Source organism: Massilia sp. AB1 (assembly GCF_018119385.1).
Taxonomy (GTDB): Bacteria; Pseudomonadota; Gammaproteobacteria; order Burkholderiales; family Burkholderiaceae_D; genus Telluria.
The window spans coordinates 1-54,573 of record NZ_JAGKSG010000026.1; the positions used below are offsets into that span (position 1 = coordinate 1).

Sequence of the window (54,573 nt, forward strand, 5' to 3'; positions counted from 1 at the left end):
ACCGACCCCGGCGGCGACGCCGGCCAGCCCGCCACCTGTTCCGTCTTCTTCGAATGCAAGCAACTGAGACCGTCCCTGTCAGTACGCCCCCTATCAAACGCCGCGTCCTGGCGATGGTCTACGAAGGCTTCCTGCTGCTGGCAGTCGAGATGCTGGCGGTGCTGCTCTACCTGCTCCTGACCGGCAACCGCCAGGAAGCCGTCTACCAGCACGGCCTGAAGGCCTTCCTGTTCCTGGTGACGGCGGCGTATTTCATCTGGTGCTGGGTCGACAGCGGCCATACCCTGGCGATGAAGACCTGGCGCATCAAGGTGGTCCAGCTGGGCCACGCGCGTCTGCCCTGGCGCACGGCGGTGATCCGCTTCCTGCTGGCCTGGGGCTGGTTTGTCCCGGCCCTGCTGGTATGCGGCGTCTTCGGGCTGCACGGCAAGGGCCAGATCGCCATCGCCCTCGCCATCGGCGTGGTCGCCTGGGCGCTCACCGCCTTCCTCGACAAGGACCGCCAGTTCCTGCACGACAAGCTGGCCGGCACCCGCCTCATCGCCCTGCCCAAGCGCGCCCGCGCCTAGGCCCCGGTCAAGCCGGGGTGACGAGCTTGAGCCCCACGATGCCGGCACCGATCAGGGCGATGCAGGCGATCCGCGCCAGCGACGCGGATTCGCCCAGGAACACCATGCCCGCGATGGCCGTACCCACGGCCCCGATGCCGGTCCAGATCGCGTAAGCCGTCCCCACCGGCAGCGTCTTCAGTGCATACCCCAGCAAGGCGATGCTCAGCGCCATCGCGGCCAGGGTGCCGACGGTCGGCCAGAGCCGCGTAAATCCCTCCGTGTACTTGAGGCCGATGGCCCAGACGATCTCGAACAGTCCTGCTGCGAACAGCGATAGCCACACCATCTTCTTTCCTTTCAATGCGTTCCAGGCCTGAATGCCTGATGCGATCCTACTGAAGTCCGCCTGAAAGAAAAAGTCGGGAAATATCAGTAGAATTGATAGATGGCATTCGATCTCGACAACCTGCGCGTCTTCCTGGCCGCCATCGACCATGGCTCCTTTTCCGCCGCCGCCCGCGTGTTGAAGCGCGTGCCCTCGGCGGTCAGCATGGCCATCGCCAACCTGGAAGCGGAACTGGGCCTGGAACTGTTCGACCGCAGCGGCCGCGAGCCCAGGCCCACCGAGCACGCCCAGGCCCTGCTGCCGCAGGCGCGGGTGCTGGTCGAGCAGCTGCAGCGCCTGAACAACCACGCGCTGTCGCTGACGCGCGGGCTGGAAGCTTCCTTGAGCATCGCCATCCTGCCGGAGCTGCTGGCGTCCGCAGCCTGGAGCGAAGCGCTGGCCACCCTGGGCGCCGAATTCCCGCTGCTGGAAATCGAAGTCCTGAGCGCGCCGCAGGCCGATGCGCTCGCAATGGTGCAGAGCGGCCGGGCCCAGCTCGCGCTGGTATTCGAGCGCTACGGCATGGATGCGCGCGAAGTGTTCCAGGAAGTAGCCGAGGAACGCCTGGTGGCCGTGCTCGCCCCCACCCATCCCATGCTGGGACGCGCGGGCGTGGAGGCAATCCGCGACGCCGACCTGCTGGCCGAGCGCCAGATCGTCGTGGCCGGGCGCGACGCCCTCCAGGTCGACAAGCGCATCGCCGTCTCGCGCCTGCAGTGGCGCACCGATAACCCGGTCGCGGCCCTGTCCCTGGTGAAGGCGGGACTGGGCTGGGCCTGGCTGCCGTCGGGCTTCGTGCGCGATCCGCTGGAGCTGGGCGAGCTGGTCGAGATTCCCTCGGCGAACTTCACCAACGTGTTGCGCTTCTTTGTCGACGTGATCTGGACCAGCGAGCGGCCGCTGGGCGTGGCGGCGCGGCGCTTCGTCGAATTGCTGAACCGGCGCTGCGATCCGGCTGGCGGCCTTCCCTGAGCGGGATTGCGTTATACTCCAGGCAAGGGTGATCATACCGCAGGTATGACAGGATGCGCGATGGTCGGGCCGCCACGCGGCTAATTGACGACCATTCCAAGACCTCATGCCCACTGTACAACAAGCTCTCTCCCTCACCTTCCAGCGCTTCTTTCATTCCAAGAAAGCCGGCGGCATCGTCCTGATCCTGTGCACCCTCGCCTCGCTGGTCGTGGCGAATTCCGCCTACGGCGACGCTTATCTGGGCTTCTGGCATGCCAAGGCCGCCGGCCTGAGCGTCGAACACTGGGTCAACGACGGCCTGATGGCGATCTTCTTCCTGCTCATCGGACTGGAACTGGAACGCGAGCTCTACAACGGCGAGCTGTCGGACATCCGCAATGCCATGCTGCCCCTGATCGCGGCCCTGGGCGGCGTCGGCGTCCCCGCCCTGATCCACTTCATGCTCAACGGCGGCACGCCGACGCAGGCCGGGATCGGCATCCCCATGGCGACCGACATCGCCTTCGCCCTGGGCGTGCTGGCGCTGCTGGGACGCAGCGCGGTGCCGGCCTCGCTCAAGATCTTCCTGACCGCGCTGGCCGTGATGGACGACCTGGCCGCGATCGTCGTGATCGCGGTGTTCTACACCAGCGACCTGGCCTTCGCCTACCTGGCCGGCGCCCTCGCCGTCTTCGGCCTCCTGCTGTGCATGAACCGCGTCCTGAAGATCATGTCCCTGCTGCCTTACCTGGCGGGCGGCGCGCTGATGTGGTTCCTGATGCTCAAGTCCGGGGTCCACGCGACCATCGCGGGCGTGCTGCTGGCCTTCACCATTCCCTACTCGGCGCGCCAGGACGATGCCGAGTCGCCCTCGCACCGGCTGGAGAACATCCTGCACGTGCCGGTGTCTTTCCTGATCCTGCCGATCTTCGCGCTGGCCAATACCGGCATCGTCATCGGCGCGGGCGCCGCCGCCGCGCTCTTCAACTCGAACAGCCTGGGCATCATGGCCGGCCTGGCGCTCGGCAAGCCCGTGGGCATCACCGCCTTCGCCCTGGGCGCGGCGGCGCTCGGCCTGTGCCGCCTGCCGGCCGACCTGTCCTGGCGCCATATCCTGGGCGCCGGACTGCTGGGCGGCATCGGTTTCACGATGTCGATCTTTATCACCAACCTGGCCTTCCCCGGCAACGCGGCACTGATCGACAGCTCGAAGATGGCGATCCTGCTGGCCTCGCTGGCGGCAGGCATCCTGGGTTTCTTCTGGCTGAAACTGTTCGGCCGGCCGTTGCCGACCGACGTCGACACCGAGACCATGGACTTCCACGTCGAGCATTCGCGGTGAGCGTGTCCAGCGCATGAAGGCCGTTCTCCATCCCGCGCGCGCGGTCGCGCTCAGCTTCCTGGCCGCCATCCTGGGCGGCACTGCGCTGCTGATGCTGCCGGCAGCCCGCGCCGGCGACGGCGCCGCGTCCCTGATGACCGCCTTCTTTACCTCGGTATCCGCGGTCTGCGTGACCGGGCTGGCCGTGGTCGATACCGGCAGCTACTGGTCGGGCTTCGGACAGTCCGTGATCATGGTGCTGTTCCAGCTGGGCGGCTTCGGCATGATGACGGCCGCCACCCTGCTCGGACTGATGGTCAACCGCTCTCCCCGCCTGCGCACCCGGCTGATGACCCAGACCGAGTCGCGCACGCTGGGCCTGGGCGACATCTCGAACGTGGCGCGCCTGGTGTTCGTGGTGACGATGGCGGCCCAGGCGCTCGTCGCGGCGGCGCTGACCCTGCGCCTGCACTTCGCCTACGGCCAGGCCTGGGGCGAAGCCGCCTGGAGCGGCTTGTTCCATGCGGTGTCCGCGTTTAACAACGCGGGCTTTTCGATCCACGCCGACGGCCTGGTGCGCTATGCCTCGGACCTGCTGATCCTGGCGCCGGTCATGCTGGCCATCGTCGTGGGCGGCATCGGCTTCCCGGTGCTGAACGACCTGCGCCAGCAGTTGCGCGATCCACGCCACTGGTCACTGCACACCAAGCTCACGCTGATCGGCACGGCCGTGCTGATCGTGCTCGGCCTGGTCGCGGTGCTGGTGTTCGAATGGGACAATGCGCGCACGCTCGGCCCCATGGGCCTGGCGGACAAGCTGCTGTCCAGCCTGTTCGTCTCGGTGTCGGCGCGCACCGCCGGTTTCAATGCGCTCGACATCGGCGCACTCACGCGCGAGACCTGGGCCCTGCACTACTTCCTGATGTTCGTCGGCGGCGGCAGCGCCGGCACCGCCGGCGGCGTCAAGGTTGGCACCGTCGCCGTGCTCGCGCTGCTGGTCATTGCCGAGGTCAAGGGCCGTCGCGACACCGAAGCCTTCGGACGCAGGGTGGGCGCGTCGGCCCAGCGCCAGGCGATCACCGTGCTGGCGCTGGGCAGCCTGGTGGTCGTGCTGGGCACCATGATCCTGCTGCGCACGACCGATTTCCCGACCGACCAGATCATTTTCGAGGTCATCTCGGCCTTCGGCACCGTCGGACTGTCGACCGGCATCACACCCGCACTCCCGGAGTCCGCGCAGCTGACGCTCGCTGCGCTCATGTTCCTGGGCCGGGTCGGCACCGTTACCATCGCCACCTCCTTGTTGCTGGGAGAACGGCGCATGCCTTACCGCTATCCTGAGGAGCATCCAATTGTTGGGTAGAATTTTTACGGAACAGTTCGCGTTCTCCGCGAGCGACAGCGTGGTCGTCATCGGCCTGGGACGTTTCGGCGGCGCCGTCGCCCAGTCGCTGATGCGCCTCGGGCACGATGTCATGGGCATCGACCAGAGGGAAGACCTGGTCCAGCTGTGGGCCGACCGTCTCACGCACGCGGTGCAGGCCGACGCCACTAACGAGAACGTCATGCTGCAGCTGGGCGTGGCGGACTTTTCTCACGCCATCGTCGGCATCGGCGACGACCTGGCGGGGAGCCTGATGACCATCATGGTCTTGACTGAGCTGGGCATCAAGGACATCTGGATCAAGGCGATGTCGCCCGAGCACGGACAGATCGCCCAGCGCATCGGCGCCCATCACGTGATCTTCCCGGAAGCCGACATGGGCGAGCGCGTGGCGCACCAGATCACGGGACGCCTGATGGACTTCATCGAATTCGAGGACGGCTTCGCGATCGCCAAGATCCATGCGCCCGACCTCACTCATCACAAGACCCTGGCGGAAGCGCATGTGCGCTCGCGCTTCGGCGTGACGGTGGTCGGGGTCAAGCGGATGAACCAGGATTTCGAGCACGCCCTTGGCGAAACCCGCATCCTGCCGGGCGACCTCCTGATCGTCTCGGGCCCCACCAAGAAGATCGAGCTGTTCGCCGGCGAGAACAAGAAGGCGCGCGCCTAGAAGCGTTCGGTCTCGGGCAGGAAGCGCCAGCGGCCCTCGGGCAGGCTGGCCAGGGGAATGCGGCCGACGCGCAGGCGGCGGATGCTGCGCACCTTCAGGTCGACGCCCGCGCAGGCCCGCTCGATCTGCCCTGGCCGGATGTTCTTGCCGGCGATGCGCAGCCGCGTTTCATTCTGCCAGCTGGCCTTGAAGTCGCGGTTGAGTCCCGCCAGGCCTTCGCCCGCCATCTGGCCGTCCACCTCGACCAGGTATTCGTGCTCGATGCGCGACGCGTCCTCGACCAGCTTGCGCAGCACCCGCCAGTCCTGGCTGTAAACCACCAGGCCGCTGGCCTCGCGTTCGAGCGGCGTGGCGAGCGTCAGTTTGTTCAGGTGGCGACGCAGGAAGCGCTGGCCGCCCCTGCCCTGCTGGACCAGGGTGTCCGCATTGATCAGCGCCAGCGCGCCCTCACCGGCATCGACGCCGGCCGGCTTGTGCAGCAGGATGGTGACCGGCAGCGGTTCGATGGCGGTGGCGCCGGGCAGCAATGCCACGGCCTGCTCCGGCGTGACCCGGGTGGCCGGATCTTCGGCCACATTGGCATCGACCGTCACCCAGCCGCCGGCGATATAGCGTTCGGCCTCTGCGCGCGAGCAGCCCTTCAGTTCGGCCACGCGCTTGGCCAGACGGATTCCTTCGTCGCTCATCACGCGTGCCAGCCGGCGAAGAAGGCCTTGAACACCTCGATCGTGCGCGCCACGTCGGCGGCGCTCACGTCCAGGTGGGTCACCAGGCGCGTCCTGGGACCGATGGAAGCGCGGATGCGTTCGCGCGCGAGGGCCTGGCGCAGCGGCTCGCAGGCGGCGGCCGGGATGTCCATCCAGAAGATGTTGGTCTGCGGCGTGCCGACCTTCAGCTGCTCGATCCGGGACAGGCCGCGCGCCAGCTCGGCCGCGTTGTCGTGGTCGTCCGCCAGGCGCTGCACGTTGTTCTCCAGCGCGTACTGGCCCGCCGCGGCGATGATGCCGGCCTGGCGCATGCCGCCGCCGAGCATCTTGCGCCAGCGCTTGCCCTGCTCGATGAAGGCCTTCGGTCCCAGCAGCACCGAGCCGACCGGGGCGCCCAGGCCTTTCGACAGGCAGACCGAGACGGTGTCGAAACCGGCCACCGCCGCGCGCAGGCTGATGCCCTGCTTCACGGCGGCGTTGCAGATGCGCGCGCCGTCCAGGTGGGTGGCCAGGCCCTTGCCGTGCGCCAGCGCCGTGGCGACCGCCACATAGTCCTGGCCCAGCACGCGGCCGCCGATGGTGTTTTCCAGCGCCAGCAGGCGGGTGCGCGCGAAGTGCATGTCGTCCGGCTTGATGTAGGCCTCGATATCGCCGAGTGCGATCGAGCCGTCCGGCTGGTTGGCGATCGGCTGCGGCTGGATGCTGCCCAGCACCGCGGCGCCGCCGCCTTCGTACTTGTAGGTGTGCGCTTCCTGGCCGACCAGGTATTCGTCGCCGCGGCCGCAGTGGGTCATCAACGCGATCAGGTTGGTCTGGGTGCCGCTCGGCGCGAACAGGCCGGCTTCATAGCCGAACAGCTCGGCGGCGTATTCCTGCAGGCGATTGACCGACGGGTCGTCCGCATAGACGTCGTCGCCCACTTCGGCGGCGGCCATCACCGCGCGCATGGCGTCGGAAGGCTGGGTGACGGTGTCGCTGCGCAGGTCGATCCACTTGTCCATCTTGCTCATCGTCTTATTCCTGGTTGGCAGTGTAGAAGCGTTCTTTCATTTCCTGCAGGCCGAGTTCGGACAGGACTTCGCCGAGGCGTTCGGCCGGACGGCGGCGCGGCAGGTTCTTGTAGGTCGCGACGATCAGCTCGTTCTTCATCGAATGCTCCCAGCCGACCAGTTCAGTCACCGTGACCTGGTAGCCATGGGCTTCGAGCTGCAGGCAGCGCAGCACGTTGGTCAGCTGGCTGCCGAACTCGCGGGTGTGGATCGGGTGGCGCCAGATCTCGGTGAGTGCGCTGCGGCCCAGGTCCTTGCCCTTGTTCTTGCGCAGCACCGCGGCCACTTCGGCCTGGCAGCACGGCACCAGCACCATGTGCTTGGCCTTCTTCTTGAGCGCGAAGTCGATGGCGTCGTCGGTGGCCGTGTTACAGGCATGCAGCGCGGTGACGATGTCGATGGTCTCGGGCAGCTGGCTCGATGTGGTCGATTCGGCCACCGACAGCGGCAGGAAGGACATGCCGTTGAAGCCCAGGCGCGCCGCCAGCTCGGTCGACTTCTGGACCAGCTCTTCGCGGGTCTCGATGCCGTAGATGTGGGAGCCGTCGTCCAGGCCCTTGAAGAACAGGTCGTACAGGATGAAGCCGAGGTAGGACTTGCCGGCGCCGTGGTCGACCAGGGACACGCCCTGCTTCTGTTCGCGCACGTCCTTGAGCAGCGGCTCGATGAAGTTGTACAGGTGGTAGACCTGCTTCAGCTTGCGGCGGCTGTCCTGGTTCAGCTTGCCGTCGCGGGTCAGGATGTGCAGCTCCTTGAGCAGCTCGATCGACTGGCCCGGGCGGACTTCCGGCGGGAGCTCGGGGGCTGCGGCCGGTGCTTTCTTGGCTTGGTTAGCGTGCTTCATCGATCCATGCCGCCTGGATGGCTTCCAATACGCGTTCGCCGCCGCGGGTGCGGTCGTCGTCGAACTCCTCGAGGCCCACGACCCAGTTGTGCAGGTCGGTGAAGCGGATCGCGGTCGGGTCGACGTCCGGATATTTTTCGTAGAGGGCCTCGGCGATGGCCTGCACGTCAGTCCATTTCATGGCTGGTCAGTGGCTCTTCTCTGCTGCGTGGTTGATGGTGTACTTCGGGATCTCGACAACCAGGTCTTCCTCGGCGACGATGGCCTGGCAGGACAGGCGCGAGTTCGGCTCCAGGCCCCAGGCCTTGTCGAGCATGTCCTCTTCCTTTTCTTCCTGCTCGTTCAGCGAATCGAAACCTTCGCGCACGATCACGTGGCAGGTGGTGCAGGCGCAGACGCGGTCGCAGGCGTGTTCGATCTCGATGTCGTTCTCGAGCAGGACGTCGCAGATGGACTTGCCCTGCGGGGCTTCGAGGACGGCGCCTTCGGGGCAGAACACCGGGTGGGGGAGGATGACGATTTGTGGCACTTGGGTTACCTCGTGAATTGTTTTATGTGTCTGCTTCAACCCGTCGTTCCGGCGAAGGCCGGAACCCAAGTTTGCTCGCACTTCGACGACGCTTCTCGCTATCGGCTGTTCAAAGAACTTGGGTTCCGGCCTTCGCCGGAACGACGGTCTAAAGGCTGGTGGGCGTAAATCAGACCTCGTCCAGCGACTTACCGGCCAGGACTTTACGCACGCTCTTGTCCATGCGGCGCGCAGCGAAGTCCTCGGTGCCCTTGGCCAGCGCCTGCACCGCATCGTGCAGTGCGTTCTGGCGCGCGCCGGAGTCGACCGCCGCATCCTGCGACATGGCCACCGCATCGCGCACGCCCTGCTCCAGCCTGGCGATCTCGGCACGCTCTTCATCGCTCAGCAGCTCGCCATCGGCGTCCAGCGCCGACTGCGTCGCCAGCAGGATGCGCTCCGCCTCGACCTGCTCTTCGCGCAGTGCGCGCGCCTGCATGTCGCCTTGCGCCGATGAGTACGAATCCTGCAGCATGCGCGCCACCTCGTCGTCGCCCAGGCCGTAGGATGGTTTGACGGTGATCGACGCTTCCACGCCCGAACGCATCTCGCGCGCCGACACCGACAGCAGGCCGTCCGCGTCGACCTGGTAGGTCACGCGGATGCGCGCCGCGCCGGCCGCCATCGGCGGGATGCCGCGCAGCTCGAAGCGCGCCAGCGAGCGGCAGTCCGACACCAGCTCGCGCTCGCCCTGCACCACGTGCACCGCCAGCGCGGTCTGGCCGTCCTTGAAGGTCGTGAACTCCTGCGCGCGGGCGCAAGGAATCGTCGAGTTGCGCGGGATGATCTTCTCGACCAGGCCGCCCATGGTCTCGATGCCCAGCGACAGCGGGGTCACGTCCAGCAGCAGCCAGTCGTCGCCCTCGGCACGGTTACCGGCCAACAGGTTCGCCTGGATGGCGGCGCCCAGCGCCACCACCTTGTCCGGGTCGATGTTCGCGTGCGGGATAGTGTGGAAGAAGTCGCCCACCGCGCGGCGCACGTGAGGCATGCGGGTGGCGCCGCCCACCATCACCACGCCGTCCACGTCCTCGACACTGACGTTGGCGTCGCGCATGGCCTTGCGGATGGCGTTCATGGTCTTCGTGACCAGGTGCTTGGTAATCTCGGCGAAGGTGTGCGCGTCGATCGTCACCTGAACGATCTCGCCCGACTTCAGGATCGCCTCGATCGTGGTTTCTTCGTTGGTCGACAGCAGTTCCTTGGCCTGGCGCGCCTTGACCATCAGGGTCGCGGTGTCGTGCTCGGACAGCGGGGCCAGCTTGGCCTGCTCGACGATCCAGCAGAACAGGCGGTGGTCGAAGTCGTCGCCGCCCAGGGCCGAGTCGCCGCCGGTGGACAGCACTTCGAACACGCCCTTGGAGAGCTTGAGGATCGAGATGTCGAAGGTGCCGCCGCCCAGGTCGTAGACCGCGTAGACGCCTTCCTTGCCGTGGTCCAGGCCATAGGCGATGGCGGCGGCGGTCGGTTCCGACAGCAGGCGCAGCACGTTCAGGCCGGCCAGCTGGGCCGCGTCCTTGGTCGCCTGGCGCTGGGCGTCGTCGAAGTAGGCCGGCACGGTGATCACGGCGCCGACCAGTTCGTCGCCGAGCGAATCCTCGGCGCGCTGGCGCAGGGTGGCCAGGATATTGGCCGAGGTCTCGACCGGGCTTTTCACGCCGGCCACGGTGTTGATCTGCACCATGCCGGGCGCATCCACGAAGTCGTAAGGCAGGTTCTCGGCGTGGGCGATGTCCTTCAGGCCGCGGCCCATGAAGCGCTTGACCGAGACGATGGTGTTCTTCGGGTCGGTGGTCTGGTGGGCCTGGGCCTTGTAGCCGATGTTGGCATGGCCGTTGGGCAGGTAGCGCACGACCGATGGCAGCAGCGGGCGGCCGTCCTCGTCGCTGAGCACTTCGGGGCTGCCGCTGCGCACGGTGGCCACGAGGGAATTGGTGGTGCCCAGGTCGATGCCCACGGCCAGGCGGTGCTGGTGCGGGGCGGTGGACATGCCGGGTTCGGCGATTTGAAGGAGTGCCATGGTGGTGATACCTGATTATTCTTGTCTGGCGCAGGTCCGGACTGGCGTCCACCCTGCGGTATGGGACGTCGCTTATGCCTCGAGGGCTTCGAACGCGTACTGGACTTCGTCCCCGAATTTATCGAGGAACATCAGCGCGCGCACGCCCTGCGCCGCGCCCTGGTAGTCGCCCGCGTCGAGTTGCTTGCCGACCTGCTCCAGCATCTGCTTGCGCTCGCGCCTCACCTGGGCGTCCAGCCCGTCCAATGCATCGACGTCCCTGCCGGCGCGCGCATCGTCCAGCGCTTCGCGCCATTCCATCTGCTGCATCAGGAAGGCCATCGGCATGGCCGTGTTGGACTCGGTCTGCAGGTCGACGCCGTTGAGTTCGCACAGGTACTGCGCGCGCTTCTGCGGATTGCGCAGGGTCTGGTAGGCCTCGTTGGCGCGCGTCGCCCATTGCATCGCCACGCGCTTCTCGGTGTCCGAGGCGTTGACGAAGCGGTCCGGGTGCACCTGGCCCTGCACCTCGCGGTAGGCCGCGTCCAGCGCGTCCATATCGACCTCGAAGCGGGCCGGCAGGTGGAACAGGTCGAAGTGGTTCTGCATGCGCGTTAGATACGGAAGCTCTCGCCGCAACCGCAGTTGTCCTTGACGTTCGGGTTGTTGAAGCGGAAGCCCTCGTTCAGGCCTTCGCGCGCGAAGTCCAGCTCGGTGCCGTCGATGTAGGGCAGGCTCTTGGGGTCGACGAAGACCTTCACGCCGAAGGACTCGAACACGTTGTCCTCGGGCGACATCTCGTCGACGTACTCGAGCTTGTAGGCCAGGCCGGAGCACCCCGTGGTGCGCACACCGAAGCGCAAGCCGATGCCCTTGCCCCGGCGTTCGAGGTAACGGTTGACGTGCTTGGCGGCTTTTTCGGTCAGGGTGATTGCCATGTGGTTCTCCAGCTAGGTTCTACGGTTGTTACGCTGCCTTGTCGGCGTGCTTCGCTTTGTAGTCGGCGACGGCGGCCTTGATCGCGTCTTCGGCCAGGATCGAGCAGTGGATCTTGACTGGCGGCAGAGCCAGTTCTTCAGCGATCTGGGTGTTCTTGATCGACAGCGCTTCGTCCAGCGACTTGCCCTTGACCCATTCGGTCACCAGCGAGCTCGAGGCGATCGCCGAGCCGCAGCCGTAGGTCTTGAACTTCGCGTCTTCGATCAGGCCCTGGTCGTTGACCTTGATCTGCAGCTTCATCACGTCGCCGCAAGCCGGCGCGCCGACCATGCCGGTGCCGACGGCGTCGTCGCCCTTGTCGAAGGCGCCGACGTTGCGCGGGTTTTCATAGTGGTCGAGAACTTTGTCCGAGTAAGCCATGGTGATACTCCTTGAATACGGTAATTAGTGGGCTGCCCATTGGATCGAGTTGAGGTCGATCCCTTCCTTGAACATGTCCCACAGCGGCGACAGTTCGCGCAGTTTGCCAACCTTCGATTTCAGCAGGTTGATGGCGAAGTCGACTTCTTCTTCGGTCGTGAAGCGGCCGATGGTGAAGCGGATCGAGCTGTGCGCCAGTTCGTCGCTGCGGCCCAGGGCGCGCAGGACGTAAGACGGTTCCAGCGAGGCCGAAGTGCAGGCCGAGCCGGACGACACGGCGATGTCCTTGATCGCCATGATCAGCGACTCGCCTTCGACATAGTTGAACGAGACGTTCAGGTTGTGCGGGACGCGGTGTTCCATGTCGCCGTTGACGTAGACCTCTTCGATCTCCATCAGGCCCTTGGCCAGGCGGTCGCGCAAGGTCTTGATGCGCGCGAGTTCGCTGTCCATCTCTTCCTTGGCGATGCGGAAGGCTTCGCCCATGCCCACGATCTGGTGGGTCGGCAGAGTGCCCGATCGCAGGCCGCGCTCGTGGCCGCCGCCGTGCATCTGCGCTTCCAGGCGCACGCGCGGCTTGCGGCGCACGTACAGGGCGCCGATGCCCTTCGGGCCGTAGACCTTGTGGGCGGTGAAGGTCATCAGGTCGACCTTCAGCTTTTCCAGGTTGATCTCGACCTTGCCGACGGCTTGCGCGGCGTCGCAGTGGAAGATGATGCCTTTCGAGCGGCACAGTTCGCCGATCTCGGCGATCGGCTGGATCACGCCGATCTCGTTATTGACCATCATGACCGAGACCAGGATGGTGTCCGGGCGGATCGCCGCTTCCAGCTGCTCGAGGGTGATCAGGCCGTTTTCCTGCGGTTCGAGGTAGGTCGCCTCGAAGCCCTGGCGTTCCAGTTCGCGCACGGTGTCCAGCACGGCCTTGTGCTCGGTCTTGACGGTGATGATGTGCTTGCCCTTGGTCTTGTAGAACTGGGCAGCGCCCTTCAGCGCCAGGTTGTTGCTTTCGGTCGCGCCCGAGGTCCAGATGATCTCGCGCGGATCGGCGCCGACGATGGCCGCCACGTGGCCGCGCGCTTCCTCGACCGCAGCTTCCGCGGTCCAGCCGTACATGTGGCTGCGCGATGCCGGGTTGCCGAACTGCTCGCGCAGGAAGGGGATCATTTTGTCCGCCACGCGCGGATCGATCGGCGTGGTGGCCGAGTAATCCATGTAGATCGGGAAGTGGGGCGCAGTCGCGAAGCTCTGCTCGGTTTTCTTGTCCAAAGGCGCGTTCATCAGTTCACTCCAATATGCTTCAATTTTGTCCGACGGCGGCGTGGGTGCGGTGCACCACCACGACGTTCTGTTCCTTCTGCTTCTGCTGGTCGACCAGGTCTTGCAGCGAGACCGAATCGAGGTAGTCGACCATCTTCTCGTTCAGCGTGGTCCACAGCTCGTGGGTCATGCACCGGGTGCCGCTGGCGGCGTCGGCGCCGTGGCAGTTTTCCTTGCCGCCGCACTGGGTCGCATCGAGCGGCTCGTCGACGGCGATGATGATGTCGGCCACCGTCACCTTTTCCGCTGGACGCGCCAGGCTGTAGCCGCCGCCCGGGCCGCGGATCGATTCGACGATCTCGTGGCGGCGCAGCTTGCCGAACAGTTGCTCCAGGTACGACAGCGAAATGGCCTGGCGCTGGCTGATGCCCGACAGCGTGACCGGACCATTGCCTTGACGCATGGCAAGATCGATCATCGCGGTAACAGCAAAACGGCCTTTGGTGGTCAGACGCATCACAACCCCGGTTAGTGTTAAAATATTCCTCTTGCCCAAATAATCCGCTTGCAACAACTCTCTTCATTGCAGCTTGCTAAAAACCGGATTAGTTGAACGATTTAGTCAAGTATAGCAAAACGCAAGCGTCTTGTCTTGGCAGCCCCAAAAATGGCAGCCGCCTCCCCCCTCCTGCTTTCTTAATAATTGTTTATTGCGCCCGCAGCAGCTGCATCGGGCCGAAGAGTTCTTGCATGCCCTGATGCTGGATAAAGGACAGGTTGTAGGGATGCTCGGCGGCGATCTGCGGCAGCGCGGCGGTTTCCGGCAGCTTTTTCAGTTGCTCGGCGATTTTCCCCCACAGGACCAGGGTCGGCGGGCTTTGTCGCGCGGCCAGGGCAGCCAGCACGGTTTGCAGGAAAGGCAGCCAGGCGCGGGCGTCGACGGCGGGCGGGACGTGGCTGCGGAACACCAGCGAGGCGTTCAGGAGCAGGAAGCCGTGGCGGGTCAGGTTGTCTTGCAGCTGGGCCAGGGTCTGGATGCTGCCGTCGCCGCGGGCGGCCCGGGCGATCGGGGCCATGGCCGCGCCGCCGGTATCGTGGGCCTGGAGCTGGCTTGATGCGACCAGCAGCATCTTCATGAAGTTGCGCAGCGAGGTGGCGCGGTTGACGGGCTTCGAGAGGCCGGTGTCGCACCAGAGTTCGCCGACGGCGCCGTCCATGAAGCAGACGCCTGTCGCGCTTTCGGCGCGTGGGTAGGGGCCTTCGCCGACCAGGACGTAGCGGACCTTGCCCAGGGGCTGGGCGAAGGCGGCGAACAGGCGGTTTTCGGTGGGGAGATAATTGTCGACCGCGAGCGCCGGGAGGTAGCCGGGGTTGGCTGCGGCCATCGCTTCCAGGCCCTGCTCGAGGATCGGGCGCCAGGAGGGGGCGGCGAGGTCGAGGGCGGGCAGGATCTGGGCGGGGATGGTCATGGTGGTGTGTCCGGATTTTTGAGGGCGGATTGTAGCGTATGTGCTTGAGGCGAGGTGCGCGGTCTGCTGGCAAACCGCTACTACTCGCTTGCACCAGAAACCCCAAGCATTCCACCATTCAATCTAGCGTCCGCCTTTCTCGTTTCGGTGCATGATTTTCCTCCATCCCCACCCGGGGCATCGACCAACGAAGGAGGACACCATGCAGACGATCCAGGACATCATGACCCCAGACGTGCAGACGATTTCGCCGCAGGAAAGCGTGCGCCGGGCGGCGCAGCTGATGGATGAATTGAACGTGGGGTCGATCCCCGTATGCGACGGCGACCGCCTGGTCGGCATGATCACCGACCGCGACATCACCGTGCGCTCCACCGCCGCCGGCCAGGCCCCGGACCAGACCTGCGTGGCCGACGTGATGAGCACCGACGTGCGCACCTGCTTCAGCAACCAGCAGGTCGACGAAGTGCTCGGCCAGATGGGCGACGTGCAGATCCGCCGCGTGCCGGTCATCGACGAGCAGTCGCACCAGCTGGTCGGCATCGTTTCGCTCGGCGACATCGCAACCAAGCACTCGGCCAAGGTCGACGCCACGCTGGACGAAATCTCGACGCCGTCCGAGCCGGACCGCTCGGTGACGCGCCACTAGGCACGCCACTAGGCACGCCACACCGCACCTGCTTGCCGCAGGTGCGGTGCCGCTTCTTTACTCCGCGTCCGGCTGGCGCGATGGATGCGCCGCTTTGAAGGCCGGCAGGTCGGTACACAGCGCATTGATGCGCGCGATGTTCGGGAAGGGCTTCAGATCGATATCGAAACGCTGCGCATTGAACACCTGCGGCACCAGGTAGCAATCGGCGATGGTCGGGCGGTCGCCGTGGCAGAACGGGCCCGCGCCCGGGTCGCGCGCCAGGTGCGCCTCGAGCGACTGGAAGCCTTCGATCACCCAGTGGCGGTACCACTCGGTCTTGGCCTGCTCCGACAAGCCCAGCTGCTTCACCAGGTAGCTCAGCACGCGCAGGTTGTTGATCGGGTGGATGTCGCAGCCGATGATCTGCGCCAGCTCGCGCACGCGTGCACGGCCCGGCGCGTCCTTCGGCAGCAGCGGCACCGTGGGATGCGCTTCCTCGAGGTACTCGATGATCGCCATCGACTGGGTCAAGGTGATCCAGTCGTCCTGGAAGGCCGGCAACAGGCCGCTCGGATTGATCCGGCGGTAGTCTTCCTGGTGCTGCTCGCCACCACCCTTCAACAGATGCACAGGCACCGCCTGGTAGGACAAGCCCTTCAGATTCAGCGCGATCCGGACCCGGTACGCGGCCGAGCTGCGGAAGTAGGTATAGAGCTTCATCGATGCCTCCAGTGGTAAGGCGCAACTTCTTGATCGATGGCGCCGAAAATGCTGGCGCCGCTGGCGTCGAGCATTTCGATGCGTACGGTGTCGCCGTAGCGCAGGAACGGCGTCTGCGGGGCGCCCTGCTCGATGGTTTCATACATGCGTACTTCGGCCAGGCAGCAGTAGCCGACACCGCCGTTCTCGACGCTCGAACCGTGCAGGCTGCCCTGCTTGTTCGACACGGTGCCCGAGCCGATGATGCTGCCGGCGCCCAGCTCGCGGGTCTTGGCCGCGTGGGCCACCAGCTGGGCGAAGCTGAAGGTCATGTCCTCGCCCGCGTTCGGACGGCCGAACGGCGCTTCGTTGAGCGTCACCAGCAGCGGCAGGCACAGCTTGCTGTCGCGCCAGGCGTCGCCCAGCTCGTCGGGCGTGACCGCCACCGGCGAGAAGGCGCTGGCCGGCTTGGACTGGAAGAAGCCGAAGCCCTTGGCCAGCTCGTTCGGGATCAGGTTGCGCAGCGAGACGTCGTTGACCAGCATCACCAGGCGAATGGCGGCGGCCGCCTGCTCCGGCGTGGCGCCCATCGGCACGTCGCCGGTGACCACCGCTACTTCGGCTTCCAGGTCCACGCCCCAGTCCTCGGACTGGACCATGATCGGGTCGTTCGGACCGACGAAGGAATCCGAGCCGCCCTGGTACATCAGCGGGTCGGTATAGAACGACGCCGGAACGTCGGCGTTGCGCGCCTGGCGCACCAGCTCGACGTGGTTGATGTAGGCGGAACCGTCGGCCCATTGATAGGCGCGCGGCAGCGGCGAATGGCATTCTTCCTCCAGGAAGGACTCGGCCTTCTCGGCGGTGCCGGCATTGAGCTTGTCGTAGACTTTCTGGAGCTCGGGCGCGATGCGGTCCCAGTCGTCGAGCGCGCATTGCAGGGTGCGGGCGATCTTCGGAACGGCCTGGCAGGTGACGAGATCGCGGCTGACGACGACCAGAGTGCCGTCGCGGCCGCCCGTTTTGAGGGTGGCGAGTTTCATGGTGTTTCCTTCGCTAAAACTTTGTTCTTCGCCATTACAAATCAAAACGTACTATCATACAAACAGTATTTTCCGCCCGATTTATCGGAATATCTTATGAATCCTAGCCTGCGCCAGATGCGCGCCTTCGTCGCCGTCGCCAAGACAGGCCACTTTACGCTTGCTGCTGAGTACTTGCACATTACTCAATCAGCCTTGTCCGGTTTGATCAAGGAACTGGAGCAGACCCTTGGCACACGCTTGGTCGACCGCAGCACCCGCAAGATTGCCCTCACCGATATCGGCCGCGAGTTGTACCCGCTATTTAGCCAGATGATTGATGACTTGGACGGTGCGCTGGCTAACGTGGCGGATCACACGCGGCTCAAAAAAGGCATCGTGCGCATCGCCGCGCCGCAGCTGATGTCGTGCACGGTGCTGCCGGAAGCGATCGCCGCCTACCGCGCGCGGCATCCCGACATCCAGGTGCGCCTCGCCGACACGGCGGTCGAAAGCGTGATCGCGCGCACGCTGTCGGGGGAGGCGGATTTCGGCATCGGCCCGGAACGCGATCCGGCGCCGACCCTGCACGCGCGCCAGCTGTTCGAGATGCCGTTCGCGCTCGTGTTCCCCAAGGGCCACGAGCTGGAACGGCAAGAGCGCGTAACCTGGCACGACTTGTCGCGCTACCCCTTCATTTCCCTGCAAGGCCAGTTCACCGAGCGCCTGCTGGACGATATGCATGCCTCGCTGCGCGAAGTGCCGGCCAAGCCGGCCCACGAAGTCACCTTCATGACCACCGCGCTGGCGATGGTGAGCGCGGGCCTGGGCGTAACGGTCTGCCTGCCCTACGCCGAGCCGCTCGCGACGCTCTATGGCCTCGTGATGCGTCCGCTCGAAGCGCCGCAGCTGACGCGGCGCTTCTTCGTCTACACGCGTCCCGGGCGCTCGCTCTCGCCGGCGGCGGAGAGCTTCATCGACTTCCTGTTCGAGCATGTCGAGGATATGGTTGCGGAGGTGTCTGTGCGCCAGAGCCCGGCGCGTTAGAATGACTATTGTTAGCAAACTGAGCGCTACTCGCCCTCCTCCACGATGTCCCACGACACCATCGCGATCAACCAGCGCATGGACAAGTTCGACAGCCACGACAGCGTCTGGCTGTTCGGCTACGGTTCGCTGATCTTCAAGGCCGACTTTCCTTTCCTCGACCGCCGTCCCGCCGCGATTCGCGGCTGGTCGCGCCGTTTCTGGCAGGGTTCGCACGACCATCGCGGCACCGAGACCGCGCCTGGCCGCGTGGTGACCCTGGTGCCGGAACCAGGAGCGCATTGCGACGGCATGGCCTACCTGGTCACGCCGGAGGAATTCGCCCACCTCGACTACCGCGAAAAGAACGGCTACCTGCGCCTGGCGACGGATATGCATTTCGACGACGGTTCCACCGTCGAGGGGATCGTCTATATCGCCACGCACGAGAACGCGGCCTACCTGGGGCCGGCGCCGGAACGCGACATCGCACGCCAGATCGCGCTGGCGCGCGGACCGAGTGGACCGAACAGTGAATACCTGCTGCACCTGGCGCAGGCGCTGCGCGAGATGGGCAAGGTCGATGCGCATGTGTTCGAGATTGAACACCATCTGGCGGCATTCGGAGTACGTCTTGGCGGCCCGAGTGTTGCTGGCTAACTTCTCGCCGCTGTCTTCGAAACCGTCGCCCCGGCGTAGGCCGGGGCCCAAGTTTGCATGCATACCGACTGCGCGACGAACTTGGGCACCGGCCGTCGCCGGTGCGACGGTTTTACGGTTAACGATGAATTCGTACTCAGCGCGGAGCCAATCCCATTTGCTCCAAACGCAACAGGATCTCGGCGGATGCCGACCAGCGCCAGCCATTCCTCGGAACGCGGCCCCAGTCCCTTCATGTCGCGCAGGCGCATGGTCACTTTAACGTTGCCAGGACCTGCATCACGCGCGCCGCGCGCTGCTCGACCGTCCCCGTGAGGACCGTATAGGCGATGCCGCGCGCATCGAGGTCCTCCAGCACCAGCCGCTGGATGCGCGTACGCCACGCCGCATTCTCGCGCACGCCCGGCTCTTCCTCGTAAGGGATATCGTCGGCGCACACGAAATGGTGCAGATAGCGCGTGCGGCACGCGTCCGCATAGCGCAGCAGCGCGGGCGGCACGGGCTCGGCGACTTGGCCGAAGCAGAGACCAAGCAGCAGGGTCGTCAGCGCGTTGGTGTCGACGAACACATAAGGTCCCAGGGCGCGGGCGACGGCCGCGTCTTCGGCATCACGATGGCGCTCGGCGATCTCGACGTAGTCGGCCGCATCCAACTGCCCCTGCTTTTCTTCCCAGATGAAGCGCCCGACCTCGGGTACAAACTCAGCGCCGCATTGCCGCGCCAGGTGCAGCGCCAGGGTCGACTTGCCGGTCGACTCGGCGCCGACGAACGCCACCATCCTGCTGCCTTGCTGCGCTTCCATGCCTGCTTCCATCCGAGACTCATGTGGACCACCATCCTAGCCGATGCGGCCGGCTTGCTCAACTGGACGGCGCAATCCGTTCCAGCTTCAGGTGCAGCGATGTAGCTGGACGCAAGGTGACGTTCAGGACAGGCTGCGGCGGCGCCATTCCTTCCGGCACGGACAAGGTGAAGCGCTGCAGGATCATAGCCGCGATCACCGTCATCTCCGTCAGCGCCAGGTGCTGGCCGAGGCAGACGCGCGGCCCCGCGCCGAAAGGCATGAAGGTCCCGCGCGGCGCGCTTGCCGCCTCCTCGATGAAGCGCTCCGGCCGGAAACAGTCCGGCTCAGGAAACCAGCGCGGGTCGCGCTGCATCAGGCCGAGCGGCACGGTCAGGATGGTACGCGCCGGCAGCGTCCAGCCACCGAGACGCACCGGCTTGATCGCGCGGCGGCTCATCAGGATCGGCGCGGCCGGGTACAGGCGCAGGGTTTCCTGCAGCGTGCGGTCCAGGTAATCCAGTGCAGGCAAGTCCTCGAGCGTCGGCGCGCGGCCGTCCAGGACCATCTGCACTTCGCGGCGCGCCTCGGCCTGGGCCTGAGGATTGGCGGCCATGCACCAGGCCCACCAGCTCAGGGTAGCGGCGGTGGTCTCGTGGCCGGCCAGGAAGGCCGTCATGCATTCGTCGCGCACGGCATCGAGCGGCCAGGCGCCGCTGTCCGCGCGGTGCAGTTGGAGCAGGCGGGTCAACAGATCGCCTGGCCAGGCCTCGATGGACATGGCCAGGCGCGCGTCGATCTGGCGGTCGATCAAGGCCTTCAGCGCGGCGATGTTGCGGCGCTTCTCGCGCTTCCAGGGCATCCAGTCGGGCCAGCTGGCCGGCCAGAACATCTCCTGGTTGGCGTTCACGCTCAGCATGTGGATGGCGCCCTCGGCCAGCCTTGCGTCGTCGCCGATCTCGCTCGAGAACATCATGCGCATGATGACCTCCATGGCCAGCGCCGTCAGCGCGCTCTCGACCGGCATCGCGGCGCCGCCGGCGGGCCAGCGCTCCAGCGCCTGCGCCGTTGCCGCGGCGATCGCCGGCGCGAAAGCCTTGACCGCTTTCGGCGCGAACGCCGGTTGCAGGGCCTGGCGCTTGGCGTGCCAGCGCACTCCCTCCTCGACCAGCACGCTGCGTCCATGCAGCTGCGAGAAAATCCGGATGCCGCGCTCCCAGCGTATGTGGGCGTCGTGCTGGTTCACCAGCAGTTCGCGCACGAGCTGGGGATCGCTGACGATGACCTGGTGCTCCGGCCAGATGCGCAGGTGCACCACGTCGCCGTAGGCCTTGCGCCACGCGTCGAGGGCGCCGGGCATGTCGCGCGCCATGCGCGCCAGCAAGCTCCAGCCGGTGAGGCCGACGCGCGGGCCGGGCGGCCACACGCCGGGCGGATGAAGGACCGGAGCAGGCGGCATGCCGTCCGCATGAAAAGGGCAGCGGGAAGAGGTAGGCGTTGTCATGAGGGCGATTTTCACGCTGCATGAAAGCGCCGTCTTGAATCCAAACGACATCGACAGACGTGAGGAAGCTTTTTATACTTTGACATCATGAAGCTCGATCGCCAGTCCATCGTCCCGTCCTGCCCCAGCCGCCTCGCGCGTGCGCCGCGCGTGCCAGGGCCGGACGGTCCGCGCGACCGGCTGAGCCTTGCCCCGCCCGCGCTGCAAGGGGCGCTGGTGGCCCTGGTCAGCCGCGACACCTCGCACCTGGTGCTCGACGATGCGCAGCGGCTGTCGCACTTCCCGGCCTCGCCGCTGGTGACCTTGTCGTGGTATCACGGCGTCGATATGGGCCTGGTCGACGCGCGCGGCTGGCAGGCTTTCGGCGCCCGTGTCGTCGTCTCGGGCAGCCAGTCGCATCCAACCGTCAGCTGGGCGCCGACCACCGGCCGCGGCTACATGGCCTGTTTCGCGCCGGATGTGGCGCAGCAGTTGTTCGGGCTGGATCCGGCCACGATCCAGGACCGTTTCGTACCGGCGCAGGCGGTGATGGATCCCGAATGGACGCCATTCTTCGACGCGCTGCTGGGCGCCGCCGACGACGCGGCGGTCATGGCGGTACTGACGGCTTTCCTGGGCGAGCGCTGGCGCATTGCCCAGGGACGCGCGTCGACCCGGCCTTCGCTGCGCCAGTTCGGACGACATTGGGTGGAGCAGCTGGCCTGGCGAGCGCACGAGTGGCGACGCACGGCCGGCACGCGCCAGGTGGAGCGGCGCATTAAATCCTTCAGCGGCCGGTCGCTGCGCCAGTGGCAGGCGATCACCCGCACCGAGGGATTGTTCTTCGCGGCGCGCGAGCGCTACGAGCAGGGACGCAGCTTCGACTGGGCCACGCTGGCGCAGGACGAAGGCTTCGCCGACCAGGCGCATATGAGCCGGGCCGCCAAGCAGATTACGGGATTCGCGCCGACCGAGTTCGCACAGCGATTTATCGAGGACGAGTCGTTCTGGATCTATCGGCTGTGGATTTGAGGCCGCGCCTCAGGGCTGCGGTTTGCGCTGGAAAATCCGGTCCGGGCGCAGCAGGATCATGAATCCAGCAATGATGCCGAAGACGACAGGTATGTCGTCACAGGCAAAAATGCCGTTCACCACCAAAAACCATACCGCCACGGCGGCGATCCCCGCCGACAGGCCAATTCTTTCAATCCACCGCATTCACACCCCTGCTACCGAAACACCACGCCTGGACGATCTTGTTTTCGTTATTCGCCAGTTAAGAGATGCGTATTCTGACAGTAATTCATGTCTAAAAATCCTCAGATCGTCACATCTTGAACAGATAAGTTCACCGAAGCGGGTCAACTCCTGGGCGCAGGCAGTTGTTGCTCAAGTACTAACGTGCTACGCTGCCTTCCGATGCCGCCCGAAGAGCGGCCGATACGACACTCGAGGAGACCAGGATGTGGAAACAAACTCTGCTCGGCGCATTGCTGCTGTGCTCGCTGGGCCAGGCTGCGGCCCAGCATGACGGGGCGCCGATGCCCCAATACGATAGCGTGCTGGCCAGCTCGCTCGGCGCGGACGAACGGGGTATGCGTCCCTACGTGTTCGTGATCCTCAAGACCGGGCCCAACAAGGTGCCGGAAGGCGCCGAACGCACCAAGATGTTCCAGGGCCACTTCGCCAACATGGCAAGGCTGGCCGCGGAGAAGAAACTGGTCCTGGCCGGCCCGCTCGACGGCGTCGACGGCCGCCGCGGCATTTTCGTGTTTGCCACGCCGGATATCGATGAAGCGAAAAAAATGGTGGCGACCGATCCGGTGATCGTCAATGGCGAGATGGTGGCCGAGTATCACAAGCTGTACGGTTCCGCGGCACTGATGATGGTGAACGACGTGCACAACAAGATCCGCAAGAAGTAGCCGCGACGCTGACTGCCCCGTTGCCAAGCACGGCGGGTTGCGACTGAGGCTTTGCGAGAAGTCCGTTATCGGCCCGAACGGACTGAAACTGAACCCGCAAATTAATCCATGGTCAAGGACGGCCGTTGCACAACAAATGAGCGCACCTTTAGGTCAAGCTTAATTTCATGACATGATGTTTGCTGTATTCATCGGTATCTGGCTAACGATTTCCTTGGCCATCTACAGCTTGCTGTGGATGGGATTCGAACGCCGGTTTGGAATACTTGGGACTTCCTTATTTAATCTGGGCTCGTCCGTCATCTTGAGTCCCGGATTAGTAAGCGGTGGGCACGGTGCATTTCCTTTTCCAGGAGGCGCCATCGTTCTACTCGGTGGCACCGGCGACAGCTCAGAAGCTTTTCCTTCTTTTAATCTCACGATGTGGATGCTGACTTTCCTGATTTTTTCGGCGTTCAGCTGGTATTCAAAAAGGTCGGATTCGGCCGACTAGTTTGTGCAACGTCAGCATTGTCCGCATTGCCAGCTACATTTTCGCCTTCCGCGGCAGAATCGTTGACCGATAAAAGCACTGAGGCCTTCTTCGGGTCGCTAACGGATGCATCTATCCGGCGTCCCCTACCGTTCCGGGCCAACATCAGGCCGCGTCAAAACAAATCCAGCTGCCCCGTCGCGTTACCGTTCTGCTTGCCCGGCGTCGGCGGCACGATCAGCGGTCGCCGGAACTGCGAGGTGTCGAGCCTGCCAAAGCGTCCACGCAACTCGGTCATGCCCAGCCGTTCGACGGTCTTGTAGAAACGCTGGCGTATCAGATCCGCCCACACGCCCTCCCCCTGCATGCGCTTGGAGAAATCGCTGTCGTAATCCTTCCCTCCCCGCATGTCGCGGATGCGGTTCATCACACGCTGGGCGCGGTCGGAGAAATGCGCCTGCAGCCATTCCTGGAACAGCGGATTGACCTCGTGCGGCAAGCGCAGCACCACGTAATGCGCACCGGTCGCGCCCGCATTGAACGCGGCTTCGAGAATGCGTTCGATCTCCGGCTCGGTCACAAAAGGAATGATGGGCGCCACGCTCACGCTGACCGGAATGCCTGCCTCGCTCAGGGTCCGGATGGTGCGCAGGCGCCGCTCCGGCGCAGCCGCGCGGGGTTCAAGGGTGCGGGCAATGCGCGGATCGAGCGTGGTGAGGGTCACCGCCGCGCAGGCCAGGCGCTGCTCGGCCATCGGCGCCAGCAGATCGATGTCGCGCTCCATCAGCGAGGATTTGCTGATCAGGCCCACCGGGTGGCGGCACTCGTACAACACTTCCAGCACGCGGCGCGTGATCTTCAGCTCCCGTTCGCAGGGCTGGTAGGCGTCCGTGTTGACGCCGAGGGCGATGTTCTCCGGCACATAGCCCGGCCGGGCCAGTTCGCGCCGCAGCAGGTCGGGCGCATTGACCTTGGCGAACAGGCGGCTTTCGAAGTCCAGCCCCGGCGACAGGCCGAGGTAGCTGTGCGTCGGCCGCGCGAAGCAATAAATGCAGCCGTGCTCGCAGCCACGATAGGGATTGAGCGAGACATTGAAGGGAATGTCCGGCGAGGTGTTGCGCGTGAGGATGCTCTTTGCGTATTCATCGGTGACGACCGTCTTCACCGGCGAGGCCTCGCCGTCTTCCTCGTCCCAGCCGTCGTCGAAATGCTCACGGCCATTGACCTCGTAGCGCCCCTGCAGGTTGGACACCGCACCGCGTCCCTTGCGCGCAGCAGGCGGCAGCGGCCCGAGCATCGGCTGCTCGTCCACGGGTTCTCTCCGGATCGGCGGTTTGGGGTCGGACACGGCTGGCTCCATACTGTATATTTATACAGTATGTTACGCCGTTCTCAGGCTCGACTCAAGTGCGGGTCGTAGGCGGCCTGTTGCTGCACAAAGCCGCCGAATGCGTCCAGCAGCGCCTGGTAACGCCCTGCATCGCCTTCCAGTTGCCCAAGAGCCAGCGCTGCCGCCTCCAGGCTCGACAGCTGGTGCGGCGCATGCGCCTTGCGGATGCGGTAATTCGACGGCGCCACGTCCATCAGGGCCAGCCGCGGCAGGCGCTGCAAGACGGGATTCAGGTAGAGCATCTTGCGGCTCTTGCGCCAGGTGGCATCCAGCACCACCAGGCGCACTTGCGCGGCCGGCAAGGCTTGCCAGGCGGGCGGCGCCGGCAGCAGCGGGTCATTGGCGGTGTCCGGATACAGCAGCACCGGCGTGCGCGCATCCGCATGCAGCAGCGCGTCGAGCTGCGCGGCATCGAAGGCCTCGCCGACCGCCAGCGCGCTGCCGGCCACGCTCAGGTGCAGCAGGCGCGCGCTGTTCTTGGCGTTGTGGACTTCCAGCGGATGCTGCAGCACCAGCAAAGCGGCCTGAGTATGCACCGGCGCGATCCAGCGGCAGATGCAGGCGGAGGCGGGGCGCAGGCAGGCGGCGCAGGTCGGGCGTTTGACGGCAGGCTGGTTCATGGGGCGGCGGTATAAGGCCGCGATTGTAGCGCAGACACGTGTTCAGGGCACCGGCGTCCAGCCGCCTCCCAGCGCCCGGTACAGATCGACGTGGGCCGCCAGCAAGCTGGCGCGCAGCTGCAGCACGCTCAGGTCGGCGTTGAAGGCGTTGCGCTGCGCGTCCAGCTCTTCCAGGTAAGACGCGTAGCCGTTGGCGTAGCGGTTGTGCGCGACCCGCAGCACCTCGTTGGCGGCCACGCGCCGCTTTTCCGCTTCCTCCAGCTGGCGCCGCAGTCCCTGCATGCCGGCCAGCGCGTTCTCGGTTTCGGCGAAGGCGGTGCGCACCACGTTCTCGTAGGCATAGACAGCGCGGTCGCGCGCGGTACCCGCGATCTCGGCCTGGGCGCGCAGGCGGCCCGCATCGAAGATCGGGGCCAGCACGCTGCCGCCGATGCTCCACAAGTCCACCGGCGATTGCAGCAGGCCCGGCAAGGTGCGCCCTGCCACGCCAAGCGAGGCATTCAGGCGGATCGCGGGCAGCAGCTGGTCGCGCGCGGCGGCCAGGCCGGCGTCGGCGGCGGCCACCAGCTGTTCGGCCTGGGCGATGTCGGGACGGCGCCGCAGCAGTTCCGATGGCAGGCCGGGGCCAGGAACAGGCATGCGCAGCGCCGCCAGTCCCGCGCCGCGCGCCACCAGTCCCGGGCTCGCGCCCAGCAGCAGGTTCAGGGCCTGTTCCTGCTGGGCGATCGCGCGCTCCAGCTGGGGAACGGCGCCGGCGGTGGCGTGCAGCTCGGCCTCGGCCTGCGACATCTCCAGGCGCGAGCTGTAGCCGACGTCGAACTGGTGCCGGGCCAGCGCGAACGAACGCTCGCGTGAGGCCAGGGTGGCGCGGGCCAGCGCCAGCTGGGCGTCCAGGCCCAGCAGATTGAGGTAGCCCGACGCGGTGCTGGCCGCCACCGCCAGCGCCGCCGAGTCCAGCGCGGCCTGCTGCGACTGGGCCTCGAAACGCGCCGCCTGGGTGGTAGAGGCGAGGCGTCCGAACAGGTCGAGTTCATAGCTGGCCTGCGCGCTGCCCACCAGCGACGTCGATTCCACCGGCTCGCCGAAGGGACCGATGGCGCGCGCCCGCGTCGGCGCGAAAGCCAGGTTCAGTGCCGGCAGGCGCGCGCTGTCCGCCACCCGCACCCGCGCCTGGTATTCCTGCAGGCGGCTGCGCGCGATCTTCAGGTCGCCGTTGCTGTCGAGCGCGCGGCGCACCAGCGCATCGAGGGCCGGGTCGCCGAAGGCGCGCCACCAGTCACGCTCCACGCTGGCGGATGCGGCGGGCGCCTGCGTGCGCCAGGCTTGCGGCAGGTCCAGGGACGATACGGGCGCCGGCTGCGGCGCCATCGCGCAGGCCGCTAGCAGCACCGGCGCCAGCGCCAGGCAGGAATAGCGCAGCTTCATCGCGCTTCCTTTGCCGCGGAAGCGGTATCGATGGTCGCCACCACCGACATGCCGGGGCGCAGCCGCTGCGCGAGCGGCTGGTTGGCGTCGATGCTGATGCGCACCGGGATGCGCTGGGCGATCTTGACGAAGTTGCCGGTGGCGTTGTCGGGCGCGATCACCGCGAATTCCGAGCCGGTGGCCGGCGAGATGCGCTCCACATGGCCGCGAAGCTGCGCATCGTTGAGCGCGTCGACCGTGAAGCTGACCGGCTGCCCAAGGCGCACGTCGGCCATCTGCGTTTCCTTCATGTTGGCGATCACCCACAGCTGCTTCGGCACCAGGGCGGTGAGCTGGGCGCCGGCGTTCACGAAGGCGCCCTGGCGCACCGCCACCTGCCCCAGCTGGCCGTCGCGCGGCGCAAGGATGCGGGTGTTGGCCAGGTCGATCTCGGCCAGCTTGACGGCCGCCTCGGCGCTCGCCACCGCCGCCTCCAGCGAACCGCGATTGACGTCGACCGAGCGCTGGTTCTGGCGCGCGATCTCCAGCGCCGCCCTGGCCTGGTCGCGCGCGGCAAGCGCCTGCGCCTGGGCCGCGCGCGCCTGGTCGCGCTCGCGCGCCGACAGAGAGCCGTCCTGCGCCAGTTCCTCGACCCGGCGCAGGTCGGCCTGGGCCTTTTTCGCCTGGGCCTCGCTCGACGCCAGGGCCGCCCTGCCCTGTTCGATGCTGGCCTGGGCGCTGCCGCGCGTCTGCGCATAGTTTTCCAGCGCCGCGCGGCGGTTGGCCAGCTCGGCGCGCGCTTGCGCCAGGCGCTGGGACGGAATGCGGTCGTCGATGCGCATCAGGACTTCGCCCTGGCGCACCTGCTGGAAGTCCTGCACCAGCACCTCGACCACGTAGCCGGACAGCTGCGGACTGATGATGGTCACCTGGCCCCGCACGAGCGCGTTCTCGGTACTCTGCAAGGCGCTGCGGAAAGGCGGCAGGCGCCAGGCATAGAGCACCAGCAGGACGCCGACCAGCGCGACGGCGCCGAAGATGAGCGCGCTGAGCAGGATCTTGCGCGGCGGCCGGGCCGCCGTGGAGGGAGTGGTGGAAGGTTCTGGCATATCAGTCGGTCACGGGTTCGGGTGGCGGCGCGGCGCCGGGCGGCGGGGCCGCCGGGACGGGCGTGGGCGCCGGGTAGTAATGCAGCCACAGGGCGTGCAGGAAGATCCATGCGGCGCTCACGGTGGCCAGGATGGCAAGGACGAGGAAGACGTCGTTGTAGGCAAGGATGTTGGCTTCGCGCGTGGCGCTGCCCGACAAGGCGGCGAGGCCCTGGCGGGTGCGCGCCTGCGGATCGGCGATGCTGCGCGCGGCCACGGCGGCGCCCTGCTGGATGCGGGCGGCGACCATCGGATCGAGTGAGCTCAGTTGCTCGACGATCACCGAGGAATGGAACTTCTCGCGCATCACCTGGAAGGTGCCGACGATGGCCGAGCCGAGCAGGCCGCCCAAGTTCTGGCTCAGCCCGAACAGCACGGAGAAGCTGATCAGGTTGGCCGGATTGCCGATCACGGTGCCAATCAGGGAAATCACCGAGGGCCCGATGAACAGGGTGCTGCCGAAGGCGAGCAGGCTCTGGCTCAGGTACATCTGCTCGGGCCGCGTCTGGCTGGTGGCGTGGGCGTCGAGCCAGGCCCCCGCCGCCATGAACAGCAGCGAGATCACCTGCGGCGCCATCAGGTGCTTGACGTTGACCGTCAGCGCCGAGACCGCGATGCCGGCGACGGTGGCGCCCAGGACGATGGCGTACAGGGTCTGCAGCTGGTCGTTGTCCATCCCCACCGAGCGCAGGAAACCGACCGCGCCCACGCTCTGCTCGGACAGCACGATGCGCACCAGCACCAGCGACAGCAGCAGGCGCGCAATGTTGGCGTTGGTGAGCCAGCGGATATTCAGCAGCGGATTGGCGCGGTTGTGCTCGACGCAGACGGCGGCGGCGAGCAGCACCAGCGAGACCGCCAGCGCGACGCCGAGCCAGGGCTGCTCGAACCACCACAGCACGCGCCCGAAGGTCAGCACCACGCACAGCAGGGCCACGCCGGGCGCGAACAGGGCGAAGGTGACGAAGTCCATCGGCCGGAAGGCCTTGATGCGGTCGCCCGGCGGCAGCTTGAGCAGCAGCACGGCGGCCAGCGAGACCACGGCCAGGCCCAGCTCGAAGAGGTAGAGGCCGCGCCATTCGGCGATCTGCAGCAGGTCGTTGGAAAAGATGTACGCCAGCGGCAGCGCCAGCTGGGCCGCGCCGAGCGACAGCGCCACGCCCTTCAGGCGCCATTCCTTCTTGAAGGCCTGCAGCGTGTAGTAGAGGCCGAGCGGCGTCACGGCGGCGCCCAGCATGCCGTGGGCGGCGCGCACCGCGATCGCGGAATTCAGGTCGTTGACGAACAGGTGGGCGAAGGTCACCAGCGCATACAGCACCAGGAAGAATTCGGTGAACAGGCGCAGGCCGAACTGCTGGCGGAATTTCACCAGCAGCAGGTTCATCGAGGCGTTGGTCATGACGTAGGCGACCGGCAGCCAGTTGGTCTCGGTCGAATAGGCGCCAAGCACGCCTTGCAGGTTGACCAGGTTGACGACCACCAGAGCATTGCCGAGGCCGCCAGTGATGGTAACGAGGATGCCGACGAAGAGGTAGGCGAAGCGCAACGGCGTCGGGTGGGCCGGCGTGGACGGCGAGCCGGGCAGCATCGGCTTTTCGTCGGGGGCCCACTGACGCGGCGCGTACTTGCTCATGCGTTCTCATCCTTCGCGCGTTTCTTATTCTTTGCGCATGATAACCGCTCAGAAAAAACCGCGTCGGACGCCCGGCTGTTAATTCACTAAGGGATAAGCGAAAGGAATAGCACTTTTTGCCACACGCAAAAATTTAGCACCAGAGTTGCCGAAACGGATATTGCTCTGCCTATCCAGCCTGCCTAGAATCAATTTATTCCATGCGGAAATTGTTCCGTATCGGCAGCTGTATAGAGTTCATATGTTGAGAGCACGTCTGTCTGTCCGTAGCTTGTTTTCCGGCTTAGTTAGCGCGCTGGCCATCGCGCCCGCCATCGCCTTCGCGCAGGAGATGCCGCTCGACTACCGGATGAACGAACACATCATCAAGGTGCCGGCCGGTCCGCAGCACCAGGCGATGCTCGAGACCACCGTGTTCCAGCCGAACGGCCCCGGTCCCTTCCCCCTCATCATCATCAACCACGGCAAGGATCCCGGCCGCCCCAGCCTGCAGCCGCGCGACCGCTTCTACCACATGGCCAGCGCCTTCGTGAAGCGCGGCTACGCGGTGCTCGTCCCGATGCGCCAGGGCTTCGCCAACTCGACCGGCCGCTACGCCGAGCACGGCTGCGACATGACCGCGAACGGCTACAGCCAGGCCGCGGACATCCGCGACACCCTCGAGTTCGCGCGCCAGCAGCCCTGGGTCGACAAGGACCACATCGTGGTCGCCGGCCAATCGTACGGCGGCCTGGCCACGATCGCCCTCGGCGCCCAGAAACTGCCGGGCGTGCGCGGCCTGATCAACTTCGCCGGCGGACTGCGCGACGACAGCGACCGCTGCGCCTGGCGCTCGCAGCTGGTGTCGGCCTTCGCCGAATACGGCAGCAAGAACACGGTCCCGACCCTGTGGATGTACGGCAAGAACGACTCGCTGTTCGGCCCCGACCTGGCGCAGCGCATGCACGCCGCCTTCGCGCAGGCGGGCGGGCGCGGCCGCCTGGTCGAATTCGGCGCCTTCAAGCGCGACGCGCACGGCATGCTGGCCAGCCGCGACGGCGAGAAGGTGTGGCTGGACGACACCGAGAAATTCCTGGAGGAGGTCGGCATGCCGACCGCGGTCGTGCATGAGGTGCCGCCGCCGCCGAGCCCGGCCAGGACGGATTACGCGCGCGTCGACGACATCGACGCCGTGCCCTACCTGTCGGAGCACGGCAAGCGCGCCTACCGCGACTACCTGACCAAGATGACGCCGCGCGCCTTCGCCGTGTCGCCGAGCGGCGCCTGGACCTGGGCCGAGGAAGGCGAAGACCCGGACGGCCGTGCGCTGGCCACCTGCAGCGCCAAGAGCACCCAGCCCTGCCGCCTGTACTCGGTCGACGACTATGTGGTCTGGAGCGGCGAACGCATCGACGCCGCCGAGAAGGCTGCCGCCACCGCCTCGGTCACGCCGCAGCAGGCCGCCCCCGGCTCGGCGCCGACCACCTCGGTCGGCAGCACCACGCGCTGACCAGCACGCTTCCGCCTGTCAAGCCCGCCGCGCACTGTTTTCGTGCGTGCCGGGCCGCAAGCTCGCGCCCAGGCGACCTAGCGCAAACCTCCCTGCCCCGCCTGCTCCGACAATGTGGCTGACGTCTCATTGATCGGAGAAGCACATGTTGCGCCTTTTACAAGCCTGGCCCGCTTCGCTGCTGGCTGCGCTCCTGGCCGCCCTGGCCGCCTGCTGCGCGCCGGCTGGCGCCGCCAACAACGATCCCGTGATCCTGGTCCATGGCGTGCTCGGCTTCGGCCCTGACGACTATCCGCAAAGCGGCTTCAACTACTGGGGCGGCCATGGCGACATCGCGCGCCACATGCAGGTCTACCGCGGCCCGCGCAACGTGTTCGCGGCGGCGGTCGGGCCGATCAGCTCCAACTGGGACCGCGCGGCCGAGCTCTACGCCCAGATCAAGGGCGGCTGCGTCGACTATGGCGCCAGCCACGTAAAAAAATACGGCACGCCCGGCCAGGCGCAGAAGCCGCCCGGCAAATGCTGGGCCGCCGATCCGGGCAACAATCCGCAGGGCTATCCGCTGGCGCTGTATCCGGCCTGGGACGCCCAGCACCCGATCCACATGATCGGCCACAGCCAGGGCGGCACCACCATCCGCGCGCTGGTCGAACTGCTGGAGCATGGCTCGCCCGAGGACGAAGGCGACGGCGAGCTGTACCGGGGCGGCAAGCTCGGCTGGATCCGCAGCGTGACCACCATCTCGGCGCCGCACAACGGCACCACGCTCAGCGACGCCGTGTTCGACATCGCGCCGAGCCTGCGCACGCCGCTGCGCGAACTGCTCGCGCACCGGGCGGCGCAATGGGAACTGGCGCCGGACGGTGCGCGCGAATTCAACCACTGGGCGCGCACCTCGCCGCACGTCTATTACTACTCGGTGGGCACCCTGGCCACCGAGGCCGGCAGCTGGTGCTGCAACGACACCGACCGCTTCGTCGCGCCGGTCCAGACCATCGCCTTCCAGTATCCGCGCGCCGACATGATCCCCTACTTCAAGCTGTTCGCGGGCGAGTGGATCGTGCCGTCGCCGCTGCAGCGCGGGATGGGCGGCTACACCCAGGACGGGCCGGGAAGGCAGCGCATCGACAGCGACTGGTTTCCCAACGACGGCGTGGTCAACACGGTCAGCATGCGCGCGCCGAACGGCCACCCGGCGCGCGACTACGACGGCAGCTCGGCGCGGGGAAGCTGGAACTACCTGGGGACCTGGAAAGGCTACGACCACTTCGACATCCTGAACTGGCCGAACAAGGGGCCGTCGGCCGATCCCTTGTACGAGAAGATCAGCGACATCATTTTTGCGTTGTAGCGCCCGAGGCAGCCGGACAGCCTCGGGGCGCTCAGTGCACGCTGCGCAGGCTCCGCGCCAGGTCCGACAGCCGGTAAGGCTTGGCGACAAAGGCGAAGTCGCCCAGCTTGCCGCGGTCCAGCTTGAGGGCCGGCTGCGGATAGCCGGAGGCCAGCATCACCTTGACGTGCGGATAGTGCTCGCGCGTGTAGGCGGCGAGGTCGATGCCGTTGATCCCGTCCGGCATGACGATGTCGGTGAACAGGATGTCGACATCGCGGCTGGCCAGCGCGTTCATGGCTTCCCGGCCGCTGGTGGCGGTCATGACGTCGTAGCCCATGCTCATGAACAGTGAGGACGCCACGTCCAGCAGGTCGGGTTCGTCCTCGACGATCAGGACGGTCTCGGTGTCGGCCTTGCTGTAGTCATGGTCGTGGGTGCCGGCGGCCGGCAGGTAGATCGCGATGGTCGTGCCCTCGCCCTGCCTGCTGCGGATCACGACTTCGCCGCCCGACTGCTTGATGAAGCCGTACACTTGCGACAGGCCCAGGCCCGTGCCCTTGCCCACTTCCTTGGTGGTGTAGAAGGGCTCGAAGGCGCGCGCCACGGTCTCGGGATCCATGCCGGTGCCGGTGTCGGTCACCGTCAGGCGTACGTAGTCGCCGGCCGGCAGGTTGCCGACCTCGCCCTCGGCCAGGGTGGCGTTGGCGGTGGCGATCTCGATGCGGCCGCCGTCCGGCATGGCGTCGCGCGCGTTCACCACCAGGTTGAGCAGCGCCGACTCGAAGCGCGCCGCGTCGATCACGGCGTTGCGCACCATCGGGTCGAGCCGCACCTCGAACAGGATCGAGGAATTGCCGGCGCGCCGCAGCACCGATTCGAAACCGGTGATCAGGCGGTTGACATTGCGTGTTTCGGGCTGCAGCGGCTGCTGGCGTGCGAAGGCCAGCAGCTGCTGGGTGAGCGTGGCGCCGCGGTCGATCGCGCGCCGCATGCTGTCCAGGGTCTTGGCGTCGCTGCCGTGCTGGCGCTGCATGGACAGCACTTCCAGGCCGCTGGCCAGCACCGACAGCAGGTTGTTGAAGTCGTGGGCGATGCCGCCGGTGAGCTGGCCGATCGATTCCATCTTCTGTGCCTGGAACAGCGCGGCCTGGGTCTTTTCCAGGGCCTCGGCCGCCTGCTTCTTCTCGGTCAGGTCGCGGGTGATCTTGGCGAAGCCCAGCAGCTCGCCCTGCTCGTCGCGAATGGCGTCCACCACCACGTGGGCCCAGAAACGGGTGCCATCCTTGCGTACCCGCCAGCCTTCGGACTCGTAGCGGCCGACCTCGGCAGCCGTCCCGAGCGCCCGCACCGGCACCCCGGCCAGGCGGTCCTCGTCGGTATAGAAGCGCGAAAAATGCTGGCCCACGATCTCGTTGTACGAATACCCCTTGATGCGCTCGGCGCCCACGTTCCAGTTGGTCACCACGCCCTCGGGCGAGAGCATATAGATGGCGTAGTCGGTCACGCCCTGCACCAGCAGGCGGAAGCGCTGCTCGCTATCGCGCAGCGCCTCTTCCGCCTTGCGGCGCTCGGTGACGTCGCGGGTGATCTTGGCGTAGCCCAGCAGGTCGCCGTGCTCGTCGTAGATCGGGTCGATCACCACATGGGCCCAGAAACGGCTGCCGTCCTTGCGCACGCGCCAGCCTTCGGCCTCGAACTTGCCCTGCTCCAGTGCCTGCTTCAGGGCGCGCTCCGGCAGTCCGGATTCCCGGTCCTCGGGCGTATAGAAGCGCGAGAAGTGCTCGCGCAGGATCTCGTGTTCGACGTAGCCCTTGAAGCGCTGCGCGCCGGCGTTCCAGCTGGTGATATGGCCCTGCGGATCGAGCATGTAGATCGCATAGTCGCTGATGCCGGCAACCAGGTATTGCAGCCTTTGCTCATCGCTCATCGCGTGCTGGGCGGGGGACGACATACTGTCCATATGAAAGAGGACTTCCTGAAAAGATGGACCTAATGATCCTATCATACTACCGCTCATCCATATCCGCCCACGCGCCTGGCGCCCCCTCGGCTTGTAAAGACGCGGCATGGGTTTGTAAAGCGACGGGCGGTTTCACGTTACAATACCGCTCTGTTTGTCCAGCCCCTTTCCCCCAGGCACTATGACCCAGGCAGCACCCGCACAACTCGACTTGTCCGCCTGCGATCAGGAACCGATCCGCACGCCAGGCAGTATCCAGCCGCACGGCTTCATGCTGACGCTCACGCCCGACCTCGTGGTGGCCCAAGCCAGCGCCAACCTGGCGCAATGGACCGGCCATGCCGCCGATGAGGCCGCCGGCCAGCCGCTGGCGCAGATCGTCGGCGAGGCCGCGCACGCGCGCCTGGCGCCGGAACTGCTCGACGGCGCCCTCGGTGCGCGTCCGCTCTACCTGGGCACCGCCACCCTGGGGAACGGCGCCCACTTCGACGTGCTGGCCCACCGCTGGGATGGGCTGGTGATCGCCGAGTTCGAGCGCGTCGAGCGCTCGCAGCCGGCCGATTTCCGCCACCTCTACCCCTTGATCAGCGATTTCCTGGCCAAGGCCAACCAGCACGCTTCGATCGCGGCCCTGACCGAAGTGGCCGCGCGCCACGTGCGCTCGGTCACCGGCTTCGGCCGCGTGATGATCTACCAGTTCGACACCGACGGCCACGGCCGCGTGGTGGCCGAATCGAAGGAAGACGGCTACGAGTCCTATCTCGGCCAGCACTTCCCGGCGAGCGATATCCCGGCCCAGGCGCGCGAGCTGTACCGGCTGTCGCCGATCCGCCTGATCCAGGACGCCAACTACGAGCCGGCGCCCCTGGCGCCGCCCCGCAACCCGGTGACGGGCGGCCTCAACGACCTGTCCTTCGCTGCCCTGCGCAGCGTCTCGCCGGTGCACCTGCAGTACATGCGCAACATGGGCACCCTGGCCTCGATGTCGGTGTCGCTGATCGTCAAGGGCCAGCTGTGGGGACTGATCTCCTGCCACAACGCCGCGCCCTGCCCGGTGCCGGTCGAGAAGCGCACCGCCTGCGAGCAGCTGGGGCAGATCCTGGCGCTGTGCATCGAGTCGCGCGAGGACGCGGCCGAGCTGCAGTTCCGCCTCGAAGTGCGGCGCGTGATGGTGGAGCTGCTCGGCCACCTGACCAAGGGCACGGACTTCCTCGAGAACATGAGCGGCGTCTTCCCCGAGCTGCTGCGCTTCGCGCGCGCCGGCGGCGTGGCCATCGTCGCCGACGACCTGATCATGACCTATGGCGACACCCCGGACGAGGACGCGATCCGCGCGCTCTCGACCTGGCTGGCGGTGCAGGGCCATACCGAGGTCTATCACACAAATCACCTGGCCGCGAGCTATCCGCCGGCGAAGGCGCTGACGCGCTGCGCCAGCGGCCTGCTGGCGCTGCCGATCTCGCGCATCCACAAGCATTACCTGCTGTGGTTCCGCCCCGAGCTGGTGCAGACCATCGAATGGGCCGGCAACCCGCATGAGAAGCAAGCGCGCCCTGGCGCCCCGACCCAGCTGTCGCCGCGCCAGAGCTTCGCCACCTGGCGCGAGACCATCCACGGACAGAGCCTGCCCTGGCACAGCGCCGAGATCGAGCTCACGGTGGAATTCCGCTCCGCCCTGCTGGGCATCGCGCTCGAGCGCGCCGAGCAGATGGCCGAGCTGGCCGAGGAACTGGGCCGCGCCAACAAGGAACTGGAAGCCTTTTCCTACTCGGTCTCGCACGACCTGCGCGCGCCGCTGCGCCACATCGTCGGGTTTTCCGACCTGCTGCTGGAAGCGGGCGGGCTGGACGACGCCGACCGCCGCCAGCGCTTCCTCAGGAACATCAAGGAGTCGGCGCGCCTGGCCGGCAAGCTGGTCGACGACCTGCTGTCGTTCTCGCAAATGGGCCGCGCGGCCCTGCGCCCGACCACGGTCGACATGAACGACCTGGTCTCGGCCTGCATCGACAAGCTCGGGCTGGAGATCGGCCAGCGCAACGTCGACTGGCATATCGACCACCTGCCCGCGGCCTGGGCCGACCCCAGCTTCCTGCACCTGGCGGTGCTGAATCTGCTGTCGAACGCGGTCAAGTTCACGGCTGGGCGCGATCCCGCCGTGATCCGCATCTGGGCCGAGGACGGCGAGCACGAAACCGTGTTCCACGTCGCCGACAACGGCGCCGGCTTCAACATGGACTACGTGCACAAGCTGTTCGGCGTGTTCCAGCGCCTGCATCGCATGGAGGACTTCCAGGGCACCGGCATCGGCCTGGCCAACGTGCGCCGCATCATCGAGCGCCACGACGGCCGTGTCTGGGCACAGTCCGTCCAGGGCGAAGGCGCGACCTTCTCCTTCAGCATTCCGAAACAAACTCCCAATCCGTAAGGCCCTGCCATGCTCAAGCCCATCCTGCTGGTGGAAGACAATCCCAACGATCTCGAATTGACGCTGATCGCGCTGGCCAAGAGCCAGCTCGCCAACGAGGTCGTGGTCGTGCGCGACGGCGCCGAGGCGCTCGACTACCTGAACCGCCGCGGCGAGTACAGCGAGCGTCCGCTCGGCAATCCGGCCGTGGTCCTGCTCGACCTCAAGCTGCCCAAGGTCGACGGCCTGGAAGTGCTGAAGGAAATCCGCGCCACCGAGACGCTGCGCCCGATGCCGGTGGTGATGCTGACCTCGTCCAAGGAAGAACAGGACCTGGTGCGCAGCTACGAGCTGGGCGTGAACGCCTACGTGGTCAAGCCGGTGGACTTCGCCGACTTCCTGCGCGCGATCGCCGACCTCGGCATCTTCTGGGCGGTGCTGAACGAACCGCCGCCGGGCTCGCGCCGCTACGTCAAGCCGAAGTGAGCTTCGCCTGACGCTTTCCCTGCCGCGCGCCGCGCGCGGCGGCGCAGCAGGTGGCGGATGCGCGCGCTGAGCGCGTCCGGGTGATAGGGTTTCTGGAGCAGGTGGACCGAGGCGTCCAGCTTGCCCTCGTGCGCCAGCACGCCCTCGGCATAGCCCGAGGTATACAGGATCTGGGTGTCCGGCAGCCGTTCGCGCACGATCTCTCCCAGCTGCAGGCTGCTGACCGGTCCCGGCATGATCACGTCGGTGAACACCAGGTCGATCTGGCGGCCGCTGTCGATGATCGCCACCGCCGCCGCGGCGTCCGCCGCTTCCAGCACGTCGTAGCCGAGCGCGGACAGGATGCCGCAGGTCGAGGAGCGCACGTCTTCCTCGTCTTCCACCACCAGGATCGTCTCCAGGCCGCCCGTCAGGGGCATGTGGTGCTCCGGCTCGGCCGCTGCGGGCGCCGCGCCACTGCGCGGCAGGTAGATCGACACGGTGGTGCCGCGCCCCACTTCGCTGCTCAGCACGATCTCGCCGCCGGACTGCTTGACGAAGCCGTAGGCCATCGACAGGCCCAGGCCCGTACCCTGCCCGGTCGGCTTGGTGGTGAAGAAGGGTTCGAAGGCGCGCTGCAGGACCTCGGGCGGCATGCCCTTGCCGGTGTCGCTGATCTCCAGCACCACATAGTCGCCGCGCTGCACCTCGGGCGGGAGCGCGCCGCCGCCCTCGCTGCCGTACACGTTGCGCGCGCCGATGGTCAGGGTGCCGGCGCCGCCCATCGCGTCCCTGGCGTTGATCGCCAGGTTCAGCAGCACGTTGTTGAGCTGGTTGGGGTCGACGTTGGTGCTTCCCAGGTCCGGCGCGATGTCGGTGACCACGCGCGCGTTCGGGCCCAGCACGCGGCGCATCATGTCGTCCATCTCGCGCAGCAGGTGGCCGGGGTCGATCACCACCGACTGCAGCGGCTGGCGGCGGGCGAAGGCAAGCAGGTGCGAGGCCAGCTTGGCGCCGCGCTCGACGCCGGCCAGCGCCATCTCCACGCGGGTCTGGGCCGCCGCGTTCAGGCCGCCGATCAGCTTGAGCAGCTGCAGGTTGCCGCCGATGATCTGCAGCACGTTGTTGAAGTCGTGGGCCACGCCGCCGGTCAGCTGGCCGATCGCTTCCATCTTTTGCGCCTGGTGCAGGGCCGACTGGCTGGCGGCCAGCTGTTCCTGGCTCAGGCGCAGCGATGCGAAGGCCTGGTCGCGCTGGCGCCGCGCGTTGCAGGCGCCGCTGTGGTAGCGCACGCGCGCCACCAGCTCGCGCGGGTCGGGCCACTTGACCAGGTAGTCGTTGGCGCCCACGGCGAAGGCCTTGGCCTTGATGTCGGGATCGTCTTCCGACGAGAGCAGGATGACCGGGATGTCCTCGGTCTCGGGATCGGCGCGCAGCCGGGCGATGACCTCGAAGCCGTCGAGGTCGGGCATGCGCAGGTCCACCAGCACCACCGTCGCCTTCACCTGGCGCGCCACCTCGACCGCGCGCGCGGGGCTGGATTCATAGCATAGCTGGTGCTTGATGCAGCCCTGCAAGCCGTGCGCGATGATGTCCTGCGCAAAAGGCTCGTCGTCGATGAGCAGTACGGAGCAGGCGGAGGAATCGTCTTCGATCATTGCAACGGCGTCGCTTTCAGAGCTGGTGGTACCAAGGTGGTTCTAAACGTATTGCAAAAAGGTAAGCGTTAATTCTACACGATTAACTTGTCACAAGTGCCCGTGTCCGCCTGCCGCCCCCGGTATCGGGAAGCAATACCTTGCAAGGGCTGCGGACGCCTCCATATGCATGGCAGATAAAGCCCACGCCAACGCCGGAGCACGCATGAGCGACGAGCTTTGCCCACTGTGCGGGAGGCCACTGGGGACGGAAAACATTGACCGCCACCACTTGGTCCCGAAAACCTTCAAGGGCAAGGAGCAATTCCCGATTCACAAAATTTGCCACCGCAAGATTCACTCGGCATTTACTGAGCGGGAATTATTGAATACATACCATACCTGGGAAGCCTTGCGCGCACACGAGGACATCCGGTCCTTCATCGCCTGGGTCGCCAGGAAGCCGCCCGGGTTCTACACGCGCACCTATACCGCCAAGGACAAGAAGCAGCGCCGCTGAGGCGGTCTTCCAGGCTCAACCATCTATAATCTGATATATTATCGATTCATATTTTGTTTGAGCCCTGACGATGTCTTCCTTTCCTCCCGATCTAAGCAAATTGCAGGCGGCCGCCGGCCAAGCCAGCAGCCTGCTCAAGGCCCTGGCCAATCCCGACCGCCTGCTGCTGCTGTGCCAGCTGACCCAGGGCGAGTTCGCCGTCGGCACGCTGGAAACCATGACCGGCATCCGCCAGCCCACCCTGTCGCAGCAGCTGACCGTGCTGCGCGACGAATGCCTGGTCGCCACCCGGCGCGAAGGCAAGCAGGTGTTCTACCGGATCGCCAGCCTTGATGCGCTGGCCGTCTTGCAGGTGTTATATGGGCTGTACTGCCCGCAGGAGAGCGAACATGCAGATTGACTGGAACAACTTCACGCCCTGGATGTCGCTGGCGGGCGGCATGCTGATCGGCCTCGCGAGCGCCGCCTTCCTCCTGCTGAACGGGCGTATCGCCGGGATCAGCGGACTGGTCGGGGGCCTGTTGCGCGCACCGTCCGGCGAGCGTGGCTGGCGCCTGGCCTTCCTGGGCGGCCTGGTGGCTGCGCCCCTGTTCTACGTCCTGGCCGCGCCGCTCCCTGAAGTGGAGGTCGAGGCCGGCTTCCCTGCCCTGCTGCTGGCCGGCCTGCTGGTCGGGCTCGGCACCCGCTACGGCTCGGGCTGCACCAGCGGCCACGGCATCTGCGGCATGGCGCGCCGTTCGCCGCGCTCCTACGCCGCCACCGCCGCCTTCATGGCCACGGGCTTCCTGACAGTCTATCTGCTGCGGCATGTGAGCTGGCCATGAGACTCCTGAGCGCAATCCTGGCCGGACTGGTGTTCGGTATCGGCCTGATCCTGTCCGGCCTGACCAACCCGGCCAAGGTGCTGGCCTTTCTCGACCTGGCGGGGGCCTGGGATCCCTCGCTGTTGTTCGTCATGGGCGGGGCCCTGCTGGTGACGGCGCCCGCCTATGCCATCGGCATGCGCGGCAAGCGCACCCTGACGGGCGAGCCGCTGAACCTGCCCACGGCATCCGCCATCGACCGCCGCCTGGTGCTCGGCAGCCTGGTCTTCGGCGTGGGCTGGGGCATTGCCGGCTACTGCCCCGGCCCCGCCGTCGCTTCGCTGGCCCTGGGCGGCTGGAAGCCGCTGCTGTTCTTCGGCGCCATGCTGGCCGGGATGGGCATCTACGAACTGATCGAACGCAGGAAAGGCTGAGGACGGAAGCAGTTTTTCCTTGACAAGGCAGGCGGCAGAATATTTCATCTTGGGCAAACTCAACTCCCACCTTGCCCATGCAATTCGCCGACTACCTGACCCATGACGCGACTTCGCTCGCCGCCCTCGTCGCCTCCGGCGAGGTCACGCCCCGGGCGCTGCTCGACACGGCGCTGGCGCGCCATGCGCAGGTCCACGGCCAGGTCAACGCGGTCTGCCGCCTGATGGAGGACGAGGCGCGCGCCCAGCTCGCGCGCCCGCTGGCCGGCGCCTTCGCCGGTGTGCCCTTCCTGATCAAGGACGGCCTGCAGGACTATGCGGGTCTGCCGACCACCAACGGCAGCCGCTCGATGCGCGGCCATGTGCCGCGCGAGCACGCCGCCGTCGTGCGGCGCTATCTCGAGGCCGGCCTGGTCGTGTTCGGCAAGACCAACCTGCCCGAGTTCGCGCTCAAGGGCGTCACCGATCCGGCCCTGTTCGGACGCACCAGCAATCCCTGGAACCTCGAGCACACGCCGGGCGGTTCGAGCGGCGGCGCGGCCGCGGCGGTGGCGGCCGGCATCGTGCCGATGGCGGCCGGGAACGACGGCGGCGGCTCGATCCGGATTCCCGCCGCCTGCTGCGGCCTGTTCGGCCTGCGCCCCTCGCGCGGACGCGTGTCGGCGGGGCCGCATGCGGGCGAGATCTGGTTCGGCGCCTCCAGCGAAGGCGTGCTCTCGCGCAGCGTGCGCGACACGGCGCGCGCCCTCGACCTGCTGCAGGGCGCCGAGCCGGGCGATCCCTTCGTCATCGCGCCCCCGGCCGCGCCCTATGCGGAGCTGATGCGGCGCCCGCCGGGCCGCCTGCGCATCGGCTTCTCCGCCGCCTCGCCGATCGGCTCCGAGGTCCATCCGGAAGCGGCGGCCGCGGTCCGGCACGCGGCGGCGCTGCTGGCCAGCCTGGGCCACGAGGTCGAGGAAGCCGCGCCCGAGATCGACGGCGCTGCGCTGGCCACGAGCTACCTGCACATCTATTTCGGCCAGGTGCCGGCCATCGTGGCGCGCAACAAGGCCCTAGGCGCGGCGGGCAGCGAGGTCGAACTGATGACGCGCCTGCTGCTCACGCTGGGAGGCGCGGTCAAGGCGCCGGCGCTGACCGAGCAGATGGCGCAATGGAATACCTACGCGCGGGCGCTCGGGCGCTTCCACCAGCGCTACGACATGCTGCTCACCCCGACCCTGGCCCATCCACCCATCCGGCATGGCGAAGGCGACGTGCCCGCGTCCCAGCAGGCAGTGCTGGGCTTCCTGCAGCGCAGCGGCCTGCTGGGACTGCTGGCGCGCCTGGGCCTGCTGGACGCCACGGTCGACCGGATCGCGCGCGACAACCTGCGCTACGTGCCCTTCACCCAGCTGTCCAACCTCACCGGCACGCCGTCGATGTCGGTGCCGCTGCACTGGACCGCGGACGGCCTGCCGATGGGCGTACAGTTCGTCGCGCCGTTCGGACGCGAGGACAGCCTGCTGCAGCTGGCGGCCCAGCTGGAACAGGCCCAGCCCTGGTTCGGCCGGCTGCCGGCCATGACGCGCGCGGCATAAGGTCAGGCGATGACCCAGGACGAAGCCTTCTCGCAGCGCTTGCGCGACCTGGCGCGCCTGCGCCGCGTGCGCGACCGGATCGACCGCGACTACATGCAGCCGCTGAACGTCGAGGAGCTCGCGCGCGGCGTCCACATGTCCGCCGGCCACCTGAGCCGCCAATTCCGGCTGGCCTACGGCGAGTCGCCCTATTCCTACCTGATGACCCGGCGCATCGAGCGCGCCATGGCCCTGCTGCGGCGCGGCGACATGAGTGTCACCGAGGTCTGCTTCGAGGTCGGCTGCTCCTCGCTGGGCACCTTCAGCACCCGCTTCACGGAACTGGTCGGCGTGCCGCCGAGCGTCTACCGGACCGAGTCGGCGCAGGCCACGGATGGCATTCCGCCCTGCGTGGCGAAACAAATCACGCGTCCGATCAGGAATCAAGAAGCGCCGCCGGATGAGTCCCGCTAAGCTGGCGTTTCCCATCACCTGAAAGAGAAAGGCAAACACATGGACCTCAGCATCCACTCGACCTTCCTGCCGCACCAGGACGCGGAAGAATCCCTGGCTTTCTACCGCGATGTGCTCGGCTTCGAAGTCCGCAAGGACGTGGCCTATGGCGCCATGCGCTGGATCACGGTCGGTCCCGTCAACCAGCCCGGCACCTCGATCGTGCTGTCGCCCGCGGGCGTCGCGCCGGGCGTGACCGACGACGAGCGTCGCACCATCGCCGAGATGATGGCCAAGGGCACCTACGCCATGCTGCTGTTCGCCACCCGCGACCTGGACGGCGTCTTCCAGCGCCTGCAGGCGCGCGAGGCCGACATCGTCCAGGAGCCGACCGAGCAACCGTACGGCGTGCGCGACTGTGCGGTGCGCGATCCGGCCGGGAACATGCTGCGCATCCAGGAGCTGCGCTGAAGCTTGTTGGCGCAGAACCGAGCAGCTACACTGGGACACGAGCTTTCCAGGAGTGTCCCGAATGAGGCTGCGCGCACTGCTTCCGATCACCGTCTTCTTCATGGCCGCCGCTGCCGCCGCGGCGCCCCAGCTCGCGCAGTTCGACAGCTTGCGTGAAGCGCGCGCCGCCGCCACTGCGCGCCCTGCGGACACGGGCGCGCTGACCGGGCTTGCCAACGCACAGATCTTTACCGGCGACGCCGCCGGCGCCCTGGCCACCATGGATCGCGGACGCATGCGGCCAGGCGGCACGCCCGCCCTGTCGGAGGCGGATCGCCGCGCCCTGGACAGCGTGCAGGCGGACGATGCGATCCGCATGATCGTCGCCGCGGCCAGGGACAAGCGCGCGGTCCTGATCAACGAAGACCACACGGTCGCCATGCACCGCGCCTTCACCCAGAAGCTGGCCGTCGAACTGCGCAAGATCGGCTACCGGTATTTCGCGGCGGAGGCCTTCAACGCGCCGGTCCTGCCGAACGGCCGCTACCTGACCTGGCGCGACGGCTACTACACCCGCGACCCGGTATTCGCGGGCATGGTGCGCACCTTGCAGGCCGAGGGTTTCACCCTGGTCGGCTACGACATCGAAGAAGAAGATACGGCATTGAGCCCGCGCGAGCGCATCGCATTCAGGGAACGCAGCCAGGCCAGGAACATCCACGAGCGCATCTTCGCCCAGGACCCGGATGCGAAAGTGCTGATCCACGTCGGCCACCACCACCTTGGCAAGCGCCAGGTCGGCGACATCAAGCCCATGGGCGCCCACCTGCGGGAGCTGATCGGCCTCGATGCGACCCTGCACATCGACCAGCTCGCGTTCTACGCGCGCAGCGCGCAAGCGGCGGAAGATCCGCTCTATCGCGCGCTGCTCGACCGGCACAAGCCCGCCGCGCCGATGGCGCTGCGCCAGGCCAGCGGGGCGAGCGCCTCCTTGCGCGGCCTGGGCGGCTTCGTCGACATGCATATCCTGCACCCGGACTACGGGCTGCGCGACGGCCGGCCCGCATGGCTGTCCTCGCTGGCCGGGCGCACGGCGACCAGCGTGCCGAAGGCTCTGCTGCCCCAGTCCGGCGAACGCCTGGTGCTCGCCTACGACCGCGAGCACGGCATGGACGCCGTGCCTGTCGATGCGCTGCTGCTGACGCCAGGCGTATCTGCGCCGGCGTTCATGCTGCCCCCTGGCCGGTTCCGTTTCGAAGTACAGCAATAAAATCATATTTATCGGTTGACCTCAACCTGGCTTGAGGTTCTACACTGCCGCTCATGTCGAACAACACCTGCAAGGAGATGCCCGTGAGTGAACTGTCCCGCTATTTCGACCTGATCGGCTACCGCCACGAAGGCAAGCCCAGCATCGCCGCCCTCAGGGAGCTGCAGCGCTGCCACACCCACACCCTGCCCTTCGAGAACCTGACGCCGCTCTCGGGCCAGCCGGTCAGGCTGGACATTCCCTCGCTGGTGGACAAGTTCACGCAGCAGCGCGGCGGCTACTGCTTCGAGCACAACCTGATGTTCCGCCACGCGCTCGACAGCCTGGGCTTCGCCACCCGCCCGCTGCTGGCGCGCGTGCGCGCGAATGTCCCGCCGGATGTGGTCACGCCGCGCACCCACCTCGTGGTGCTGGTCGAGGCGGAAGGCGAGACCTGGATCGCGGACACCGGTTTCGGCAAGGCCACGCCGACCGCGCCTTTGCGCCTTGTCCCCGACCTGGCGCAGAGCACGCCGCACGGGCGCTACCGCCTGATGGAAGACCCGGCCGGGTACAGGCTCGAGACCGAGCAGGCCGGAGAATGGGCGCCGCTCTACATCTTCGAGATGACGCCCGCTTATATGCCGGACTTCGAGATGGGCAACTGGTACGTATCCACCCACCCCAACTCGCATTTCACGCGCGACCTGATCGCGGTGCGCACCACGGCGCGCGGCAGGCAGGTGCTGCACAACACCCGCTACAGCGTCTACGGCATCGATGCCGAGCCGGTCGTGCGCCAGCTCGGCAGCGTGGGCGAGATCATGGTGCTGCTGCAAGGAGAACTGTGCATCGCCGCCGACCGCGTTCCCGGCCTGCATGAACGGATCGGGCGGATCGTCGAACAGCACGCCGGACAACCGGGCTAGCGCCGGGCCGCGGCGTTGGCAAGATCGGCGAGCGGCGACAGGATGGCGCGGTCGAAGTCGTCGATCGGTTCGCCCTTGCGCACGCGCCGCGGCCAGTCGGCGTGGGTCAGCGCGCCGCGCCCCAGCGAGACGGCGTCGGCCTCGCCGCTGCCGACCAGGGCTGCGGCCCGTTCGGGATCGTGCAGCGAGCCGTTCGCGATCAGGGGCAGGCCGGCGTAGCGCTTCGCCAGCGCCGCGAGGCTCGGCCCCGTGCCGAATGCGGGCTTCCACGCCTCGAACTCGGTCGTGTGCAGGTAGTCGAGCGGCAGCTTGCGCAGCGTCCCGAAGACCAGCGCCGCATCGCTCTCCGCCCCGCTCCAGGTATAGGCGAAATCGTTGACCTTGGCTTGCGAGATGCGTATGCCGACGGCGAAACCGGGACCGACCACATGGCGCACCGCTTCCACGACCTCGACGATCAGCAGCAGGCGGCGCTCAAGCATGCCGCCGTAGCGGTCTTCGCGCAGGTTGATCGCCTCGCTCAAGAACTGGTCGAGCAGGTAACCGTTTGCCGCGTGGATCTCGACGCCGTCGAAACCCGCTTCGCGCGCCCTGGCCGCCGCATCGGCAAAGCCGCGAATCGCCTCGACGATCTCATCGCCGCTCATCGCTTGCGGAAGGGCGTAAGGCCCGGCGCCGCGGTAGAAGCTCATTTGCTCTCCCTTGGGCCGCACGGCGGAGGGGCCGCGCGTACCGCTGCGATAGGGATTCCCCTGCGACAGCGCGCCGGCGTGCATCAGCTGCGCCACCATGCGCGCGCCGCTTGCGTGCACGTCCCGGACGATGGGCCGCCATGCATCGCACTGGGCGCTGTCCGCCAGCCCGGGCTGGCGCAGGTAGCCTTGCGAATACGCCTTGTCGGTATAGATCCCTTCCGTGATCACCAGGCCGAAGCCGCCCTCGGCGAAGGACCGGTAGTAGCGCTGCATCTCTTCCGTGGCGCGGCCCTGCTCCGTTGCGCTGACGCGGGTCATAGGGGCGACCACCACCCGGTTGGGCAGCAGCATGGGGCCGATCGCGAGCGGGTCGAACAGATGCTGGTGCGGCGCGCCCATCTTAGCGCTCCGCATCGTCGCGGACCGCGGCAATTGCTTCGATCTCGATCATGGCTTTTGGATCATACAAGGCCTTGATCTCGGCAATGGTGTCGGCCGGGTACGGCGCCGAAAAGAACTTGCGCCGCAAGGCCACGACCTCCTCGAAGTTGCCCATGTCGGTGACGAAGATCGTGACCTTGATGACGTCCTTCAGGCTCGACCCGCCTGCTTCGAGCGCGCGGCGCAGGTTGGCGAACGCCTGCTCGCCCTGGGCGCGGAAACCGCCTTCGACGATCCGGCCGTCGTCGCCCGCTCCCGCCTGGCCGGAGATGAACAGCAGCTTGCCGAAGCGGATGCCCTGCGACAGCAGGAAAGGCGCGTAATTGTCTGGTTGAGTGGTGATGCGTTCGAGCACGATGGCCTCCTTGTCCGTGAATGCTGAAAACCGGCCTTCACCGGCCGGCAGGAGGAAGATAGGCGTCCGCTCCCGCGTTGACAAACGCATAGTTGTCAGGCATAAGATGAGTTTATTTCACCTGTAGACCCATGCGGCGACTCCCTCCCCTCTCCGCACTGCGCGCTTTCGAGGCCGCCGCCCGGCATGGCAGCTTCAAGCTCGCGGCCAGCGAACTGGCCGTGACGCCCACCGCGGTCAGCCACCAGATCCGCTTCCTGGAGGACTACACCGGCTTGCGCCTGTTCGAGCGGCAGGTGCGCAAGGTAGTCCTGACCGATGCGGGTGCAGAGCTCTATCCGGTCCTGCGCGACGGCTTCAACGCCTTCGAAACGGTGTTCCAGGCCCTGGCCGCGAACCAGGTGCGGCGCCAGGTCACGATCTCCGCGACCAATGCCTTCATGGCGCGCTGGCTGGCGCCGCGCGTCGCCGCGTTTCGCCGGCTGCATCCGGACATCGACCTGGAACTGCATGCCTCGGACCAGGCCGTCGACCTGGTCGCGGAGCAGGCCGATCTCGCGATCCGCTACGGCCGCGGCCCCTACCCTGGCATGGTGTCGGAACCACTGTTCGCCGACCGTTTCGCGCCGGTGGCCAGCCCCGCGCTCGGCGTGACCGGACCAGCGGACCTGGCGGCTTTCCCGCTGATCGATTTCAAATGGAGCCGCCACCATCCGCTGAACCCGACGTGGAAGAACTGGTTTGCCGCCGCGGGCCTGCCATGGCTGGCGCCGCGCGGCCAGCTGCGGTTTTCGGACGAGGGGCATGCCATCCAGGCGGCCATTGCGGGACAAGGCATTGCGCTGTTGAGCCTGGATTTGCTGGCTGACGAACTGGCGGCGGGCCGCCTGGTCCAGCCTTTCGGTCCGAGCATTCCCGGGCACACCTATCACCTGGTGCGCAGCGCGGGGCACGCGCCGGCGCCGCACATGGAAGCCGCGCTCGACTGGCTGCGTTCCGAGGCGCAGGCGCCGAAGCAAGGCTGAGGGCCTGCTCCCTTTTGTCAGCTGGCCAGGCGCGCGACCGCGTCGATGATGTCTTCGTTCTGCAGCGCGGCGAAGCCGAGCAGCCAGCCGTCCTGCTTGTCGGCGCCCATGAACAGTGCCGAGAGCGAGGGCGTGGCGATGCCGCGCGCGCCGGCCTGGCGCGTCAGCGCGGCTTCCCGGCCCGGCGGCAGGTGGGCAGCCAGCTGCAGGCCGCCGGCGCCTGGTTGCGGCCGCAGCCAGTCCAGCCGCGCCGCTTCCAGCCGCTCCAGCAGCAGCGCGCGCCGGCTACCGTACAGCAGCCGCATCTGGCGCAGGTGGCGCGCAAAGTGGCCATGGGCGATGAACTCGGCCGTCACCGCTTGCGCCAGCTGGGCGCTGTGGCCGTCCATGACGGTGCGGGCCTTGACCACCGCTTCCACCAGCGCCGGCGGCAGCACGGCGTAGGCCAGGCGCAGCGAAGGGAACAGCACCTTGGAAAAGGTCCCGAGATAGATCACGCGGCCGTGCCGGTCCAGGCCCTGCATGGCCGGCAGCGGACGGGCATCGTAGCGGAATTCGCTGTCGTAGTCGTCCTCGATGATCCAGCCGCCGTCCCTTTGCGCCTGCTCCAGCAGCGCCAGGCGGCGCGCGAGGCTGAGCGTGGCGCCGGTCGGGTACTGGTGGGAGGGCGTCAGGTAGGTCAGCCGCGCGGCTTGCGACGGCAGGCTCATGCCCTCGGCGTCCACGGGTATCGGCTCCAGCTGCGCGCCCGCGCTGCCGAAGGCGTTGCGCGCGCCGACATAGCCCGGCTCCTCGATGTGCACGGTGTCGCCCGGATCGAGCAGCAGCATGGCCAGCAGCTGCAGCGCCTGTTGCGAACTGGTGAGCACCACCACCTGGTCGCGGTCGCAGCGTACGCCGCGTGACTGCGCCAGGTAGCCGGCGATGGCATCGCGCAGCGGCGCATAGCCTTGCGGGTCGCCGTAGCCCATCAATGCCGCGCCGTGGCGGCGCAGCTGGCGCGCGGTGATCTGGCGCCAGGTCTCGACCGGAAAGGCGCGTAAATCCGGGCTGCCGGCGCAGAAGGCGCGCGGCACGAGCGGATCCTGGCAGCCGCCGGTGGCCACGATGGCCGCGCCGCGGCGCGACAGGGTAGCGCTGGTGTCGATGCCCGTCATCGGCGGCGCCGGCTGCCAGCCGGGGGAGGCGATGGACACGACGGTGCCGTGGCCGACGCGGCGCGTTACGTAACCTTCGGCTTCGAGCTGGGCGTAGGCCGCCTCCGCCGTCACGCGCGAGATCGCCAGGTCGGCCGCCAGCATGCGCGTGGACGGCAGGCGGGCGCCCTGCGCCAGCTCGCCGCGGCGGATCGCGCCGCGCAGGGCCGCGCAGACCCGTTCGCGCAGCGGCAGGCCCGGCTGGTCCTCGCGTTCGAACAGGCTGATCCAGAGGGCGGGAACGATCGGGGAATCCGGCATTGGTCTTATCGATGAATGAAAATTGGCATCCATGATGATGCCATGCTTCGCCTAGAATGAGGACATCGTCAACACAGGAGTCAATCGATGTCCACGCAATCGCTGGTGCTGCAGTTCCCCGCCCCCGAACCCGAACAGAGCGCCGCCTTCATGCAGGCCAAGCTGGCCTATCACACCGATGCCGCCGACCTGGCGGAAGACCTGGTCAATGGCGTCGAAGCCATCGTGGTGATCGATACCCGCAGTCCGGCGCTGTATGCGGCCGGGCACATTCCGGGCGCTGTGAGTTTCCCGCACCGGACCATGGACGAGCAGACGACCGCCTCGCTCGACCGTAGCAAGACCTATGTCGTCTACTGCGACGGTATCGGCTGCAACGGCTCGACCAAGGGCGCGTGGAAGCTGGCGAGGCTGGGTTTCAGGGTGAAGGAGCTGCTGGGAGGGCTGGACTTCTGGAAGCGGGATGGGCATCCGCTGGCGACCGGCATGGAGCCGGGGCGCACGGAGGAAGCCGCCCAGTGCGGCTGCTGAAGACGGTGACGTCGTCCCGGCGAAGGCCGGGACCCAAGTTAGCCTGCGGACCAATAGCATTGTTCGTGGCTGCGCAATGAACTTGGATCCCCGCCTTCGCGGGGACGACGGTTCAAGGCAGCGGGCCACAAAAACAAAAAGGGCCGCATTCACATGCGGCCCTTCGAATTCTGGCTCCCCGACCTGGACTCGAACCAGGGACCTGCGGATTAACAGTCCGTCGCTCTACCGACTGAGCTATCAGGGAAAAGAGGCCGCATTATAACGGGTCGATTCGCGTTTGACCAGTGCTGGGCATAAATAGTGCCCCGCCTGCACACCCGGTGCCCCTTTGTTATAGTCGCACCCGTTCTGGCCCCGCGTGCCAGCCCGCCTCCAAACCAAGACACCCATGACCACGACTCCCCGCACCCTCGGCACCCCGCTCTCCCCTTCCGCCACCAAAGTAATGCTGCTCGGCTCCGGCGAACTCGGCAAGGAGGTGATCATCGCGCTGCAGCGCCTCGGCGTGGAAGTCATCGCCGTCGACCGCTATCCGAACGCGCCCGGCCACCAGGTGGCGCACCGCACCCACGTCATCGACATGACCGACGGCGACGCCCTCGCCGCCCTGATCGCCCAGGAAGGCCCCGACCTGGTGGTGCCGGAAATCGAAGCCATCGCCACCGACAAGCTGGCCGAGCTGGAAGCCGCCGGCGCGATCACCTGCATCCCCACCGCGCGCGCCGCCCAGCTCACCATGAACCGCGAAGGCATCCGCCGCCTCGCCGCCGAAGACCTCGGCCTGCCGACCTCGCCCTACCGCTTCGCCAGCAGCCTGCAAGAACTGGAACAGGCCTGCGCCGCCGTCGGCTTCCCCTGCGTGGTCAAGCCCGTGATGTCTTCCTCGGGCAAGGGCCAGTCCAAGCTCGACGCCCCTAGGGACGTCAAGGCCGCCTGGGACTACGCCGCCAGCGGCGGACGGGTCGACGCGGGCCGCGTGATCGCGGAAGGCTTCATCGATTTCGACTACGAGATCACCCTGCTTACCGTGCGTTCGCTCGCGGCCGATGGACAGGTGCAAACCGGTTTCTGCGAGCCGATCGGCCACAAGCAGGTGCACGGCGACTACGTGGAGTCATGGCAGCCGCACCCGATGCAGCCGCTGGCGCTGGAACGCGCGCGTGACATCGCGGCCAAGGTCACCGCCAACCTGGGCGGCCTGGGCGTGTTCGGCGTCGAGCTCTTCGTCAAAGGCGACATGGTGTGGTTCTCGGAAGTGAGCCCGCGCCCGCACGATACCGGCATGGTCACGATGGCCAGCCAGCTGCAGAGCGAGTTCGAGCTGCACGCGAAAGCCGTGCTCGGCCTGCCGGTGGACACCTCGCTGCGCACACCGGGCGCATCCGCCGTCATCTACGGCCAGCTCGAGCAAGCCGGCATTGCGTTCGAAGGGGTGGCCGATGCGCTGCGCGTGCCGGGTGTGGACATCCGCCTGTTCGGCAAACCGGAATCTTTCGCACGCCGCCGCATGGGCGTGGCGCTGGCCACCGCGGGCGACATCGACACCGCACGCGCACGCGCTCTGGAAGCCGCCTCCAAGGTGAAGCCGGTGCCGGGCAAACGCTGACAAGGACCGCGCCGAAGGCAGCTACTCGTCCGCGGCGCCCTCGTCCCTGCCTTTGGCGCCGATGTTCTTCACGCCGCGCCGCGCCAGGGCCTCCCGCAACAGGAATTCGATTTCGGCGTTCACGCTGCGCAGGTCACGCGCGGCAAGACGCTGCAGCTCGTCCCACAACGCGGGGTCGATCCGTAGCGGGAACGCTTTTTTACCAGGACTGGCCATGCTCGTCGGGACTAGTTATAGAGAGTGCCCGTGTTGACGATCGGCTGGGTTTCCTTGTCCGAACAGAGCACCACGAGCAGGTTGCTGACCATGGCCGCCTTGCGCTCGTCGTCGAGCTCGACGATACCGCGCTCGGACAGGCCCTTCAGCGCCGTTTCCACCATGCTCACGGCGCCGTGCACGATCTTGGCGCGGGCGCTGATGATCGCTTCGGCCTGCTGGCGCCGGAGCATGACCTGGGCGATCTCGGGAGCATACGCCAAATGGGTGAGCTTTGCGTCCAGCACCTGCACACCCGCCGCTTCGAATCGCTCCTGCAACTCGCACTTGAGCGCATCGACGACCGCATCCATGCCAGCGCGCAGCGTGGTCTCCCCTGCGGACAGGTCTTCGCCTTCATCGTAAGCATATTGCGCGGCCAGGTGACGAAGCGCAGCTTCCGCCTGGATCGAGACGTAGCGCTCGAAATCATCGACTTCGAACACCGCCTGGGCGGTGTCGCGGACCCGCCAGACAATGGCCGCGCTGATCTCGACCGGGTTGCCGCGCTTGTCATTGACCTTGAGCGTGGGCGCGTTGAAATTGCGGGCACGCAGGGATAGCCGGCGTTTGACGTACAGGGGGAAGGCCCAGCGCAGGCCTTCGCTGCGGTCGGTGCCGATGTATTTGCCGAACAGGGTCAGGATTGCGCTTTCGTTAGGCTGGAGCATGAACAGGCCGGTAAAGCACAGTGCGGCGCCCAGCCCCATCAACAAGCTGCCCAGGAAGAAGACAGGTCCGGTCGCCTCCACCCCTGTCGTGAAGGCGTACACGGCGCCCAGCGCCAACACGATCCCGACGACAGCTGCCAAGTAGCCATTTGCGGACAAAAAAGCCATTTCACGGCGGGTTTGTATTGAGTTCATGCTGTCTTCCTCTCTGGCGAGTAACATCAAAGTGATATCACTTTAGGATCACCCAAAATTATTGTCAAGCAATTTTGGTAATTCTTCCATGAGCTTGGTCAGATACATCGGTGGTTGACATCAAATCATCTGTAAATGATAATTATTCTCATTATCATTCGTATTAAAAACAAAAAGCTCATGCCTACGCCCGTCATCCCGAAGCGCAGCTTCGTCAGCCTGCTCGTCCTGTCCACCCTCCTCCCCGCTCACGCGCAGGCCATCCCAGGCGATACCGCCCAAGTGGTCGTCACCGCCGCCGGCTACCGCACCACCGGCACCAAGTCGGACCTCAAGCCTCTCGAAGCGCCGATGAGCTACGAGATCTACGACAACGAGCTGCTCAGCGCACGCCAGGCCGACAGCGTCAACGAAGCGCTGCGCTACGTGCCGGGCGTGACGCCGGAAAGCCGCTCGACCGTGACGATCTTCGATCAGTACACGATCCGTGGCTTCGAGAGCTACCGCAACTACTACGACGGCCTGCCCCTGCAGTACGACGGCTTGTGGAACCTGGTGCCGCAGGTGGACGCCTTCGCCACCGAAAGCGTGGAAGTGCTGAAGGGACCGGTGTCGGTGCTGTACGGCTCGGCCCCGCCGGGCGGCATGGTGAACCAGACCGCCAAGCAGCCGCGCTCGAAACAAGAAGCGCAAGTACGCGCACGCATCGGGACCAATGCCTTGCGCGAACTCGCCTTGGACAGCACCGGTCCGCTGTCGCAAGACGTCGACTACCGCGTGATTGCACTGGCGCGCGAGCGTGACGGCCAGCAGGCGACGACCAAAGAGGAACGCCGACTGTTCGCCCCTTCCCTCACCTGGCGCATCAGCCCCTCGACCCGACTGAACCTCAACCTGTATTACCAGGACGATCCGGCCTTGATCCCCTCGACGCCGCTGCCCGCGACCGGCACGCTGCGCGACGCGCCCTACGGCCGCCTGGATGCCGACGCTTTCGCCGGCGACGCCGGCTGGTCAGGCATGGAACGGGAGACGCTACTCTCCGGCTGGAAGTTCGAGCACGCCTTCAACGACACGGTGAGCTTCCTGCAGAACTTCCGCTACACCAAGGCGGACGGCTTCCAGCGCAATTCCTACAACAACGGCCTGCTGGCCGACAACCGCACCCTGCTGCGCTCGGCCTATTTCACCGACGAGGCGATGCACGGCTACGTGGTCGACAACCAGCTCGCCTTCCGCTTCCATACCGGGCCCTGGAGCCACCGCGTGCTGGCCGGCGCTGATTACCAAAAACTGCGCACCAGCGTGCGTTATGGCGACACATTAGGCACCGGCACGCCGTCCATCGACCTGGGCAGCCCGGACCACCAGTTGTTCGACGTGGCCGCCCTGCCCCTCGGCTTCTACACCGAAACACACGGCATCCGCCAGTCGCAGCTCGGCTTCTACCTGCAGGACGAGGCGAAGCTGGGTCCACTGACCCTGCTGGGCGGCCTGCGCCGCGATCGCTACCGCAGCGAGGACGCCAGGCAGTCGACCTACGACGGCTTCCCATCGAGCGGCACGACTTCGATCACCCAGGAGCGTACCAGCGGCCGCATCGCCGCGATCTTCAAGCTCGGGAATGGCCTGGCGCCCTATATCAACTACTCGACCTCCTTCGAGCCAACCTCGGGCGTCGACTCCTTGAGCGGCGCGGCCTTCAAGCCGACCACGGCCAAGCAGATCGAAGGCGGCGTGAAATACCGCTCGCAGGATGGTCGCACCCAGCTCACCGCGGCCGGGTTCGAGATCCGCAAGCAGAACGTGGTCGTGAACACGCCCGACTTCATGCAGTACACGCAAAACGGCGAAGTGCGATCCACCGGCGTCGAGGTGTCGTGGAACCAGGCCCTGAGCGACCACCTGGACTTCACGCTGGGCCTGACCGGGCTCGATATGAAAGTCACGGAGAACGCCTCCGATCCTTCCCTGGTCGGCAAGACGCCGGTGTGGGTGGCCGACAAGCAGGCCTCGCTGTGGCTGAACTACCAGCCGCTGGACGCGCTCGACCTGAGCGCCGGCGTGCGCTACGTGGGCGAGAGCCAGGTGGATGCGGCCAATACCGGCACCGTGCCAAGCCACACCGTGTTCGATGCGGCGGCCATGCTTCGTCTCAACAAGACCTGGCGCCTGGGCCTCACCGCCAGCAACCTGGGCGACAAGCGCTACGTCGGCGCCTGCCACAGCGCCCAGAACTG

Annotated in this window: 57 protein-coding genes and 1 tRNA gene (1 of these 58 only partly in view); 27 read left to right on the forward strand and 31 right to left on the reverse strand. The window is 66.7% G+C overall.

The window, feature by feature from the left end; translation table 11 throughout:
• The first annotated feature begins 53 nt into the window (after positions 1-53).
• On the forward strand, positions 54-569 hold the full coding sequence (locus J8847_RS15410; protein WP_211525599.1) for an RDD family protein: 516 nt from the start codon (positions 54-56) through the stop codon (positions 567-569).
• Positions 570-576: 7 nt separating this feature from the next.
• Here J8847_RS15410 and sugE read toward each other — a convergent pair whose 3' ends face one another.
• Positions 577-897 (reverse strand): quaternary ammonium compound efflux SMR transporter SugE, encoded by a 321-nt coding sequence (gene sugE, locus J8847_RS15415; RefSeq protein ID WP_211525600.1) that lies wholly within the window; start codon positions 895-897, stop codon positions 577-579.
• 99 nt (positions 898-996) lie between these two features.
• On the opposite strand from sugE, the gene J8847_RS15420 reads away from it, so the two are divergent.
• The 4 genes from J8847_RS15420 to J8847_RS15435 all read left to right on the forward strand — a co-directional run bounded on the left by J8847_RS15420 (position 997) and on the right by J8847_RS15435 (position 5,268).
• A complete protein-coding gene (locus J8847_RS15420) occupies positions 997-1,908 on the forward strand; it encodes a LysR family transcriptional regulator (protein WP_211525601.1) in 912 nt (303 codons plus the stop codon).
• A 106-nt stretch (positions 1,909-2,014) separates the two neighbouring features.
• Entirely contained in the window at positions 2,015-3,232 is a 1,218-nt protein-coding gene (gene nhaA / locus J8847_RS15425; RefSeq protein ID WP_211525602.1) for a Na+/H+ antiporter NhaA, read from the forward strand.
• Between the two features lie 13 nt (positions 3,233-3,245).
• Positions 3,246-4,574, forward strand: coding sequence for a TrkH family potassium uptake protein (locus J8847_RS15430; protein ID WP_211525603.1), 1,329 nt, complete (start codon positions 3,246-3,248; stop codon positions 4,572-4,574).
• Positions 4,567-5,268 (forward strand): TrkA family potassium uptake protein, encoded by a 702-nt coding sequence (locus J8847_RS15435; protein WP_211525604.1) that lies wholly within the window; start codon positions 4,567-4,569, stop codon positions 5,266-5,268. The genes J8847_RS15430 and J8847_RS15435 overlap by 8 nt, the downstream gene beginning before the upstream one ends.
• Here the strand turns inward: J8847_RS15435 and J8847_RS15440 are convergent.
• The 12 genes from J8847_RS15440 to J8847_RS15495 form a co-directional block, all read right to left on the reverse strand.
• Positions 5,265-5,954, reverse strand: coding sequence for an RNA pseudouridine synthase (locus J8847_RS15440; RefSeq protein WP_211525605.1), 690 nt, complete (start codon positions 5,952-5,954; stop codon positions 5,265-5,267). The two genes, J8847_RS15435 and J8847_RS15440, sit on opposite strands and share 4 nt — an antisense overlap.
• Complete coding sequence (gene ltaE / locus J8847_RS15445) at positions 5,954-6,985, reverse strand: low-specificity L-threonine aldolase (protein WP_211525606.1); 1,032 nt, start codon at positions 6,983-6,985, stop codon at positions 5,954-5,956. The genes J8847_RS15440 and ltaE overlap by 1 nt, the downstream gene beginning before the upstream one ends.
• Positions 6,986-6,989: 4 nt before the next feature.
• Positions 6,990-7,868, reverse strand: a complete 879-nt coding sequence (locus tag J8847_RS15450) for an SAM-dependent methyltransferase (protein ID WP_211525607.1) — start codon at positions 7,866-7,868, stop codon at positions 6,990-6,992.
• The gene (iscX, locus tag J8847_RS15455) at positions 7,855-8,049 is read right to left on the reverse strand and encodes a Fe-S cluster assembly protein IscX (RefSeq protein WP_211525608.1); all 195 of its coding nucleotides are present in this window, start codon (positions 8,047-8,049) and stop codon (positions 7,855-7,857) included. The genes J8847_RS15450 and iscX overlap by 14 nt, the downstream gene beginning before the upstream one ends.
• 6 nt (positions 8,050-8,055) lie before the next feature.
• A complete protein-coding gene (gene fdx / locus J8847_RS15460; protein ID WP_211525609.1) occupies positions 8,056-8,397 on the reverse strand; it encodes an ISC system 2Fe-2S type ferredoxin in 342 nt (113 codons plus the stop codon).
• Positions 8,398-8,566: 169 nt separating this feature from the next.
• A complete protein-coding gene (gene hscA / locus J8847_RS15465) occupies positions 8,567-10,456 on the reverse strand; it encodes a Fe-S protein assembly chaperone HscA (protein WP_211525610.1) in 1,890 nt (629 codons plus the stop codon).
• A 72-nt stretch (positions 10,457-10,528) separates the two neighbouring features.
• On the reverse strand, positions 10,529-11,044 hold the full coding sequence (hscB, locus tag J8847_RS15470; RefSeq protein WP_211525611.1) for a Fe-S protein assembly co-chaperone HscB: 516 nt from the start codon (positions 11,042-11,044) through the stop codon (positions 10,529-10,531).
• 5 nt (positions 11,045-11,049) lie between these two features.
• Positions 11,050-11,373, reverse strand: a complete 324-nt coding sequence (gene iscA, locus J8847_RS15475) for an iron-sulfur cluster assembly protein IscA (protein WP_211525612.1) — start codon at positions 11,371-11,373, stop codon at positions 11,050-11,052.
• Positions 11,374-11,401: 28 nt separating this feature from the next.
• Complete coding sequence (gene iscU / locus J8847_RS15480) at positions 11,402-11,794, reverse strand: Fe-S cluster assembly scaffold IscU (protein ID WP_211525613.1); 393 nt, start codon at positions 11,792-11,794, stop codon at positions 11,402-11,404.
• A gap of 24 nt (positions 11,795-11,818) precedes the next feature.
• Positions 11,819-13,075: an IscS subfamily cysteine desulfurase gene (locus tag J8847_RS15485; RefSeq protein ID WP_211525614.1), complete on the reverse strand. Its 1,257-nt coding sequence runs from the start codon at positions 13,073-13,075 to the stop codon at positions 11,819-11,821.
• A gap of 19 nt (positions 13,076-13,094) precedes the next feature.
• Positions 13,095-13,571, reverse strand: a complete 477-nt coding sequence (gene iscR / locus J8847_RS15490) for a Fe-S cluster assembly transcriptional regulator IscR (RefSeq protein ID WP_211525615.1) — start codon at positions 13,569-13,571, stop codon at positions 13,095-13,097.
• Positions 13,572-13,761: 190 nt separating this feature from the next.
• Positions 13,762-14,523 (reverse strand): uracil-DNA glycosylase, encoded by a 762-nt coding sequence (locus tag J8847_RS15495; RefSeq protein WP_211525616.1) that lies wholly within the window; start codon positions 14,521-14,523, stop codon positions 13,762-13,764.
• A gap of 202 nt (positions 14,524-14,725) precedes the next feature.
• On the opposite strand from J8847_RS15495, the gene J8847_RS15500 reads away from it, so the two are divergent.
• Complete coding sequence (locus tag J8847_RS15500) at positions 14,726-15,172, forward strand: CBS domain-containing protein (protein ID WP_211525617.1); 447 nt, start codon at positions 14,726-14,728, stop codon at positions 15,170-15,172.
• A gap of 57 nt (positions 15,173-15,229) precedes the next feature.
• On the opposite strand, the gene maiA is transcribed toward J8847_RS15500, so the two are convergent.
• Together maiA and J8847_RS15510 are read right to left on the reverse strand one after the other, a co-directional pair.
• Complete coding sequence (maiA, locus tag J8847_RS15505) at positions 15,230-15,874, reverse strand: maleylacetoacetate isomerase (protein WP_211525618.1); 645 nt, start codon at positions 15,872-15,874, stop codon at positions 15,230-15,232.
• Positions 15,871-16,896 (reverse strand): fumarylacetoacetate hydrolase family protein, encoded by a 1,026-nt coding sequence (locus J8847_RS15510; protein ID WP_211525619.1) that lies wholly within the window; start codon positions 16,894-16,896, stop codon positions 15,871-15,873. Before J8847_RS15510 ends, maiA begins: the two co-directional genes overlap by 4 nt.
• Before the next feature lie 96 nt (positions 16,897-16,992).
• Between J8847_RS15510 and J8847_RS15515 the strand changes: the two genes are divergently transcribed.
• On the forward strand, positions 16,993-17,922 hold the full coding sequence (locus J8847_RS15515; RefSeq protein WP_211525620.1) for a LysR family transcriptional regulator: 930 nt from the start codon (positions 16,993-16,995) through the stop codon (positions 17,920-17,922).
• A 45-nt stretch (positions 17,923-17,967) separates the two neighbouring features.
• Positions 17,968-18,561 (forward strand): gamma-glutamylcyclotransferase, encoded by a 594-nt coding sequence (locus J8847_RS15520; protein WP_211525621.1) that lies wholly within the window; start codon positions 17,968-17,970, stop codon positions 18,559-18,561.
• A 253-nt stretch (positions 18,562-18,814) separates the two neighbouring features.
• Here the strand turns inward: J8847_RS15520 and J8847_RS15525 are convergent, their stop codons facing one another.
• Both J8847_RS15525 and J8847_RS15530 read right to left on the reverse strand, forming a co-directional pair.
• Positions 18,815-19,363, reverse strand: coding sequence for an AAA family ATPase (locus tag J8847_RS15525; protein WP_211525622.1), 549 nt, complete (start codon positions 19,361-19,363; stop codon positions 18,815-18,817).
• Positions 19,364-19,421: 58 nt separating this feature from the next.
• Entirely contained in the window at positions 19,422-20,846 is a 1,425-nt protein-coding gene (locus J8847_RS15530) for a cytochrome P450 (protein ID WP_211525623.1), read from the reverse strand.
• A 150-nt stretch (positions 20,847-20,996) separates the two neighbouring features.
• Here J8847_RS15530 and J8847_RS15535 point away from each other — a divergent pair, with 150 nt between their 5' ends.
• Entirely contained in the window at positions 20,997-21,857 is an 861-nt protein-coding gene (locus tag J8847_RS15535) for an AraC family transcriptional regulator (RefSeq protein ID WP_373888800.1), read from the forward strand.
• Positions 21,858-21,866: 9 nt separating this feature from the next.
• On the opposite strand, the gene J8847_RS15540 is transcribed toward J8847_RS15535, so the two are convergent.
• A complete protein-coding gene (locus J8847_RS15540) occupies positions 21,867-22,043 on the reverse strand; it encodes a hypothetical protein (protein ID WP_211525625.1) in 177 nt (58 codons plus the stop codon).
• Between the two features lie 245 nt (positions 22,044-22,288).
• On the opposite strand from J8847_RS15540, the gene J8847_RS15545 reads away from it, so the two are divergent.
• Entirely contained in the window at positions 22,289-22,750 is a 462-nt protein-coding gene (locus J8847_RS15545; RefSeq protein WP_211525626.1) for a YciI family protein, read from the forward strand.
• A 647-nt stretch (positions 22,751-23,397) separates the two neighbouring features.
• Here the strand turns inward: J8847_RS15545 and J8847_RS15550 are convergent.
• The 5 genes from J8847_RS15550 to J8847_RS15570 all read right to left on the reverse strand — a co-directional run bounded on the left by J8847_RS15550 (position 23,398) and on the right by J8847_RS15570 (position 29,417).
• Positions 23,398-24,519 carry a PA0069 family radical SAM protein gene (locus J8847_RS15550; protein ID WP_211525667.1) on the reverse strand — a complete coding sequence of 374 codons (1,122 nt, stop codon included), beginning with the start codon at positions 24,517-24,519 and terminating at the stop codon, positions 23,398-23,400.
• A gap of 95 nt (positions 24,520-24,614) precedes the next feature.
• Positions 24,615-25,232 (reverse strand): tRNA-uridine aminocarboxypropyltransferase, encoded by a 618-nt coding sequence (locus J8847_RS15555; RefSeq protein WP_211525627.1) that lies wholly within the window; start codon positions 25,230-25,232, stop codon positions 24,615-24,617.
• Between the two features lie 42 nt (positions 25,233-25,274).
• The gene (locus J8847_RS15560) at positions 25,275-26,657 is read right to left on the reverse strand and encodes an efflux transporter outer membrane subunit (RefSeq protein ID WP_211525628.1); all 1,383 of its coding nucleotides are present in this window, start codon (positions 26,655-26,657) and stop codon (positions 25,275-25,277) included.
• Positions 26,654-27,745 (reverse strand): HlyD family secretion protein, encoded by a 1,092-nt coding sequence (locus J8847_RS15565; protein ID WP_211525629.1) that lies wholly within the window; start codon positions 27,743-27,745, stop codon positions 26,654-26,656. Before J8847_RS15565 ends, J8847_RS15560 begins: the two co-directional genes overlap by 4 nt.
• A 1-nt stretch (position 27,746) precedes the next feature.
• Positions 27,747-29,417, reverse strand: a complete 1,671-nt coding sequence (locus J8847_RS15570; protein WP_211525630.1) for an MFS transporter — start codon at positions 29,415-29,417, stop codon at positions 27,747-27,749.
• 241 nt (positions 29,418-29,658) lie between these two features.
• On the opposite strand from J8847_RS15570, the gene J8847_RS15575 reads away from it, so the two are divergent.
• Together J8847_RS15575 and J8847_RS15580 are read left to right on the forward strand one after the other, a co-directional pair.
• Positions 29,659-30,906 (forward strand): dienelactone hydrolase family protein, encoded by a 1,248-nt coding sequence (locus J8847_RS15575; protein ID WP_229512888.1) that lies wholly within the window; start codon positions 29,659-29,661, stop codon positions 30,904-30,906.
• Positions 30,907-31,051: 145 nt separating this feature from the next.
• Positions 31,052-32,257 carry a triacylglycerol lipase gene (locus J8847_RS15580; RefSeq protein ID WP_211525631.1) on the forward strand — a complete coding sequence of 402 codons (1,206 nt, stop codon included), beginning with the start codon at positions 31,052-31,054 and terminating at the stop codon, positions 32,255-32,257.
• 31 nt (positions 32,258-32,288) lie between these two features.
• On the opposite strand, the gene J8847_RS15585 is transcribed toward J8847_RS15580, so the two are convergent.
• Positions 32,289-34,199, reverse strand: coding sequence for a PAS domain-containing sensor histidine kinase (locus J8847_RS15585; RefSeq protein WP_211525632.1), 1,911 nt, complete (start codon positions 34,197-34,199; stop codon positions 32,289-32,291).
• 181 nt (positions 34,200-34,380) lie between these two features.
• Between J8847_RS15585 and J8847_RS15590 the strand changes: the two genes are divergently transcribed.
• Positions 34,381-36,624 (forward strand): ATP-binding protein, encoded by a 2,244-nt coding sequence (locus tag J8847_RS15590; RefSeq protein ID WP_211525633.1) that lies wholly within the window; start codon positions 34,381-34,383, stop codon positions 36,622-36,624.
• A gap of 9 nt (positions 36,625-36,633) precedes the next feature.
• On the forward strand, positions 36,634-37,089 hold the full coding sequence (locus tag J8847_RS15595) for a response regulator (protein ID WP_211525634.1): 456 nt from the start codon (positions 36,634-36,636) through the stop codon (positions 37,087-37,089).
• Here J8847_RS15595 and J8847_RS15600 read toward each other — a convergent pair.
• The gene (locus tag J8847_RS15600) at positions 37,071-38,726 is read right to left on the reverse strand and encodes a response regulator (protein ID WP_211525635.1); all 1,656 of its coding nucleotides are present in this window, start codon (positions 38,724-38,726) and stop codon (positions 37,071-37,073) included. The genes J8847_RS15595 and J8847_RS15600 overlap by 19 nt on opposite strands.
• A 205-nt stretch (positions 38,727-38,931) precedes the next feature.
• Here J8847_RS15600 and J8847_RS15605 point away from each other — a divergent pair, with 205 nt between their 5' ends.
• The 9 genes from J8847_RS15605 (at position 38,932) to J8847_RS15645 (ending at position 45,099) form a co-directional block, all read left to right on the forward strand.
• The gene (locus J8847_RS15605) at positions 38,932-39,225 is read left to right on the forward strand and encodes an HNH endonuclease signature motif containing protein (RefSeq protein ID WP_211525636.1); all 294 of its coding nucleotides are present in this window, start codon (positions 38,932-38,934) and stop codon (positions 39,223-39,225) included.
• A gap of 70 nt (positions 39,226-39,295) precedes the next feature.
• On the forward strand, positions 39,296-39,625 hold the full coding sequence (locus tag J8847_RS15610) for a metalloregulator ArsR/SmtB family transcription factor (protein ID WP_211525637.1): 330 nt from the start codon (positions 39,296-39,298) through the stop codon (positions 39,623-39,625).
• Positions 39,615-40,049, forward strand: coding sequence for a YeeE/YedE family protein (locus tag J8847_RS15615; RefSeq protein ID WP_211525638.1), 435 nt, complete (start codon positions 39,615-39,617; stop codon positions 40,047-40,049). Before J8847_RS15610 ends, J8847_RS15615 begins: the two co-directional genes overlap by 11 nt.
• Positions 40,046-40,462, forward strand: coding sequence for a DUF6691 family protein (locus J8847_RS15620; RefSeq protein ID WP_211525639.1), 417 nt, complete (start codon positions 40,046-40,048; stop codon positions 40,460-40,462). The genes J8847_RS15615 and J8847_RS15620 overlap by 4 nt, the downstream gene beginning before the upstream one ends.
• 77 nt (positions 40,463-40,539) lie before the next feature.
• Complete coding sequence (locus tag J8847_RS15625; RefSeq protein WP_211525640.1) at positions 40,540-42,039, forward strand: amidase; 1,500 nt, start codon at positions 40,540-40,542, stop codon at positions 42,037-42,039.
• Positions 42,040-42,048: 9 nt separating this feature from the next.
• A complete protein-coding gene (locus J8847_RS15630) occupies positions 42,049-42,492 on the forward strand; it encodes a helix-turn-helix transcriptional regulator (RefSeq protein ID WP_211525641.1) in 444 nt (147 codons plus the stop codon).
• Between the two features lie 39 nt (positions 42,493-42,531).
• On the forward strand, positions 42,532-42,942 hold the full coding sequence (locus tag J8847_RS15635; RefSeq protein ID WP_211525642.1) for a VOC family protein: 411 nt from the start codon (positions 42,532-42,534) through the stop codon (positions 42,940-42,942).
• A gap of 61 nt (positions 42,943-43,003) precedes the next feature.
• Positions 43,004-44,191 (forward strand): hypothetical protein, encoded by a 1,188-nt coding sequence (locus tag J8847_RS15640; RefSeq protein ID WP_211525643.1) that lies wholly within the window; start codon positions 43,004-43,006, stop codon positions 44,189-44,191.
• 83 nt (positions 44,192-44,274) lie between these two features.
• Entirely contained in the window at positions 44,275-45,099 is an 825-nt protein-coding gene (locus J8847_RS15645; protein ID WP_211525644.1) for an arylamine N-acetyltransferase, read from the forward strand.
• Here J8847_RS15645 and J8847_RS15650 read toward each other — a convergent pair.
• Positions 45,096-46,193, reverse strand: coding sequence for an NADH:flavin oxidoreductase (locus tag J8847_RS15650; protein WP_211525645.1), 1,098 nt, complete (start codon positions 46,191-46,193; stop codon positions 45,096-45,098). The genes J8847_RS15645 and J8847_RS15650 overlap by 4 nt on opposite strands.
• A 1-nt stretch (position 46,194) precedes the next feature.
• On the reverse strand, positions 46,195-46,590 hold the full coding sequence (locus J8847_RS15655; RefSeq protein ID WP_211525646.1) for a RidA family protein: 396 nt from the start codon (positions 46,588-46,590) through the stop codon (positions 46,195-46,197).
• A 131-nt stretch (positions 46,591-46,721) separates the two neighbouring features.
• On the opposite strand from J8847_RS15655, the gene J8847_RS15660 reads away from it, so the two are divergent.
• Positions 46,722-47,615: a LysR substrate-binding domain-containing protein gene (locus J8847_RS15660; RefSeq protein ID WP_211525647.1), complete on the forward strand. Its 894-nt coding sequence runs from the start codon at positions 46,722-46,724 to the stop codon at positions 47,613-47,615.
• Between the two features lie 17 nt (positions 47,616-47,632).
• Here the strand turns inward: J8847_RS15660 and J8847_RS15665 are convergent, their stop codons facing one another.
• The gene (locus J8847_RS15665; protein WP_211525648.1) at positions 47,633-49,072 is read right to left on the reverse strand and encodes a PLP-dependent aminotransferase family protein; all 1,440 of its coding nucleotides are present in this window, start codon (positions 49,070-49,072) and stop codon (positions 47,633-47,635) included.
• Between the two features lie 87 nt (positions 49,073-49,159).
• Here J8847_RS15665 and J8847_RS15670 point away from each other — a divergent pair, with 87 nt between their 5' ends.
• Positions 49,160-49,603: a rhodanese-like domain-containing protein gene (locus J8847_RS15670; protein WP_211525649.1), complete on the forward strand. Its 444-nt coding sequence runs from the start codon at positions 49,160-49,162 to the stop codon at positions 49,601-49,603.
• Positions 49,604-49,774: 171 nt separating this feature from the next.
• Here J8847_RS15670 and J8847_RS15675 read toward each other — a convergent pair.
• Positions 49,775-49,850, reverse strand: a tRNA-Asn gene (locus J8847_RS15675).
• Between the two features lie 144 nt (positions 49,851-49,994).
• Between J8847_RS15675 and purT the strand changes: the two genes are divergently transcribed.
• Positions 49,995-51,212, forward strand: coding sequence for a formate-dependent phosphoribosylglycinamide formyltransferase (gene purT / locus J8847_RS15680; RefSeq protein ID WP_211525650.1), 1,218 nt, complete (start codon positions 49,995-49,997; stop codon positions 51,210-51,212).
• 21 nt (positions 51,213-51,233) lie between these two features.
• Here the strand turns inward: purT and J8847_RS15685 are convergent, their stop codons facing one another.
• Entirely contained in the window at positions 51,234-51,428 is a 195-nt protein-coding gene (locus J8847_RS15685) for a hypothetical protein (RefSeq protein WP_211525651.1), read from the reverse strand.
• 11 nt (positions 51,429-51,439) lie between these two features.
• A complete protein-coding gene (locus J8847_RS15690) occupies positions 51,440-52,333 on the reverse strand; it encodes an SPFH domain-containing protein (RefSeq protein WP_211525652.1) in 894 nt (297 codons plus the stop codon).
• Positions 52,334-52,513: 180 nt separating this feature from the next.
• On the opposite strand from J8847_RS15690, the gene J8847_RS15695 reads away from it, so the two are divergent.
• Positions 52,514-54,573: the 5' portion of a TonB-dependent siderophore receptor gene (locus tag J8847_RS15695; RefSeq protein ID WP_211525653.1), read on the forward strand. The gene runs 52 nt beyond the window's last position; only the first 2,060 of its 2,112 coding nucleotides appear in the window; it begins with the start codon at positions 52,514-52,516; the stop codon falls past the right edge of the window.

Bases quoted from the DNA above. Each gene is read 5' to 3' on its own strand.
- iscX (WP_211525608.1), bottom strand. From the start codon at position 8,049: ATGAAATGGACTGACGTGCAGGCCATCGCCGAGGCCCTCTACGAAAAA.
- J8847_RS15690 (WP_211525652.1), bottom strand. From the start codon at position 52,333: ATGAACTCAATACAAACCCGCCGTGAAATGGCTTTTTTGTCCGCAAAT.
- J8847_RS15580 (WP_211525631.1), top strand. From the start codon at position 31,052: ATGTTGCGCCTTTTACAAGCCTGGCCCGCTTCGCTGCTGGCTGCGCTC.
- J8847_RS15630 (WP_211525641.1), top strand. From the start codon at position 42,049: ATGACCCAGGACGAAGCCTTCTCGCAGCGCTTGCGCGACCTGGCGCGC.
- hscA (WP_211525610.1), bottom strand. From the start codon at position 10,456: ATGGCACTCCTTCAAATCGCCGAACCCGGCATGTCCACCGCCCCGCAC.
- J8847_RS15625 (WP_211525640.1), top strand. From the start codon at position 40,540: ATGCAATTCGCCGACTACCTGACCCATGACGCGACTTCGCTCGCCGCC.
- J8847_RS15570 (WP_211525630.1), bottom strand. From the start codon at position 29,417: ATGAGCAAGTACGCGCCGCGTCAGTGGGCCCCCGACGAAAAGCCGATG.
- J8847_RS15610 (WP_211525637.1), top strand. From the start codon at position 39,296: ATGTCTTCCTTTCCTCCCGATCTAAGCAAATTGCAGGCGGCCGCCGGC.
- maiA (WP_211525618.1), bottom strand. From the start codon at position 15,874: ATGAAGCTCTATACCTACTTCCGCAGCTCGGCCGCGTACCGGGTCCGG.
- iscR (WP_211525615.1), bottom strand. From the start codon at position 13,571: ATGCGTCTGACCACCAAAGGCCGTTTTGCTGTTACCGCGATGATCGAT.
- J8847_RS15615 (WP_211525638.1), top strand. From the start codon at position 39,615: ATGCAGATTGACTGGAACAACTTCACGCCCTGGATGTCGCTGGCGGGC.
- iscU (WP_211525613.1), bottom strand. From the start codon at position 11,794: ATGGCTTACTCGGACAAAGTTCTCGACCACTATGAAAACCCGCGCAAC.
- J8847_RS15540 (WP_211525625.1), bottom strand. From the start codon at position 22,043: ATGCGGTGGATTGAAAGAATTGGCCTGTCGGCGGGGATCGCCGCCGTG.
- J8847_RS15640 (WP_211525643.1), top strand. From the start codon at position 43,004: ATGAGGCTGCGCGCACTGCTTCCGATCACCGTCTTCTTCATGGCCGCC.
- J8847_RS15585 (WP_211525632.1), bottom strand. From the start codon at position 34,199: ATGGACAGTATGTCGTCCCCCGCCCAGCACGCGATGAGCGATGAGCAA.
- J8847_RS15595 (WP_211525634.1), top strand. From the start codon at position 36,634: ATGCTCAAGCCCATCCTGCTGGTGGAAGACAATCCCAACGATCTCGAA.
- J8847_RS15525 (WP_211525622.1), bottom strand. From the start codon at position 19,363: ATGGAAGCGCAGCAAGGCAGCAGGATGGTGGCGTTCGTCGGCGCCGAG.
- J8847_RS15600 (WP_211525635.1), bottom strand. From the start codon at position 38,726: ATGATCGAAGACGATTCCTCCGCCTGCTCCGTACTGCTCATCGACGAC.
- J8847_RS15635 (WP_211525642.1), top strand. From the start codon at position 42,532: ATGGACCTCAGCATCCACTCGACCTTCCTGCCGCACCAGGACGCGGAA.
- J8847_RS15590 (WP_211525633.1), top strand. From the start codon at position 34,381: ATGACCCAGGCAGCACCCGCACAACTCGACTTGTCCGCCTGCGATCAG.
- hscB (WP_211525611.1), bottom strand. From the start codon at position 11,044: ATGCAGAACCACTTCGACCTGTTCCACCTGCCGGCCCGCTTCGAGGTC.
- J8847_RS15440 (WP_211525605.1), bottom strand. From the start codon at position 5,954: ATGAGCGACGAAGGAATCCGTCTGGCCAAGCGCGTGGCCGAACTGAAG.
- J8847_RS15420 (WP_211525601.1), top strand. From the start codon at position 997: ATGGCATTCGATCTCGACAACCTGCGCGTCTTCCTGGCCGCCATCGAC.
- ltaE (WP_211525606.1), bottom strand. From the start codon at position 6,985: ATGAGCAAGATGGACAAGTGGATCGACCTGCGCAGCGACACCGTCACC.
- J8847_RS15620 (WP_211525639.1), top strand. From the start codon at position 40,046: ATGAGACTCCTGAGCGCAATCCTGGCCGGACTGGTGTTCGGTATCGGC.
- sugE (WP_211525600.1), bottom strand. From the start codon at position 897: ATGGTGTGGCTATCGCTGTTCGCAGCAGGACTGTTCGAGATCGTCTGG.
- J8847_RS15670 (WP_211525649.1), top strand. From the start codon at position 49,160: ATGTCCACGCAATCGCTGGTGCTGCAGTTCCCCGCCCCCGAACCCGAA.
- J8847_RS15560 (WP_211525628.1), bottom strand. From the start codon at position 26,657: ATGAAGCTGCGCTATTCCTGCCTGGCGCTGGCGCCGGTGCTGCTAGCG.
- J8847_RS15550 (WP_211525667.1), bottom strand. From the start codon at position 24,519: ATGCTCGGGCCGCTGCCGCCTGCTGCGCGCAAGGGACGCGGTGCGGTG.
- J8847_RS15545 (WP_211525626.1), top strand. From the start codon at position 22,289: ATGTGGAAACAAACTCTGCTCGGCGCATTGCTGCTGTGCTCGCTGGGC.
- J8847_RS15665 (WP_211525648.1), bottom strand. From the start codon at position 49,072: ATGCCGGATTCCCCGATCGTTCCCGCCCTCTGGATCAGCCTGTTCGAA.
- J8847_RS15685 (WP_211525651.1), bottom strand. From the start codon at position 51,428: ATGGCCAGTCCTGGTAAAAAAGCGTTCCCGCTACGGATCGACCCCGCG.
- J8847_RS15575 (WP_229512888.1), top strand. From the start codon at position 29,659: ATGTTGAGAGCACGTCTGTCTGTCCGTAGCTTGTTTTCCGGCTTAGTT.
- purT (WP_211525650.1), top strand. From the start codon at position 49,995: ATGACCACGACTCCCCGCACCCTCGGCACCCCGCTCTCCCCTTCCGCC.
- J8847_RS15515 (WP_211525620.1), top strand. From the start codon at position 16,993: ATGAATCCTAGCCTGCGCCAGATGCGCGCCTTCGTCGCCGTCGCCAAG.
- J8847_RS15530 (WP_211525623.1), bottom strand. From the start codon at position 20,846: ATGACAACGCCTACCTCTTCCCGCTGCCCTTTTCATGCGGACGGCATG.
- J8847_RS15410 (WP_211525599.1), top strand. From the start codon at position 54: ATGCAAGCAACTGAGACCGTCCCTGTCAGTACGCCCCCTATCAAACGC.
- J8847_RS15520 (WP_211525621.1), top strand. From the start codon at position 17,968: ATGTCCCACGACACCATCGCGATCAACCAGCGCATGGACAAGTTCGAC.
- J8847_RS15555 (WP_211525627.1), bottom strand. From the start codon at position 25,232: ATGAACCAGCCTGCCGTCAAACGCCCGACCTGCGCCGCCTGCCTGCGC.
- J8847_RS15565 (WP_211525629.1), bottom strand. From the start codon at position 27,745: ATGCCAGAACCTTCCACCACTCCCTCCACGGCGGCCCGGCCGCCGCGC.
- J8847_RS15495 (WP_211525616.1), bottom strand. From the start codon at position 14,523: ATGACCATCCCCGCCCAGATCCTGCCCGCCCTCGACCTCGCCGCCCCC.
- J8847_RS15650 (WP_211525645.1), bottom strand. From the start codon at position 46,193: ATGGGCGCGCCGCACCAGCATCTGTTCGACCCGCTCGCGATCGGCCCC.
- J8847_RS15485 (WP_211525614.1), bottom strand. From the start codon at position 13,075: ATGAACGCGCCTTTGGACAAGAAAACCGAGCAGAGCTTCGCGACTGCG.
- J8847_RS15450 (WP_211525607.1), bottom strand. From the start codon at position 7,868: ATGAAGCACGCTAACCAAGCCAAGAAAGCACCGGCCGCAGCCCCCGAG.
- J8847_RS15605 (WP_211525636.1), top strand. From the start codon at position 38,932: ATGAGCGACGAGCTTTGCCCACTGTGCGGGAGGCCACTGGGGACGGAA.
- J8847_RS15660 (WP_211525647.1), top strand. From the start codon at position 46,722: ATGCGGCGACTCCCTCCCCTCTCCGCACTGCGCGCTTTCGAGGCCGCC.
- J8847_RS15510 (WP_211525619.1), bottom strand. From the start codon at position 16,896: ATGAAACTCGCCACCCTCAAAACGGGCGGCCGCGACGGCACTCTGGTC.
- iscA (WP_211525612.1), bottom strand. From the start codon at position 11,373: ATGGCAATCACCCTGACCGAAAAAGCCGCCAAGCACGTCAACCGTTAC.
- nhaA (WP_211525602.1), top strand. From the start codon at position 2,015: ATGCCCACTGTACAACAAGCTCTCTCCCTCACCTTCCAGCGCTTCTTT.
- J8847_RS15430 (WP_211525603.1), top strand. From the start codon at position 3,246: ATGAAGGCCGTTCTCCATCCCGCGCGCGCGGTCGCGCTCAGCTTCCTG.
- J8847_RS15500 (WP_211525617.1), top strand. From the start codon at position 14,726: ATGCAGACGATCCAGGACATCATGACCCCAGACGTGCAGACGATTTCG.